Source organism: Salibacterium sp. K-3 (assembly GCF_054052005.1).
In genome coordinates this window covers 1-57671 of sequence record NZ_JBSVZE010000001.1, presented here as the reverse complement: position 1 = coordinate 57671, position 57671 = coordinate 1, and the positions used below count along the sequence as shown (strand labels likewise).

Here is a 57671-nt window from a genome sequence, read left to right as displayed (position 1 = left end):
AGCCGCTCCCGTGTTTACTCTTCGACTACATGAACATCGACAACCGCCGTCACTTCTTTATGGACTTTGATCGGTGTCTTTGTTACACCAAGCGTACGGATCGGCTGATCCAGTTCAATTTTGCGCTTATCTACTTTCATGCCCATATCTTTTAATGTCTCTGCGATCTGTTTTGTCGATACAGCGCCAAACAAACGGCCGGCTTCTCCTGCTTTTGCTGTCACAGTCACTTTGGTATTTTCCAGCTGTTCCTTAAACTTCTTCGCATCTTCCAGTTCCTGCTGCGCTTTTTTCGCATCGCTTTCCTGTCTGGCTTTCAGGTTTTTCACATTCCCTTTGGTAGCCTCCACAGCCAGGTTGTTCGGCAGTAAATAGTTACGAGCATATCCTTCAGATACGTCTTTCATTTCCCCTTTTTTTCCTTTACCTTTTACGTCCTGATTAAAAATGACTTTCATTCCTCAGTTCCTCCTTCCAGATACTGATCTATCGCCTGTTCCAGTTTTTCTTCCGCTTCTTCGAGCGAAGAATCAAGCTGGGTGGCTGCATTGGTAAGATGTCCGCCGCCGCCGAGTTCTTCCATAATCAACTGTACGTTGACTTCCCCGAGGGAGCGGGCACTGATGCTGACTTTTCCGTCACTGCGTTTAGACAGCACAAACGATCCCTTTACATCATTCATCGTTAACAGGGTGTCGGCAGCCTGGGCAATGAGGATCTGATCATACATTTCTTCTTCCGAAGCTTTTGCCACCGCCATGCCGTCCCGGTAAATCGTTGCTTTCTCTATTAAATGAGAACGCCGTACGTACTGGTCAATATCTTCTTTCAGCAGCATCTGCACCATCGTCGTATCCGCGCCGTGGGATTTCAGAAACGATGCTGCATCGAACGTGCGGGATCCCGTCCGGATCGCGAAGCTTTTCGTATCAACAATAATACCGGCAAGCATCGCTGTGGATTCCAGTTCATCCATGGAAAGCTTCTGTGGTTGATATTCTAACAGTTCGGTCACCAGTTCTGCAGTAGAAGAAGCATAGGGTTCCATATAGACGAGTACCGGATCTTTGATAAATTCTTCTCCGCGGCGGTGGTGATCCAGGACAACCACCCGGTCGACCGCATCCACCAGACGCGGTTCAATAACCATGGACGGCTTATGCGTATCCACTACTACGAGCAGTGTGTGCCTTGTTAAGTCATCAAGCGCTTCTTCCGGTGTGATGAACTGGGACCAGAGATAATCATGGTCTCCGACTTCTTCCATCAGTTTCTGAACGTCCGGATTAATATCATTGGGGTCGACAACGACGTAGGCATCGGTGTTATTCACTTCCGCTACTTTCAACACACCGATGGAAGCACCGATCGCGTCCATATCCGGGTTTTTATGACCCATGATAATAACCTGGTCGCTTTCAAGAACGAAATCACGAAGCGCATGGGAAATGACGCGGGCCCGGACTCTTGTCCGTTTTTCCATCGCATTGGATTTCCCTCCGTAAAAACGTACTTTCCCGTTCGTTTCCTTGATGGCAGCCTGGTCGCCGCCCCGGCCGAGAGCAAGATCGAGACTGGACTGAGCCAGGCTCCCCAGCTCCCGCAGCGATGAATCGCCGCTTCCGACTCCGATGCTGAGCGTGATGGAGACTTTTTCTCTGCCGGTCACTTCCCGGACATGGTCAAGCAGTTCAAAGCGGGTCTTTTCCAGCTGCTTCAATGCCTGCTGGTTCATGACCGCGATAAAACGGTCGGAGGAAATACTGCGCAGCAGAATTTGATAGTCTTCCGCCCACTCATTTAATGAAGACGTGACGTGACTCATCAGCCTGCTCCGTACCTGATCATCCATCCCCTGGGTTACTTCATCGAAATTGTCCAGATAAATGAGGCCGATGACGGTCTGCTCCTTCTCATACAGGGATTTGGTTTCTTTCGTCTCTGTCATGTCAAAAAAGTACAGCAGGCGTTCTTCCTGTTTTATATAAATCGTATAGTGTCTGTCGTTCAAGGTTATTTCGGTTTCGGTCTCGCCTTTTTTGATCGGGGATGTAATATCTTCAAATATCCGGTTGAGCGGTACTCCGAGAAACTCGCCCGGAAGATAATGCATCATAAATGGATTCGCCCATTGAATCTCATAATCTTCATCATACAATATGATGCCGATGGGAAGATTCGTAACAGCTTCCTCTCCGGCTTTATTTACTCGGTGGGATAACGTCGTTATATACTTTTCCAGATCACGTTCAAATGCTTTTCTGGCCTGCACGACATAAATGAGCAGAGTACCCAGCAGTATATATCCCAGGACTCCCAACATCCACTGATACATCATTAAAAATCCAATGAACAAAGCAGCTGTTGCAAATAATAAGATCACATGCAGCCCGTGCCAGCGGTTCATTAAAAACTTAGGCATAATGTCAACCCCTACTTCGTGTCAGATTCCAGACGCTTTTTCAATTGAAATCCTAAATCAATGATACCCAAAATCCGGGCCAGCAGAAGAACAAAGGGCAGGATAAGTCCAAAAATCATAATGAGTACCGGAATGCTTTTTGGAACAGATTTAATATAACAATAGTGAAAGATCACCGTAAAACCCTGCAGGGCCATTGCTGTTTCCAATAAAGGGAAAAGGTTCCATGTCACGGTTTCCATAGCGGTTCCTTCTTCCACCCCCACCCAGTATATAATGGAAACGATGAGGTAATACCAAAGCAGGGAACGGGGAAAATTCCATTCCCGCAATGGCGGAAACTCTTCCACTTCCATTTTCATCCGCCGCATCACAGCGTGGGCAATAAACTGAGTCAAAAATGCATAAAAGACACCGGTGAATGCAATCAACAGAGGTCCCATCTGTCCCAGACGGTCGATCATGCTCTCGTATTCCTCCAGGTTTTCCGATGGATCCTGTCCGAAGGATGTAAGCATGGATTCCGCCTGCTCGGCCGACTGCTTCATGATATCCTGCAGTACCGATAACGGATCAATATTCAATAAAAGGACGGTACCGGCATACAACGCGGTAAGACCGCCGATATACGCAAGACTGGACGCCGCAGCCACCAGCAGGGCTTCCTTTCTCCGGCGCATCATTTCTCCCATTGTAATGCCGCCAGCCGCGGACAGCAGGGCAAACGGAAGGCCGGGCAGCGCTGCTGCAAAAAAAGACAGCAGTATCGATACTACCGCCATTACGAGGCCTGATTTCCAGCCGTGCCGCGCCGTAAACAGAACAAAAGGCAGGGGCAGAAACCAGAGCAGTACCATGCTGAGAAACGGGACAAACACAGAAAGCAGCAGGATGACAATAAAAATACCGCTCAAAACGGCCCCTTCTGTTAACCTTCTTGATTGCTGCAACAACGTCACCTCATCTATCCAGCACATTCTCATATCCGTCTAAGCATCATGGCTGTGTATGTATTATCCGTTCGTCTATTGTAATTCATTCTCCCGAAAAAAGAAAGAAGGCACCTCATGGGGCTGTGAAACAAAAAACGCTTCCCGATACGGACGGGAAACGTTTTAAGCTCTGCCTTACTGTTCCCTTACATAAGGAAGCAGCGCCACATGGCGGGCACGTTTAATTGCTTTGGTCAATTGACGCTGATACTTGGCGGAAGTACCAGTCACACGGCGCGGAAGAATCTTACCGCGCTCCGAAATGAACTTTTTCAACAGGTCCACGTCTTTATAGTCAATTTTTTCGATCTTATTGACTGTAAAATAACATACTTTTCTTCTCTTACCTCTACGGCGTGCCATAAAGTTTCAACCTCCTTTGAGAGAATGTTTCCATTTTATTCAGAAAAAGGGAAGAGTTTTTTAAAATGGCAGATCATCGTCGGAAATATCAATCTGCTGGCCGTCATTGGCAAACGGGTCATCGTTCAGGTTGGATGAACCGCCCTGACTCTGTTGGCCGGAAGTCGGCGCAGCACCGTACTGGTTTCCGGAGGAACTGCCGCCGGAAGCCCCGCGGGGTTCCAGAAACTGGACGCTTTCGGCCTGTACTTCAACTACGCTGACGCGGCGGCCTTCCTGATTTTCGTATTTACGGCTCTGCAGACGGCCGTCAATACCGGCCTGACTGCCCTTTTTCAAATAGTTTGCGACGTTTTCAGCCTGTTTTCTCCAGGCGACACAATTGAAAAAATCTGCTTCCCGTTCGCCATTTTGATTGGTGAACGGACGGTTAACAGCGATGCCGAAATTTACCACAGCCACACCATTTGGCGTATACCGCAGCTCAGGATCGCGGGTGAGACGGCCAACCAGAACAACACGATTTATCATTTTGGAACTCCTCCCACTGGTTCGTCCTTAGTCTTCATTTTTAACGACAAGATGGCGGATAACGTTATCGTCCATCTTAACCAGGCGTTCGAATTCATCGGTAGCGCCCGGCTCTGCTTTGATATACACAACGACGTAATACCCGTCTTTCAGATCGTCAATCTCATAAGCCAGACGGCGTTTACCCATTTCGTCGACTTTTTCAATCTCTGCTCCCTGATTGGTCAGGACGTTGTTGTAACGCTCAACCATTTCCTTGATCCCGTTCTCATCAACGCTTGGAGCAATGATATAAAGCACTTCATAGTTACGCATACTGCGTCACCTCCTTTTGGTCTTACGGCTCTCTCTTAAAAAAGAGCAAGGAGCAAAATCGTTATAGACATTTCACTCACAACATATAATTGTAGCAGAGCAGGAAGTAGATGACAATAACCAAAAATAAGCCTGTCTTCCTTTCCGGGAATATCCATGTCAAGGTTAGAGACAATTCAAAGGCAGAAGTGTCCATTAATTTTGTTATACGGACTTTTGGGTCAAACTTCTCCCAACAATATGTCCCGAATCCATAGGTTATAGACATTTTCAAGATGAAAGTGTCCGCGATCCGCACCTTTAGAATATTTAAAACCGGACTGCACTGAGCCCGGTTTTCCTCTTCCAATTATACATTAAAACGGAAATGGATGACGTCGCCGTCTTTCACGACATAGTCTTTTCCTTCCAGCCGTACGTTTCCTGCTTCTTTGGCAGCATTCATCGACCCTGCTGCCATTAAATCATCGTAACTGACGACTTCCGCCCGGATAAAGCCGCGTTCAAAATCGCTGTGAATGACACCGGCCGCCTGCGGCGCTTTCATGCCGCTTTTGATAGTCCAGGCTCTGACCTCGGGCTCTCCTGCCGTGAAAAAAGTCTCAAGGCCGAGAAGGGAATAAGCCGCCCGGATCAACTGATCAAGCCCGGCTTCTTCTATGCCGAGATCATCGAGAAATTCCTGGCGTTCATCTCCTTCCAGTTCAGCAATCTCGGACTCGATTTTGGCACAGACAGTAATAACCCCGGATCCTTCATTTTCTGCATACTCTTTGACAGCCTGTACGTATTCGTTGTCTTCTCCGCTTAACAGGTCTTCTTCACTGACATTGGCAGCGTATAATACCGGCTTCATCGTGAGCAGCTGGAATCCTCGTACCAGTTTCAGTTCTTCGTCGGTCCATTCCAGACTGCGTGCCGGTTTCTCTTCCTCGAATGCATCACTAAGCTTCTGCAGAACTTCATATTCAGCCATCGCATCTTTATCTTTGGATTTTGCGAGTTTCGCCACCTTGTCCATCCGTTTCTGTACCGTTTCCAGATCCGCTAAAATAAGTTCAAGATTAATCACTTCAATATCCCGGATCGGATCCACGCTGCCCGAAACGTGAGTAATATCGCCGTCGTTGAAACAACGCACCACGTGGGAGATCGCATCCACCTGGCGGATATGGGAGAGAAACTTGTTGCCGAGGCCTTCCCCTTTACTGGCCCCTTCAACAATCCCGGCAATATCCGTGAATTCAAAGGCTGTTGGAATCGTTTTTTTCGGCTGCACCAGCTCTGACAGACTGTTCAAGCGAGGGTCCGGCACTTCCACGATACCGACGTTGGGGTCAATCGTACAGAACGGGTAGTTTGCCGATTCCGCGCCGGCCTGGGTGATCGCATTAAATAACGTGGACTTCCCGACATTGGGAAGTCCGACGATACCTGTAGTTAAAGCCATGTTCGTGTCACTTCCTTTAAACATCTATTATTTAACGTATATCCTCCGTTTTCACCTTGTCCAATTATAGAGACAAGCCCGGGAAAAAACAAGATATGGTTACTCGGCGCGCTCGATTACTTTTTTCAGTTTTTTCCGGAACTCCCGGCGGGGAAGCATCACACTGTGCCCGCACCCCAGGCATTTAATACGAATATCCGCGCCCATACGAATGATCTTCCACTGGTTTTCCCCGCATGGATGGGCTTTTTTCATTTCCACCACATCATGTAAGGCAAATGGCATATCAGCCAAATTCAACACCTCATTTCTACGAACCGTAACTCCAATTTGTATTATATGTCATATCCTATCCTATCACATAAAAAGAGACAATCCTTTCCTTCTGTCATAGATGTTGTATTTCCCGGGAAATACAACATCCCGGAACTCACCACCTTCTGCTTAGGAAAAAAGGATGAATTAGTACAACCACCAGTAAATATAAATTTAAAATGCCGTAAACAGGGTATAGAAGGGCAACGAGTCTTGAAAAGCCTAATTCGGTAACCGGAAGCATCACACAGAGAAGAAGTGCTGCGAGAAGCCAGGGAGGCAACTTTGAGATGGAGCGGAGCCTGCTTGATAATCCGAACAGACCCGAAGCCGCAGTTGTAAAGATGGCTGTCCACAATAAGACCGCCATAAATGCCGTGACCGGATTTGGATAAGACTCCAGCAGCGCAAACAATGGAATTTCATACAGCATAATGTCTTCGGCTGCCGCAAGAAGGGACTCATTATACAAGAAGGATACACTTCCGAGAATGCACCCGCTCCCGACACTGGCAATCCAGATTTCGCCGCGGTGTCTGATCTGGGTGCCTGCAGCAGACAGTACCGCTACCAGCGGCAGCAGGTTTAACGACGTGAAGGTTAACGAAGACGCCCAGTTTCGCTGCGATTTCCAGTCCGAGAGGCTGATATCGGCGTTCATTCGGAAATAGGCGGTGAGCGCTGCAATCAGACTGACGATCAGGATCGGCATGAGAATACTGTTGAGGCCGGTCAATCCTTTCACACCTCGGATAGATACAATGAATAAAAGCACACACATAAAAAGAATACCTGCTGTAAACGGAACATGAAAATATTCCAGGGCTGCGCCGCCTCCGGCAATCATGATCCCTGTTGTCGTAAATAGGTACACCATAATAAGAACATCATAACCTTTGGAAAAGCGGGGACCCATCAATTTCGATAAAACAACGGAGTAATTTTCCGTCTGTTCCTGATAACTGATGTTCAGCACGACAAAACAGCTCACTGTAAACAACACACTGAAAATCAGGATGGCCAGTCCACTTTCATGGCCGAAAAACTGCCAGATTTCTCTTCCGGAGGCATAACCGGCTCCAATTGTCGTACCTATAATAAGAAACATCCATTTTAGTCCATCCACGACCATCAGCACATTACTCCCTTGTCCGAATTCTGAATTCCTGCATCCCATGTATAGAAAACGTACCGTGTTCCTATACTGGAACTACTATGAAAAAGGAGAGGCTAATATGCTTGGGAAAAAGAACGTTGATGCTTCCACCCCGTACCGTTATCACGTCCATTCCGACGACCGGACAGCTGCGGCCCGTCTCTCGGTGCAGTTCGTTGAACAGTTGCAGCACGTTCCGATGCACCGGGACATTGTCATCGTATGTATCGGTACGGACCGCTCCACCGGTGATGCCCTCGGACCGTTAACGGGGTCATCTCTTGAAAAAAAGGTACTGCAGCGGTTTGCAGTTTACGGCACACTGGAACACCCTGTTCACGCAGTGAATCTGGAAGAAACGCTTCAGGATATCCGGAAAAAACACCGTCTTCCGTATATTATCGCAGTGGACGCATGCCTTGGGAAACTGAAAAATGTCGGCATAATTAATTTCTCGGAGGGTCCGGTCATTCCCGGAGCAGCCATGAAGAAAAAGCTCCCTGAAGTCGGAGAGATGCATCTGACCGGCATCGTTAATGTGAGCGGCATGATGGAATATTTCGTTCTTCAGAACACTCGCCTCCATCTCGTCATGAGGATGTCGGACTGCCTGGCGGAAGCGTTCTCCCGGGCAGACCGTAAGCTGAGAGGAAAAACGACAGACACGGTGCCGAACCGAACAGTGCACCCTTCTCCGTACCGGCGCGGCTCTTCAGCCACCGAAAGTGCATTCTCCCTTCAAAATCAGCATTAAGAAAGAGATTGGAACAAAACATTATCAAAGACAAAAAATCCGAACGATTTATGGAAGAAATCGTTCGGATTTTTGTGTATTGTTCTACCGCTGCGTCAAAATAAGCCGCTCTCCGCGGGCACGGCTCGAAAAGCTGAAGCCGTGGAAAGCTTAGTGACCGGCCGCAGCGGGCCCGCTTGTGTCCCTATTTTCTATTCATGTTCCAGCATTTCCAGAATGCGCTGCAGATCGTCTTCGTTTACAAATTCGATTTCGATCTTTCCTTTTTTCCGTCCCTGTTTAATAGACACCGGAGTGCCAAAGTAGGAGCGGAGTTCTTCCTCTTTCGCCTGCACAAAAACAGAAGGCACCGCCTCCGTTTTTTTCCTGTCGGAGACGGGAGCTGACGTTTGATTCATCTGTTGCACCAGTTCTTCGGTCTGGCGGACATTCAGGGATTCTTTTTCAATTTTTTGCACAATTTCAGCGGCTTTCTGCTTTTCCTCCAGGCCGAGAAGCGTACGTCCGTGTCCCATGGAAAGCTTTTTCTCCGCCAGTTTCTGCTGCACTTCTGCAGGCAGCTGAAGCAGCCGTAGATGATTGGCAATATGCGGGCGGCTTTTCCCAAGACGCTGGGAAAGCTCATCCTGTGTGACCCCGAGGTATTTCAGCAGTTTTTCGTAGGCTTTCGCTTCTTCTACCGGGTTCAGGTTTTCCCGCTGCAGGTTTTCAATTAATGCCACTTCCATTAATTTTTCATCGTCCAACTCTTTGATAACAGCCGGAACTGTCTCCAGGCCGGCCGTTTTTGCGGCGCGGAAACGCCGTTCCCCTGCGACAATTTCGTATCCCTTGATGCTCTTTCGGACAATGAGGGGCTGCAGAATGCCGTGTTCCACGATGGAATCTTTCAGTTCCTCTATCGCTTCGCCCGTGAACGTTTTTCGGGGCTGGTAAGGATTCGGCCGAAGCTCCCCGACTTTGATTTCTTCGACCTGGCTTCCTTCATCCTGGATCAAAGCGTTTAAACCTCTGCCTAATCTCCTAACCATTGGCCGTCACTTCCTTTGCTAAGTCTAAGTATACCTGGGCTCCTTTTGACTTGGCATCATACAGCATGATTGGAAGACCATAACTAGGAGCTTCTCCCAGCCTTATGTTTCTAGGAATAATGGTTTCAAACACTTTTTCCCGGAAGTACTTCTTCACTTCCTCAATCACCTGAATACCGAGATTGGTGCGTGCATCAAGCATCGTAAGCAGTACCCCTTCGATGGCAAGCTCCGTATTCAGATGTTTCTGGACAAGACGTATCGTATTGAGAAGCTGGCTCAGGCCTTCCAGCGCATAGTATTCACACTGTACCGGGATCAGCACCGAGTCTGCCGCCGTCAATGCGTTGATGGTAAGCAGTCCAAGAGACGGCGGGCAGTCTATAATCACATAATCATACGCATCATCCAAGTCCGAAAGGGCTTTTTTCAGGCGTATTTCCCGGGAAATGGTGGAGACCAGTTCAATTTCGGCACCGGAAAGCTGAATGGTGGATGGTATAACATCCAGATTTTCTACAGTCGAGGGACGGATAACCTGTTGAGTATCCGCATCTTCTACCAGCAGATTGTACACACATTCATCAACGTCTCCTTTTTCAATTCCTGCGCCGCTCGTCGCATTTCCTTGCGGATCGATGTCTACGAGCAGTACTTTCTTCCCTATGTACGCAAGACAGGCACTAATATTCACAGCTGTTGTCGTTTTACCGACACCGCCTTTCTGATTTGCAACTGCAACCGCCTTTGCCATCGGTACACCTACTTTCTTCCACTTGCTTGCGTCACAACACTCTATTCTTTATTCTATCATGTTTTCATCACAATATCGCAAATCGATGAAAAATAATCTACCTGATGCAGGTAGATTATTTTTTCGGGATCCGGATCGTAATCTGATAGTATTCCTCATAATCTTCTTCTTCTGTATCAATGCTCATCCCGCTTTTCTCCACCATATCCACGGATTCACGGATCGTATTCATCGCAAGCCTCGTATCTCTGGAGAAATGCCGGCGGGCCGGCTTCGATTTTTTAGGCTGTTCCGGTTCGGAGGCTTCCCTGATCCGTTCTTCCGTCTGTTTTACGTTTAATTCGCTCTGAATGACGGCATCCAGAATCTCTTTCTGTTTTTCTGGGTCTTTGACCTGCAGGAGGGCCCGGGCATGCCTTTCAGTAATCTGCTTGTCCTTTAACGCCTGCTGGGTTTCCTCGTTCAGATGAAGGAGCCTCATTTTATTGGCAACGGTCGACTGTCCTTTTCCAAGACGCTGCGCCAGACTTTCCTGGGTCAGACCATGAAGTTCCAGCAGTTCAGCGTAGGCAGCTGCCTCTTCAATGGCGGTCAATTCTTCCCTCTGCAGATTTTCGATCAGCGCAACCGAAGCTGTCTCGGTATCATTGAAATTTTTTACTATTGCCGAAACCTCATTCATTCCCAACGATAATACCGCGCGCCAGCGGCGTTCACCGGCTATAATTTCATAACGGTCTTCCTTTTCCCGCACGGTAATCGGCTGCAGCAGGCCGTGGGTACGAATGGACTGGGCAAGTTCCGCAATCTTCTCCTCCTGGAAAATCGTACGCGGTTGAAATGGATTGGCTGTAATTTTTTCTACAGGAATATATTTAATCTCTTCCGGGTTTTCTTCCCTGTCTTCCTGCTGATCCCCCAGGCCGAACCATTTTTGAAGCGACTGCTTCATTGCCTCACACCACCTTACTCATAGCTACAATCTATCCATGTGTCTCTGTATCGTAACGTATATCCATCCTCATCTATTTTTATTTTACCATGCCTGTAACCAATGTCTACCATGCCCCTTAAACAATTGGCTTCTTAACGGGCGTTCCTGCTTTGCGTGGATATTTCCGCGGGGTTGCATCCACTTTTTCCATATGAAGAATGCAGCGGGAACTTTCTTCATTCGGCAGCGTGAAGACGGATGCTTCTTTCCATCTTCCACCCAGTGTCCGGCAGGCTCTTCCCGCCTCTGCCTTTTCATTCAGTCCTTCCGATCCTTTTAAAGCCATAAAATGCCCTCCCCGTTTTACAAATGGCAGACAAAGTTCTGTCAGCACCGGCATTTTAGCGACTGCCCGGGAAACGGCTGTATCATACTGCTCCCGGTGGGCCTGTTCATGTGCTTTATCCTCAGCACGGCCGTGCAGCACCTGAACATTGTCCAGGTTCAGCTCTTCGACAAGCCTTTCTAAAAATGTGATTCGTTTCTTGAGCGAATCAATGATCACGATATGTAAATGAGGCTGAATTATTTTCAGGGGAAGGCTTGGAAACCCTGCTCCGGCCCCGATATCCACAATCCTTTTATCGTTCTCAAAATCATGAAAAAAGACCGGGGTCAGTGAATCAAAAAAGTGCTTTTCATATACATCTGCTTCGCTGGTCAATGATGTTAAATTCACGTTCTGATTCCACTCTATCAAGCGGTGATAGTAGGCATCAAACTGGTGAAGCTGCTTTTCTGTAAGCGTTATTCCCTCTTTTTGCAGCCAGTCCTCAAATGGAGATCCTGTCATTGGTACGCACCCCTTTTTGCTATAAAAACAGCTCCAGGGCTTTCATCCGGTATCAGACCCTGGAGCTGTACTTTTTTTATGCTTCCGCCGTTTTTGCCAGTTTTCCCTGCTCAATGTAAACAAGCAGAATCGAGATGTCGGAAGGATTGACTCCGGATACTCTGGAAGCCTGGCCGACAGAGACGGGCTTGACTTCCGATAATTTCTGGACCGCTTCGGTCGCCAGTCCGGAAATCTGAGTATAATCCATATCCTGTGGAATCTTCTTTTCTTCCATTTTGTTCATACGTTCCACCTGTTCAAGCTGTTTGGCAATATATCCTTCATACTTCGTCTGGATCTCGACCTGTTCTGCCACATCGGGGGCCAGTGATTCACCACCCGGAGCAAACGGTGCGACATCGTCATACCCGAGTTCTGGACGTTTCAGAAGATGAGCCGCCGACACCGCTTCTTTCATCGGCGAAGAATCTTTGGATTCGAGCATCTGCTGCAGTTCGTCACTCGGTTTGACCGTCGTATTTTCCAGTCTTTCTTTTTCTTTGGCAATGGCTTCTTTTTTCCGGAGGAACCGTTCATAGCGGTCTTCTTTAATGGTTCCGATCTGACGCCCGATCTCCGTCAGACGAAGATCCGCGTTGTCGTGCCGGAGAAGCAGCCGGTATTCGGCACGCGAAGTCAGGAGACGATACGGCTCATCGGTGCCTTTGGTCACCAGATCATCAATCAGGACACCAATGTAGGCATCGGAGCGGTTCAGGATGATACCTTCTTTATTCTGTGCTTTACGGGAGGCGTTGATACCGGCCATTATACCCTGTCCGGCCGCTTCTTCATAACCGGATGTACCGTTAATCTGACCGGCGGTGAAGAGGTTCTCCACTTTCTTCGTTTCCAGTGTCGGCCAAAGCTGTGTCGGCAGGATGGCATCATATTCAATGGCATACCCCGGACGCATCATCCGCACATTTTCAAGACCCGGAATGGTTTTAAGCATATTAAACTGTACGTCCTCCGGCAGACTGGTGGATAGACCCTGTACATAAACCTCTGATGTGTTTCTTCCTTCCGGTTCAAGAAAAATCTGATGCTTCGGTTTGTCGTGGAAGCGGACAATTTTATCTTCAATCGAAGGACAGTACCGCGGTCCGGTTCCCTCAATCATTCCAGAATACATCGGGGAACGGGTGAGATTATCGTTAATCAGGGTATGCGTCTCTTCTCCTGTATACGTCAGCCAGCAGGGCAGCTGGTCGGTAATATACTTGGTCGTTTCATAGGAAAAAGCTCTCGGCTTCTCGTCTCCGGGCTGAATCTCGGTTTTATCGTAATCAATGCTTCGGCTGTTCACCCGGGGAGGCGTTCCTGTTTTGAACCGTTCCATTTCAAAACCAAGTTCCTGCAGGCTGTGCGACAGATTGATCGACGGCTGCATGTTGTTCGGACCGCTTTCATAGGCCAGATCGCCGAGAATAATTTTTCCGCGCAGATACGTGCCGGTCGTGACAACTGTCGTTTCCGCATAATAGGCAGCACCGGTGTTGGTGACCACCCCTTTACAAACCCCTTCCTCGACAATCAATTCTTCGACGAGCCCCTGGCGGAGCACGAGATTTTCTTCTTCTTCCAGCGTATTTTTCATTTCCTGCTGATACAGGAACTTGTCGGCCTGCGCTCTAAGTGCCCGTACAGCGGGACCTTTTCTTGTATTCAGCATCCGCATCTGAATATGCGTCTTATCAATATTTCTTGCCATTTCACCGCCGAGTGCATCAATTTCACGGACGACTATCCCTTTGGCCGGACCTCCGACAGACGGATTACAGGGCATGAACGCCACAGAGTCCAGATTCAGGGTTAACATTAACGTCTGTGATCCACTCCGCGCCGCTGCCAGTCCTGCTTCCACCCCGGCATGACCGGCGCCGACTACGATTACGTCAAATTCTCCGCCTTCATATGGCATATGCTGTACCTCCTTTTTTTATTTTCCAAGACAGAACTGGGAAAAAAGCTGATCAATCAGGCTTTCATGGACATTCTCTCCAATGATTTCTCCCAGCTGCTCCCAGGCCCTGGTAATATCAATCTGAATCATATCCACCGGAACTTCCATTTCTGCTGCTTCCATAGCGTCATTGATGGAGCGTTTCGCCTGGTTAAGCAGTCCGATATGACGGGCATTGGACAAGTAACTTAAATCGGCTGTTTCCACTCCTTCATCGAAAAACAGCTCCGAAATCGATGTTTCCAGTTCATCAATTCCTTTATCCTGCAGCAGAGAAGCAGTAATCACAGGACGACCGTCTGCAAGCTCTGCGATCCGGTCTTCATCCGCTTTTCTATCCAGGTCGGTTTTATTCAGCAGAATGACCGCATTCATTCCCTGAATGGCTTCAAACAGGGCTTCATCCTCTGTCGTAAGTTCTTCTGCACTGTTCAAAACAAGCAGGATTAGTTCTGCTTCATTAAGAACCTGTCTGGACCGTTCCACTCCTATTTTTTCCACAATATCTTCGGTTTCCCGTATACCTGCCGTATCAATTAACTTCAGCGGTACCCCGCGGACATTGACATATTCTTCGAGGACGTCGCGGGTCGTGCCGGGAACTTCGGTAACAATCGCCTTGTTTTCATGAACAAGGCTGTTCATCAACGAAGACTTCCCGACGTTGGGGCGGCCGATAATGGCGGTAGCCAGTCCTTCCCGCAGAATCTTTCCCTGTTTTGCAGTGGTGAGAAGCTCGTCTATTTCATCCCGGACGGCAGCGGCCCGCTCCGTGAGTGTATCCAGCGTCATCGTCTCCGCATCATCGTATTCGGGATAGTCAATGTTGACTTCCACGTTTGCGACGGTTTCCAGCAGCTGCTGGCGGAGACGGCGGATGCGTCCGGCAAGCCGGCCTTCCACCTGCTTCATTGCTACATTCATGGCCCGGTCGGTTTTGGCACGGATCAAATCCATGACCGCCTCTGCCTGGGACAAGTCAATCCTTCCATTCAGAAACGCACGTTTGGTGAACTCCCCAGGTTCAGCAAGCCGGGCTCCCTGGCTCAAAACAAGATCGAGCACTTTATTGACAGAGACAACACCGCCGTGGCAGTTGATCTCTACGATATCTTCACGGGTGAAGGTTTTAGGAGAACGAAGGACGGAAACCATCACTTCTTCGACGACTTCCTCCGTTTCCGGGTCTGCCACGTTCCCGTAATGAATAGTATGGGAATCCACCGAGGATAACGAGGCCTTTCCTCTATATATTTTTTCTCCGATGGCGAGCGCCTCCATTCCACTGATACGGACAATAGCTATTGCTCCTTCGCCGGACGGGGTGGAAATCGCTGCAATTGTATCACCTTCCATCCTTCTCTCCCTCCTTTTTTCTATATTCTATCCCTTTTTTCAACAGGGTATTTTTTGTTTCCCTAACACAATAGAATATCATAAAGCCTTCAGGAAAGAAAGATGGAAGTTATACACATGTGGACAACTGATTCTTCCTCCATTGCATTTATCCACTATTTAAGATATAAGGATGACCTGTCATTTTGCGGGATTACCATAAAATTATTTATGGTAGAGCCTAAAAAAAAAGCACCTGCTTCTGACGCAGGTGCTTGATCCTCGATAAGTTTTCGGAATTCTCGAAGGTTATTTAAGATCAATAACAACATAGCGGCGGGGTTCCGTACCGTCCGAATAGGTTTTAATTCGTCTCTTATGCTGCAGTGCGGCATGAATGATTTTCCGTTCCCTGGAAGTCATCGGTTCGAGCACCACTTTTTCGCCGGTTCGTTCGGCTTTGGAAGCAAGCCGTTCTGCCAGCTGTTCCAGTGCTTCCCGGCGCCGCTGCCGGTAATTTTCGGCATCAAGGGTGATGGTAATACGCTTGTCGGAATAACGGTTGGCAGCAAGCTGCACGAGATACTGCAGGGAATCAAGTGTTTTTCCGCGCCTGCCGATCATCACACCAATATCACTGCCACTGAGCATGAAAATCGTTTCCCTGTCTTTTACCTCTTTTGCAGCTTCGACCTTCACGCCCATTTCCTCAATAATCCTGTGCAGATAGCGTTCCGCTTCCTCCACCGGATCCGGCTTCCGCTCCGCTTCCACAAGGGCCGGCTTCGAACCTATCAGTCCGAGAAAGCCTTTTTTCGGTTCTTCAATCACCCGGTACTTGATATTGTCCTTTGTTCCGGCATCCAGTTCCGTAACGGCTCTGGATGCCGCTTCTTCGATGGTTTTTCCCGAAACCTTAACGGTCTTCACTTTTTATTCGCTCCCCCCGATTTGGCTTCCAGTTTCGCTTCCCGCTTCTTTCTGGCACCGGGTCCTGTAATAAAATACGTCTGTACGATCATGAAAATATTCCCGACCACCCAGTAGAGGGCAAGTGCGGATGGGAAAAAGAACGCAAAGGCGGTAATCATGAACGGCATCATGTACATAAGAATCTTCATCTGCGGATTATCCGACACCATCATCATTTTCTGCTGGATGAACGTGGTCGATCCCGCGATCAGCGGCAGAATATAATCCGGTTCTCCGAGCTGGAACCATAGAAAATTGTGGCCACCGATCGCTTCGGTTCTCATGATTGCATGATAGAACGCAATTAAAATCGGCATCTGGATGAAAATCGGCAGACATCCGGCCAGCGGATTGATCTTATGTTGCTGGAACAATTCCATTGTTTCCTGCTGGAGCTTCTGCTGGGTCTGCTGGTCCTTCGCGCTGTATTTTTCTCTCAACTTCTGCATTTCCGGCTGAATTTCCTGCATGGCTGCCGAACTTTTTGTCTGTTTTATCATAAGCGGCAGGATAAGAATCCGGATAAAAATGGTGACAATGATGATCGACAACCCGTAATCTTCACCTGTCATCTCCGCAATCTGAATGACCAGCCAGGAAAGCGGATAGACAAAAAACGAATTCCAGATTCCTTCACTGTCTTCGGTGATGGGCTGATTAATATCCATACAGCCGGCCATAAACGGCATCACAACAAGCAGCACCGCCGCTAAGCTTAATTTCTTAGACACATGAGTTTCCTCCTTGGAAAAAATTAAAGCCTCTTCTTTATCCGATTGGTGTAAAGCGTATGATATCGCTGACACTTGACGATACAAGCCAATATATATTCTAGCGGAGAAGAAGGAAGAAATAAAGGAATCATTTATGATTGTCACGCTTTTTCAACACACCAGCCACATTCATAACATGCTTCAGGCTTTTTATAATCTCAGTATAATGCATGTCAGCCACCGGTTTTCTGGCGATAATAATATAATCCTTGCCATCTTCAAGCTGCCCGTTGATCTCCCGCAGTGCTTCACGCAGAAGCCGTTTAATTCTATTTCTCATCACGGCATTGCCCATTTTTCTGCTTACGGTCAATCCGGCCCGGAAATGATCATTCTCTTTATTATCCATCACATAAATGACGAACTGGCGGTTCGCCGATGACTTTCCTTTTTCAAAAATACGGCTGAATTCGTGATTCTTTTTGATCCGATATGCCTTTTTCACCCGGTACTCCTCCATTTTACTTCTGCGGTTGCGGTATGTATTCCCATGCAGCAGATGCTTCCGTGCTCATGAGTACTTTACTGCTTCCAGCGGCCCTTTGATAAATCCTGGTTTTGTTCCGAAAAAAGACCACTGTGAAATCAGTGGTCTTAGGCGGATATAACTTTTCTTCCTTTGCGCCGGCGGCTTTTCAGCACCTGGCGACCTTTTTTTGTACTCATCCGTTCACGGAATCCGTGTACTTTTTTACGTTTCCGGTTATTTGGCGTAAATGTAGGCTTACCCATTGTATTTTTGCACCTCCCTCGAGGAATCTCTGATCAAGGACATTCCCGTAAATTATATAGAGGAAAGGATTTTGTTGTCAACCTTCCATTCCATTCGTTATAACGCGCCGGCCCGGCCTGGTGATAACCTGTGGATATCTTAAACAAGGGAACAGGTAGTTTTTCGACAATGTTATCTACAAGTTACACACATAATATAGTGGTGTGGATAAACTTTCTGCACAAGGTCTTGATGCTGTGGATAACCTTCCGCAAAGGCGTTGTCACTGGTTTTTATTTTTGATATGCTATATATGTTTTTACTCTGGATAAGTCAAACAGGGCTTATTTTTATCCACAGCTGTGCACAGTTGTGTGGATAAAAATTCACACAACGTGGATGAATCTGTCCACAACCATGTGAATGCTGTGTATGAGCTGTTTTTCTACCATAATGTTGTTATCAGGCAGCTGTCCACACTTCTCTGAAGGGAACCATGTTTGTTCCCATCCCAAATACACAACATACATGCGTTATTCTGTAAGGCTTCCTTCCGTATACACCAAGAGTTGGAGGCCTTTCTTTGCCCTTTATCCCAGTACAAGCCGTGAAAAAAGGAGGGACGTACATAGTGGAGAATATTGCCGATCTGTGGAATCAGACATTGTCCGTGATTCAAAAAAAAGTAAGCAAGCCCAGCTATGAAACATGGCTGAAATCCACGAAAGCTGCAGAACTGCAGGAAGACACGATTATCATCACCGCTCCAAACGAATTTGCCAGAGACTGGCTGGAAAACCGCTATTCCAGGCTCATATCCGACACTTTGCAGGATATCACCGGGGCAGAACTGCAGGTGAAATTCATTATTCCGGATTCAGGAGAGGAAGATGATATTTCGGTGGAAGAAGAGATGAAAAAAATGCCCGCCCCTGTCGAAAACCAGCAGGACGACGTCCCTAAAAGCATGCTGAATGACAAATATTCTTTTAATACATTTGTCATCGGGTCAGGAAATCGATTCGCTCATGCCGCCTCTCTTGCTGTCGCCGAAGCTCCGGCAAAAGCCTATAATCCGCTGTTTATCTACGGAGGAGTCGGTCTCGGCAAGACCCACCTGATGCATGCCATCGGCCATTATGTCATTGATCATAATCCCGACGCGCGGGTCGTCTATCTATCATCTGAAAAATTCACCAATGAATTCATTAATTCGATCCGGGACAACAAAGCGGTGAATTTCCGCAACAAGTACCGGAGTGTCGATGTTCTTCTGATTGATGATATACAGTTTCTCGCCGGCAAAGAACAAACGCAGGAAGAATTCTTTCACACGTTCAACGCGCTGCACGAAGAAAGCAAACAGATCGTTATCTCAAGCGACCGGCCGCCTAAAGAAATCCCGACGCTTGAAGACCGGCTCCGTTCCAGATTTGAGTGGGGATTGATCACCGACATTACTCCTCCTGACCTGGAAACAAGAATTGCTATCTTACGCAAAAAAGCGAAAGCGGAAAAACTGGATATACCAAACGAAGTCATGCTGTACATTGCCAATCAGATAGATACCAATATCCGCGAGCTGGAAGGCGCTCTTATCCGGGTTGTTGCCTATTCTTCACTCATTAATCAGGACATGAACGCAGATCTTGCAGCCGAAGCTTTAAAAGATATTATTCCAAGTGCCAAACCGAAAACTGTCACCATTTCCGATATCCAAAAAACCGTTTCGGAGCAGTTTAGTGTTCAGGTGCAGGAATTAAAGGCTAAAAAACGGACCAAAACCATTGCTTTCGCCCGGCAGATTGCTATGTATTTGTCCCGGGAAATGACAGAATCCTCCCTCCCGAAAATTGGAGAAGAATTCGGGGGCAGGGATCATACGACAGTCATTCACGCCCATGAAAAGATAGCTTCAATGCTCGATACAGATACAGAGCTCCAGAAAAGCGTCCAGGAAGTTATCGACAGGATACAAACATGATGTGTAAAACCATATAAAGTTATACACATTCTTTCCACATGTGTATAACCTTCGTACATCGGGGATTTATAACTTTATCCACAGATTACACAACACCTACGGCTGTTACGGCTGTATTTATTAATAAATATAATATATAAGGGAGATGTCGTATGCATTTTGTTATTCAGCGGGAAGCGTTTGTAGAAAGTGTGCAGCATGTGAATAAGGCTGTATCGACTAGAACGACAATTCCCATACTGACAGGAATTAAAATAGATGCTGCAGCGGATGGAGTAACATTAACAGGCAGTGATTCTGATATTTCAATCGAATCATTTATCCCTGCCTCTGACGAAGAAAACGATTATATTGATATTAAAGAAACTGGCAGTATTGTACTGCAGGCACGCTTTTTTGCAGATATCGTGAAAAAACTGCCGGGCGGGGAAGTTGAAATTCTGGTTCAGGATCAGTTTGCCACAACGCTTCGTTCCGGTTCCGTCGTATTTAACCTGAATGGACTGGATCCTGAAGAATATCCGCGTCTGCCCAACCTTGAAGAAAACCAGACATTCACTCTGCCACAGAACCTATTAAAAGATATGATACGGCAGACAGTATTTGCCGTGTCCACTCAGGAAACACGTCCAGTGTTGACAGGTGTAAACCTGGAAAACGAACAGGACCAGTTGACCTGTACTGCAACAGACAGCCACCGCCTTGCGATGAGAAAAGCGGCGATTGAATCAAATGGCGCCCCCCTGGAGATGTCCAACGTTGTTATTCCAGGCAAAAGTATGAACGAACTGCGCCAGATTCTCGAAGATACAGATGAAAGAGTGGAAATTGTTGTTACAGAAAGCCAGGTTCTATTTAAATTTACCCATCTGCTGTTTTTCTCCAGACTGCTCGATGGGAAATACCCGGTCACAAGTAACATGATTCCAGATCATTCAAAGACTACCATGGAACTCTCAACAAAAGATCTGCTTCATTCCCTTGAACGGGCACTGCTGCTTTCCAAAGAGGCGAAAAACAACGTTATTAACTTTAAAACACTGGAAGGATCTGAAATTGAGATCAGTTCGGTTTCAGCGGAAGTTGGAAAAGTGACGGAACGGATAACATGCCACTCTCTGGAAGGCGAGGAACTGAGAATATCGTTTAACGGAAAAAACATTATTGATGCGCTGAAAGTGATTGACAGCGAAGTTGTCCATATTATGTTCACCGGGGCAATGAGCCCGTTTGTCATCCGACCGTCCGATCATGACCGGATGCTCCATTTATTTTCACCGGTACGGACCTATTAAACACCTGCTGAATCTCCGGAGTCCTGTTGATCCGGGGATTTTTTAATCATGGAGAGGAGAGTAGATGTTACGCTTTGTTTTTCCTACTTGGCGTTATCGTTATAGTTTAGTAAAATATAAAGTGAATCCATATGTCGTACGTTATAATAAATTGATGCAGCAGCCACCTGATAACAAAGATCATCCGGCGGCAGATGCAGGAGGAGAAGACATGCACCAAACGATCACGATCGAAACGGAATACATTACATTGGGGCAGCTGCTTCAGGAAGCAGGAGTGATTGATTCCGGCGGGATAGCAAAACTGTTTCTGGCCGACTATGAAGTGTTTGTCAATGACGAGCCGGAACAGAGACGTGGGCGGAAGCTGTACCACGGAGACGAAATTGACATTGAAGAAACCGGGAGAATAACGGTTTTTTCGAATCATCCATAGAGGGATACTGTGCATATTAAAGAACTCCGCCTGAAACAGTTCCGCAATTATGAGGATGTCACATTGAATGTGGAAGATAAAGTAAACGTGATCCTCGGCGAAAATGCCCAGGGAAAGACCAATGCCATGGAAGCTGTCTATGTTCTGGCCTTTGCCAAGTCCCACCGGACCTCCAAAGACAGGGAGCTGATTCAGTGGGAGCAGGACTTTGCCAGAATTGAAGCGGAAATGGAAAGAAACACCGGACCCTTGTCGCTTGAAGTGATCGTTTCCGGAAAAGGGAAGAAAACCAAAGTAAACGGCCTGGAACAGCAGAAGTTAAGCGGCTATATAGGGACCTGTAACGTCGTCATGTTTGCGCCGGAAGATTTGAATCTCGTGAAAGGCGGTCCGTCCATGCGGCGCCGTTTTATCGATATGGAAATCGGCCAGATCAGTTCTGTCTATCTTCACGATTTAATGTTGTATCAGCGGATTTTGAAACAGCGGAACCAGCTCTTGAAAAACATGTTTCCCGTTCCGGATCAGGAACAGGAAGTGATGCTGGACGTGCTTACCGAGCAGCTTTCCCAGGCATCGGCAAAAGTAATCAAGAGACGGTTTTCTTTTCTGCATCTGCTGCAGGACTGGGCAGGAGACATTCACGGACAGATTACAAAAAAGCAGGAAGAGCTGCACGTGGAGTATGCTCCTACCGCTGAGGTATCAGAAGAAATGAATTTGTCGAAGATAGAGGAGAATGTCAGAAAAAAATTCGAAGAAAACCGGCAGAATGAAATCCGCCGGGGTCTTTCGTTAAGCGGCCCCCACCGGGATGAACTGACGCTCTCCATCAACAACCGCGATGTGCAGACTTACGGATCACAGGGGCAGCAGCGCACTGCCGCCCTTTCCCTCAAATTGGCGGAGATTGAACTTATACACGATAATATCGGGGAATACCCGATTTTATTATTGGATGATGTTCTTTCCGAGCTGGACCACAACAGACAGTCTCATCTTCTTCACACCATTCAGGGGAAAGTACAGACGTTTGTTACGACGACCAGTGTAGACGGTATCGAACATGAAACATTAAAACGGGCTTCGACATTTACCGCAAATGCCGGAACGCTGAAGCAATTGAAATGAGGTGGAACGGATGTTTATTCATTTAGGCGGAGATACGGTGATTCGTTCGAAAGACGTCATCACGATAGTAGATCAGGATACGCATGATTCCTCCAGTATTACCCAGCAGTTTTTATCGGCACGAGGGGAAGAGGATATCGAACGAATTTCATCGGAACAGACGAAATCCGTTGTAGTGACGACCGAAAAAATATATTTGTCCCCCATTTCCACCTTGACGTTGAAACGCCGGGCCCAGGTCATTTCTGAATATGAAGATTACAGTGAAGATCACGAAAACACTGCAGATACCTGATAAAACAGACCGGAGAAATCAATTCTGAAAACAGCCGGAAGTGGAAAAAATACGGAACTCGTGATGGAAGCGAAGGTGAATACATTGTCAGTAGATCAATATTCGTACGATGAAAGTCAGATACAGGTACTGGAAGGTCTTGAAGCGGTCAGGAAACGTCCGGGCATGTATATCGGTACGACAAGCAGCCGCGGACTTCACCACCTCGTCTGGGAAATCGTCGATAACAGCATTGATGAAGCCATGGGCGGGTACTGTGACCACATTTTTATTACGGTGGAAAAAGACAACAGCATGACGGTGCAGGACAACGGACGCGGTATTCCTGTCGGTATCCAGGAGAAAATGGGACGACCGGCTGTGGAAGTCATCATGACCATTCTGCATGCCGGTGGTAAATTCGGCGGCGGCGGCTACAAAGTTTCCGGAGGACTGCACGGAGTCGGAGCGTCTGTCGTGAATGCCTTGTCCGAGAGCCTGGAAGTGGAAATCCACCGGGACGGCGATGTCTATTATCAAAATTATGAACGGGGCGTTCCAAAGCAGGATGTACAGCCAATCGGGACGACCGAAAAACACGGAACCAAAATTCATTTCAAACCCGATCCGCTTATTTTCGATGAAAGCATTGAATTCGAATATGAAATTCTTTCTACACGTCTGCGGGAGCTTGCCTTCCTGAATAAAGGTCTTCGTATTACGTTTAATGACAAGCGCGATGAAGAGACGGAGGAAGTAGAGTATTACTATGAAGGCGGTATTGCCTCCTTTGTTGAATATCTGAACCGGCAGAAAGAAGCGCTGCATGACGAACCCGTGTTCATCGAAGGAGAAAAAGACGGGGTGCAGGTGGAAGTAGCCTTTCAATATAATACAAGCTTTACGAGCAATATTTATTCGTTTGCCAATAATATCAACACCCATGAAGGCGGCACGCACGAAGCCGGTTTTAAAACCGGTCTGACCCGGGTGATCAATGACTATGCGAGAAAATATAATCTATTCAAAGAAAATGATCCAAACCTGATCGGTGATGACGTCCGTGAAGGGCTTACCGCCATTATTTCCACAAAAATCCCGGACCCGCAGTTTGAAGGTCAGACAAAGACCAAGCTCGGAAACAGCGAAGTCCGTACTGTCACGGATTCCCTGTTTTCGGAGCACTTCTCCCGGTTCATGTCGGAAAATCCGGACACGGCGAAAAATATAGTGGAAAAAGGGCTTATGGCCTCCAGAGCCAGGGATGCAGCGAAAAAAGCAAGAGAATTGACGCGCCGGAAGAATGCACTGGAAGTCAGCTCCCTTCCCGGAAAACTGGCGGACTGCTCTTCCAATGATGCTTCTATCAGCGAGATTTATATTGTGGAGGGAGACTCCGCAGGAGGATCAGCGAAACAGGGAAGAGACCGCCATTTTCAGGCGATTCTGCCGCTTCGCGGAAAGATTATCAACGTGGAGAAGGCAAGGCTGGATAAGATTCTGGCCAATAACGAAATCCGTACGATTATTACAGCACTCGGGACCGGCATCGGCGACGAGTTCGATATCTCCAAGGCACGTTACCACCGTGTCATTATCATGACAGACGCCGATGTCGACGGTGCTCATATCCGCACGCTGCTGCTGACGTTTTTTTACCGCTATATGAGGCCGTTGATTGAGAGCGGATATGTCTATATTGCGCAGCCGCCTTTATACAAGATTACGCAAGGGAAAACGGTCCGCTATGCGTACGTGGAAAACGAACTGGAAGAAGTTCTGGCAGGGCTTCCGGAACAGCCAAAACCGGGATATCAGCGCTATAAAGGGCTGGGAGAAATGAATCCGTCCCAGCTCTGGGAAACGACGATGAATCCGGATGCGCGGTCTGTCCTGCAGGTCAATCTGGAAGATGCAATGAAAGCAGATGAAATCTTTGAAACATTGATGGGCGACCGGGTCGAACCAAGACGGGATTTCATTCAGGAAAATGCCCACTACGTGCAGAATCTGGACGTATAACAGGGAGGCTGTTTCACCCGCTCCTTTAACAGCCGGAGGCAGAAGCCCCGGGGGAGAGCGGTCAGAATTGGGAGGTTTAAGGTATGGCAGATCAAGATGAATCGAATGTAACAGAAATAAATATAGGCCAGGAAATGCGTACCTCATTTCTGGATTACGCGATGAGCGTCATTGTCAGCCGGGCGCTGCCGGATGTACGCGACGGTATGAAACCGGTACACCGGCGCATTCTTTTTGCGATGAATGAACTCGGCATGACCCCGGATAAACCATATCGTAAATCAGCCCGTATCGTCGGAGATGTGATTGGTAAGTACCACCCTCACGGGGACTCGGCGGTTTACGAAACGATGGTCAGAATGGCTCAGGATTTCAGCTACCGAAACATGCTAGTAGACGGTCACGGCAACTTTGGTTCCATTGATGGGGATGCTGCCGCCGCCATGCGTTATACGGAAGCGAAAATGTCGAAGATCTCCCTTGAAATGGTACGTGATATCAACAAGGATACGATCGATTATCAGGATAATTATGACGGCAACGAGCAGGAACCCATTGTCCTTCCTGCCCGCTTCCCGAACCTTTTGGTCAACGGCGCGGCAGGGATTGCTGTGGGCATGGCGACAAATATCCCGCCCCATCAACTCGGTGAAGTGATTGATGGGGTTCTCGCCCTGAGTAAAAATCCCGAGATGACGGTTCCCGATTTAATGGAATATATTCCGGGACCTGATTTTCCGACTGCCGCCGCTATTGTAGGCAGATCCGGCATCAGACGAGCCTATCAGACAGGACGAGGTTCGATTACCATCCGTGCGAATGCGTATATCGAAGAAAGCAGCACCGGCAAGCAGTCGATTATTGTAGATCAGCTCCCTTATCAGGTCAACAAAGCCCGTCTGATAGAAAAAATCGCCGAACTGGTCCGGGACAAGAAAATCGAAGGAATTACCGACCTTCGTGATGAGTCCGACCGCAACGGCATGCGTGCTGTGATCGAAGTGAAAAAGGACGCCAATGCGAATGTGCTGTTAAATAATCTGTATAAACAGACGGCGCTGCAGACCAGTTACGGTATAAACATGCTCGCTCTCGTGGACGGACGTCCGCAGGTATTGAACTTGAAGCAGTGCCTCAGCCACTATCTGGATCACCAGAAAGTAGTGATTAAACGGCGTACCGCCTTTGAATTGAAAAAAGCGGAAGCCAGAGCCCACATTCTGGAAGGACTGCGTACCGCTCTGGACCATCTGGATGCAGTCATCGATTTGATCCGGGGTTCCCAGACGACCGATATTGCAAGGGCTGGTTTAATTGAACAGTTCTCGTTAACGCACGAACAGGCCCAGGCGATTCTGGAAATGCGCCTTCAGCGTCTCACAGGACTCGAACGCGATAAAATCGAACAGGAATACAGCGAGCTGATGGAACGAATCAGAGAGCTGAGAGAGATCCTGGCCAGCGAAGAACGCGTCCTTGAAATTATTCGGGAAGAACTGACAGACATTAAGGACAAATACAACGATGAACGGCGGACGATGATTACCGCCGGCGAAAATCAGATTGAGGATGAAGACCTCATCCCCAGACAGAATGTTGTCATTACGATCTCCCATCACGGTTATCTGAAGCGGATGCCGATTGATACCTACCGCAGCCAGCGCCGGGGAGGACGTGGTGTCCAGGGAATGGGGACGAATGACGATGACTTTGTGGAACATCTGTTCACAACCAGTTCTCATCAGACGATCCTGTTTTTCACAAACAAAGGAAAGGTTTACCGACTGAAAGCGTATGAAATTCCGGAACTGCAGCGTACAGCCAAGGGTATTCCGGTTATCAATCTGCTGCAGGTGGAAAAGAATGAATATATCAGCACTGTGATCCCGGTGGAAGCTTTTTCGGATGACGCGTATCTGTTCTTTTTGACAAAACAGGGTATTGCCAAACGAACGAAGCTGTCGGCGTTTGCCAATATCCGTAAAGGCGGCCTGTTTGCGATTAATATCCGGGAAGATGATGAATTATACGGTGTACGCATGACACAGGGTGAGGAACGTCTGATTATCGGCACCAAATACGGGATTGCCATTCATTTCAATGAAGAAGATGTCCGCTTTATGGGGAGATCAGCCACCGGTGTCAAGGCGATTTCGCTTTCTGCGGAGGATGAAGTCGTCGGTATGGATATCGCAGAGGAAGGAAAAGATGTTCTGATCGTGACCGATAAAGGTTTCGGCAAACGCACACCGATCAGCGAGTTCAAAATGCAGCAGCGTGGCGGAAAAGGCATTAAGGCCTGTAATTTAACGGATCGGAACGGGTCCCTTGTTTCCATGCGCTGTATTTCTGATGATCATGATATTATGATTATGACCGTTCACGGGGTTCTGATCCGGATGGAAGCCAGGGAGATATCCAGACTCGGACGTTACGCACAGGGCGTTACCTTGATCCGGCTGGCCGACGGAGAAGTTGTTTCGACCGTCGCACCTGTGGAAACACCGGAGGATGAGCTGGAAGAAGGCAATGAGCAGTTTCCGGAAGAGGCCGCCGGCGAAACAGAAGACGATATCGGTATGGATGTAGATGATGATGGAGATACAACGTCGGAAGAATGATACTTCTTTCAGGTTAATAAGAGGGAGTAAGGGGGCGTGGACATGAAAGTAATGCGGCAGCATCTCAAGGAAGGCTGTATTCTCATAGAAGATGTATTTGCAGTGACTTCTCATCCCATTATGAGAAAACAGACCATTCTGCATGCTGAACATCTCAACGTGCTCGAAGCTTTTATGATTAAACATGTTCACGTAGAAAATAAGCTGGTCGACGGTACTCCTTTTATGCCTTTGCAGGACGACGAAGGCTATGACAATGAAACGGATGAAGAAAAAACGGAAAGTCCGGAAACATTTTTGGATCATTATCTGGAAGCTGTCCAGACATATAAAACACTGTTTCAAAAGTGGGCGGGAGGTACTCCCGTTGAAATGGAAAAAATACGTGGATTTCTGGCTCCGCTGGCGGAAAAAATGTTCGATTCACCCAGTCTGGTTCTCAGGCTTCATCATTACAGCACGCGGGAGGAATATTTGTATCATCATGCCGTAGCTGTCGCTCTTTTATCCATGTTCCTGGCGAAAAAAAGGGGACTTTCCAAAAAAGAGCGGCTTCAGGCAGGCGTAGCAGGTGCGCTGTGTGATGCCGGTATGGCCAGACTTCCGACGGCGATTCTGCAGAACAGGGGACACTTAACGGAATGGGAACATGAAGAAGTGAAAAACCATCCGTACTATTCCTACCAGATGGTAAAAGAAACGAAAGCAGTCAGCGACCAGGTTCTGCTTGCAGTTCTGCAGCATCATGAAAGGGAGGACGGCAGCGGATACCCGCTGCATATGACAAGCGGCAGTATTCATACGCTAAGCAAAATTGTCAGCACAGCTGATGTCTACCATGCCATGACAAGTGAACGTCTTCACCGGAAAAAACGGTCCCCCTATAAAGTCATTGATGAAATGTTCCGGGAAGAATTCGGCAGACTGGATCCGGAGACCCTGCAGTTATTAACGGGAGCTCTGATTACCTTTTCGATCGGAAGCCGTGTAAGACTGAGTAACGGCGATACGGGTACCATCATTTACATGGATGAAAAGTCACCGGCTGAACCTATGGTGCGTTCGGACATGAATCAGGAAATTGTTCAGATGGAAGGCAGTAAAGGGCCATTCATCGAAGAGATTCTTTCGAAGTGAAAAAAGCCCTCAGCTGTTCCGGGACATCGGTCAGCACCATATTGAGATAAAAATGGATAAAAGAATAGTCTTCAGCCTGCCGCTGGGTAAGGAGATCCCCCCACCATTCACCTTCATAACGGCAGAGCATACTTAGGTTGTATAACAGAAGATAATGAACCGAGAGCGGTGCAAGCCCGGAGACGTCTTGAAAAGACGGCGGCAGATAGCAGTTTTCTCCTCTCCACGCAAACCGGGATGCTGTACGTTCAGGCGATTGGTTTATGGAAAAAAGTACAGCATCTGCTGTTCTTTTTTTTATATGCTCTATCTTTATCCCGGTCTGTTCGATCTGTTTCTGGATATAAGACAGGGATGAATCTTTCAACCCGGAAATATGTTCAACCGTGATTTCGTGAGAAGAGATCCGAAGGAGCGGAAGTGCTGATTCCCCGTAAATATGAAGATATAGATCAATCATCGCCTGCCATTTAAAGAGGAGATGGTTGATTTTCCACTTTTCTCCAGCATTGTGTTTCACGTGAAACATACTAAGAGAAAAATGAGGGAAAAACCCATGTTTTTGCACCCTAACTTCGTCTTCAAGAAAAGTGAATTGTTTTCTCTTCTTTTTTCTGGAAGTCACTCCATGGGCAAGCAGATCGGAAGCTGCGGGGTAATGGGGATCTTTGATTAACACGATGCCTTTCAAAAGGTGGGTTAAACCGTAAAACAGAAGCAGCGGACGGGTTAAGAGTCCGGACGCTGCTCCTTCTTCCCAGTACGTGCGGCCGAGCAGCCATTCATAATGAAAGGCCGGCGTATTCCGGTAACTCCACCGCAGTGCATCTTGCGAAGAAGCGCCACAGTTCAGGTAGTCCTTTTCCAGTTTCCGCTGCAATACATCCTGTGCTTCATATGCGGCATAATAAGAAAAATAGTCCGTAACATTACGGTGCTCCATGGCTGAACTCCTGTCCGTTCTTTCTGAATAAATCAGAAAGTTTAAACTTATTTCAAATTCTCGTTATGAAACGAAAAACATGATAAGATATTAGAAAATCTCAGAGTTGGTTTTTAGTCTGCACCGTTTACAGTGTTGTTATGAACGATGCTCTCCTGAAAGGAAATAATCAGAAAGGTGGATTGTTATAATGCGTGAAGATAAGTTTGCAAAAGAGGGGCTGACGTTTGATGATGTCCTTCTGATGCCGGATCGTTCGGATATTCATCCGCGGGATGTATCACTGAAAACATCTCTGTCCGAAAAATTAAACCTTAATATTCCGATTGTCAGCGCAGGGATGGATACGGTCACCGAAGCATCCCTGGCGATTGCCATGGCCCGGGAAGGCGGACTCGGCATCATTCATAAAAACATGTCCATTGAAGAACAGGCTGAAATGGTAGATCAAGTGAAACGGTCGGAAAGCGGCGTCATTACGGATCCTTTCTTCTTAACACCGGAACGTAAAGTCTATGATGCCGAACATCTCATGGGTAAATACCGGATTTCCGGCGTTCCAATCGTTGATGAAGAGCAGAAGCTGATCGGTATCTTGACAAACCGGGATCTTCGTTTTATCGAAGATTATTCGATTGAGATACGGGATGTAATGACTAGTTCGAATCTGATTACAGCACCGGTCGGCACCACCCTCGAACAAGCAGAAAAAATCATGCAGGAACACCGTATCGAAAAACTCCCTCTTCTCGATGACGAGGAGACGTTGAAGGGATTAATTACCATTAAGGATATCGAAAAAGTCATTGAATTCCCGCAGTCGGCAAAAGACGCACACGGACGTCTTTTAGCTGGAGCCGCTGTAGGGGTGACTGGAGATGCGATGATCCGTATCGATACACTGGTGAAAGCGGAAGTGGACGTTATTGTGCTTGATACCGCACACGGTCATTCCAAAGGGGTGCTCGATAAATTGCGGGAAGTCCGGGATACGTATCCGGATTTAACGATCATTGCCGGCAATGTGGCGACTCCTGACGGAACCCGTGATTTGATTGAAGCGGGAGCAGACGTGGTGAAAGTCGGCATCGGCCCGGGGTCGATCTGTACCACGAGAGTGGTTGCCGGTGTCGGCGTTCCGCAGATTACTGCTGTCTTTGACTGTGCGGAAGAAGCAGCGAAGCATGATATACCTGTCATTGCCGACGGCGGCATCAAATATTCCGGGGATATCGTCAAAGCGCTTGCTGCAGGAGGCCATGCGGTCATGCTCGGCAGTATCCTGGCCGGAGTGAAAGAAAGTCCAGGCGATACGGAGATTTATCAGGGCAGACAATTCAAGGTATACCGCGGCATGGGATCGATGGGCGCCATGGAACAGGGCAGCAAGGATCGTTATTTTCAGGAAAACAATCAGAAACTCGTGCCTGAAGGCATTGAAGGGCGTATTCCTTATAAAGGACCGCTCACTGATACGATTCATCAGCTGCTCGGTGGTATCCGTGCCGGTATGGGGTACTGCGGCAGCGAGGACTTAGAAGACCTTCGGGAAAACGCACGCTTTACCAGAATTACCAATGCAGGACTTCGGGAAAGCCATCCCCACGATGTTCAGGTAACGAAAGAAGCTCCGAACTACAGTTTATAGGATGTCCGGGTCCTTCGAGGAGAACGCAGGGTATTCCTTCGTTCTCTTCGAAGGACTCTTTTTATTTCCCGGGAAATGATGAAAAACGAATTTGGGACCCGGGCAATCTATTTTTTTTATGCTTCGTGTGATAAAATATCGTTTGTGCAAGTAGAGCGTGGAGGTGCAGAGATTGAAAAAGAAAAACATATTATCCATGATCGCGGCAGTACCGCTGGCTGCCGGTTTATTATGGCAGACAGAAACGGACATGCAGGCAGCGGAACCGGACCTGGCTGCCGAATCAGCGATATTGGTAGATGCTGATTCAGGCCAGATTCTTTACAGCAAAAAACCCGATCTTATTCTTCCGCCGGCGAGTATGACAAAAATGATGACCGAATACCTTGTTAATGAAGCTGTAGCACAGGGGGACACGTCCTGGGACGCTGAAGTGAATGTGACGAGCAAGGCAGAGGAAATTTCCCAGAATAACGCCTTATCCAATGTACCGCTCAGGCAGAATCGTACATATAACGTACAGGAATTGTATGAAGCGATGGCCATCTATTCCGCAAATGGTGCTGCGATTGCTTTAGCCGAGCATGTTGCCGGCTCCGAATCCGATTTTGTTGACATGATGAACAGTAAAGCGGAAGAACTGGGAATGGAAGAATACGAATTTGTGAATTCGACAGGACTGAACAATGCCTCCATGGATGGACTTCATCCGGAAGGAACCGATCCGGATGCCGAAAATATGATGTCGGCCCGGGCATCGGCAAAGCTCGCGTATCATCTGCTGGACGAGCATCCGGATGTCCTGGATACGGCGAGCATAACGGAAAAAACATTTCGTGAGAACGGCGCAAATACCTCCATGGATAACTGGAACTGGATGCTCCCCGGCAGCATGTATGGGAGTCTGGATTACGAAGGGGTAGACGGACTTAAAACAGGATATACGGAAATGGCGGGCAATGCTTTTACCGGAACGGTGGAACAGAATGATACACGCTTCATCTCAGTCGTTATGCGGACAAATTCAAAGATGGCCCGTTTTGAAGAAACCGCAAAACTTTATGATTACGGGTACTCAAACTTTTCAGAGACAGAAGTCGTCCAGGAAGGAGAATCATTTGAAGACGCTTCTTCCTTCCCGGTTGTAAATGGAAAAGAAGACACCGTCTCCGCCTCTGCCGGCAGCAGTTTGTCTCTTCTTCTCGAAAAAGGTGCTGCGGAAGAATTAAACACGTCTGTAGAGATCAATCCGGATGTGCTGAATGAAAACGGAGAGTTGGAAGCACCTGTGGAAGCCGGAGCGGAGATCGGAACCATTTCTCCGGAAGGCGGATCAAAGCCGCAGTATCTTCTTGAAGAATCAGCAGCAGAACAGGACGTTCCCCTTGTACTCGACGAAGGTGTGGAAAAAGCCGGCTGGTTTGCGTTGACCATGCGCAGCATTGGTGGATTCTTCGGAAACATGTGGAACAGTGCCTCGAATTTTGTACAGGGACTATTATAGGGCGAAGGTGTTTATTCGGACCGGCGGTAGTGTTATAATAAATGATACCATTACGTCTTGTTCTTGATACCATATATGGAACGAAACGATATAACGAAGGGATCAGGAGGAATGGAAGATGGCAGATAGAGGGACAGACAGAGTAAAACGAGGAATGGCGGAAATGCAGAAAGGCGGCGTCATTATGGACGTCGTAAACGCTGAACAGGCTAAAATCGCCGAAGAAGCCGGGGCTGTCGCGGTGATGGCTCTGGAACGTGTACCTGCTGATATCCGTGCAGCCGGCGGCGTAGCACGCATGGCAGACCCGACAATCGTCGAAGAAGTAATGAGTGCTGTATCCATTCCGGTCATGGCAAAAGCAAGAATCGGACACATCGTGGAAGCAAAGGTGCTGGAGTCCCTGGGCGCGGACTATATAGATGAAAGTGAAGTGCTTACTCCGGCGGATGAAGTATATCATCTTGATAAGAGTGAATATACCGTACCGTTTGTATGCGGGGCACGTGATCTGGGCGAAGCGCTGCGCCGTGTCGGTGAAGGAGCTTCGATGCTGCGTACAAAAGGAGAACCTGGTACCGGCAACATTGTGGAAGCGGTCCGCCATATGCGTCTCGTACAGTCCGAATTAAAGAAAATTGCCGGTATGTCTAAAGATGAACTAATGACAGAAGCTAAAGAACTGGGAGCTCCATATGAGCTGCTCCTTGATATAAAAGAAACAGGAAAGCTTCCTGTTGTAAATTTCGCAGCCGGCGGCATCGCAACACCTTCCGACGCAGCCCTGATGATGCAGCTCGGATCCGACGGTGTTTTTGTAGGGTCCGGTATTTTCAAGTCCGAGCATCCGGATAAATATGCGCGTGCGATTGTGGAAGCAACCACCCATTATCAGGACTATGACTTGATCGGAAGGCTTTCCAGAGGACTCGGAACAGCCATGCAGGGGATGGAGATCTCCACGCTCGAGCCTTCTGAGCGTATGCAGGACCGCGGCTGGTAAAAAGGAGGTTTCGTTTATGGTCAGAATTGGTGTGCTTGCTCTGCAGGGAGCGGTACAGGAACACGTGAAAAGCCTGCAGGCCTCCGATGTGGAGACCGTTGTCGTCAAACGGGTGGAACAGCTGGAGACATTGGACGGTCTCGTTTTTCCCGGCGGGGAAAGTACGACCATGCGCCGCCTTGTTGATAAATATGGTTTTTACGAACCGCTGCGGGAATTTGCCGCTGCCGGCAAACCAATCTTCGGCACCTGTGCCGGCTTGATATTGATGGCCGCCCACATTGTGCATGAAGCAGAAGGGCACCTGCAGCTGATGGATATGAATGTACAGCGGAACGCTTTCGGACGCCAGCGCGAAAGTTTTGAAACCACGCTTGCTGTCAAAGATGTAGGGGAAGATGTAGAAGCAGTATTTATCCGGGCCCCGCTTATCTCCGGTACAGGAGAAGGGGTGGAAGTTCTGGCATCCTTTGATGGGGAGATTACAGCAGCGCGTCAGAATCATCTGCTTGCCTGCTCGTTTCATCCAGAATTAACGGATGACGCCCGCTTTCATCAATATTTTGTACAGATGGTACGGGAATCAAAAGAGGCAGCGCCGAAACGCGCTGCGGTAACGTAATAAATCGTGGACGGGCATTAGTATCAGCCTTTCTGACACCCAGAGAGCCGGTGGCTGCTGTGAACCGGCTGCAGAATGGCTGAGAATCCTGCTCTGAGTGAAAAAAAGAACACGGCTGTCGGCGTTATTACTTTTTTCCGCTTCATCCGCGTTAACGGATGCAGAGAGGCAGCTTGATGCTGCAAGTTGGGTGGCAACGCGGGCCTGCTCCCGTCCCTTTATATATCAAGGGACGGGAGTTTTTTCTGACATGCACCGGATTTAGATGCAGTAGAAGGAGGATCAGTATGCTTGATGTAAAAAAACTCCGCCATCAATTTGAAGAAGTGAAAGAACAGTTGGCAAAACGGGGCGAAGATATCGCCGATTTGGACTCGTTTCAGGAACTGGATGAAAAAAGGCGGAATCTCATTCAGCAGACAGAAGAATTGAAGCAGAAACGTAACGAAGTATCTCAGCAGGTAGCGGAGCTAAAGCGGGAAAAAAAGGATGCGGATCATCTGATTCAGGAAACAAAAGAAGTCTCCAGCCGGATTAAAGAACTGGACGAAGAACTGAAAGGGCTGGATGAGGAACTGGAAGCCTTGATGCTGCGAATTCCAAATATTCCTCACGAAAGTGTTCCCTACGGAGAGGATGAGTCGGATAATGAAAAAATCCGCACCTGGGGAGAAAAACCTTCTTTCCCGTTTGAGGCTAAGGCCCACTGGGATCTGGCGGCAGAGCTCGGGATGATGGATTTTGAGCGCGCGTCGAAAGTAACTGGCAGCCGTTTTGTATTTTACAAAGGAGCCGGTGCCAGGCTGGAGCGGGCGTTGATCAACTACATGATGGATATGCATGAAGCCGAGCACGGTTACGAGGAAATCATCCCTCCTTATATGGTGAACCGTGACAGCATGACAGGAACCGGCCAGCTGCCGAAGTTCGAGGAAGATGCTTTCAAAATCAGGGAGGAAGACTACTTTCTGATTCCGACGGCGGAAGTGCCGGTAACCAACCTGCACCGCGACGAGATACTAAGCGTCGAAGACCTGCCGCTGCTTTATGCTGCATTCAGCGCATGTTTCCGCTCAGAAGCGGGATCAGCAGGACGGGACACACGTGGATTAATCCGCCAGCACCAATTCAACAAAGTGGAACTCGTCCGGTTTGCGCTCCCTGAACAGTCGTATGAAGATCTCGAGACATTGACCGGCCAGGCCGAAAAAGTGCTGCAGCGGCTGGAGCTGCCGTACAGGGTGATGAACATGTGCAGCGGAGATCTTGGTTTTACTGCCGCCAAGAAGTATGACATTGAAGTATGGCTGCCGAGTTATGAAGATTATAAAGAGATCTCTTCCTGCAGTAACTTCGAGGACTTCCAGGCGCGTCGTGCCAATATCCGCTTTAAGCGGGATAAAAAAGCGAAAACCGAATTTGTCCATACATTGAACGGATCCGGACTTGCCGTGGGCCGGACGGTAGCCGCCATTATGGAAAACTACCAGCAGGAAGACGGCTCCATCAAAATTCCGGAAGTTCTGCGCGGCTATATGGGGAATAGATCATATATTTCCTAATGAGGGGACGAAGCATGGGGATGTATCATCTGGTACATTCCCTGTACTTTTTGTATTCGGATAATTCAAAAAAATGAAGGAAAAGCCTTGCGGGGAAATCGGGATTTTTTTATAATTAGCGTAGCTTTGTTACGAATGACAAAGGTTTCATCCATCGTTTTTCATGTACTCGTAATGATATCCAAAGAGGAGGAACATCCTGTGAAACTGGACCAGACGGATATGAACATTCTCAGCTATCTGCAGGATAATGGCAAACGCTCGTATAGTGAGATCTCCCGTCATCTGGATGTAAGCGAAGGCACCATACGGTCCCGGATCAATAAAATGCTGGACAATGGCGTGTTTGAATTCATCATTCACACCAACCCGAACAAAGTCGGACTGCATGTCCAGGCGATTATAGGATTCTCCACGAAACTCGGAGAGCAGGATAATATCGCGAAAAGCCTTCAGCAGTTCCCGGAAGTCCGGTTTATCGGCGCATTTTCCGGCAAGCACGATTTGATCATTCAGGCGTATTTCGAGGATAATGACAGCCTTGTCCGCTTTGTAAATGAAGATCTGGCTCATATTGACGGCATCTTAAACGCCGATGTTAATGTGGAGCTGAAGCAGTACAAAGACTCGTTTTCCTACGTGATCCGGGAATAGCGGGATTTCCTATGGTTCCGAAAAAAAGAGACTTGCGAACACATGACTCGTGTGATATTATTGTCGTTGTCAGCTGGGAAAACAGTATATACAAACGGAGGAGTACCCAAGTCCGGCTGAAGGGAGCGGTCTTGAAAACCGCCAGGGGGTTAACGCCCCGCGGGGGTTCGAATCCCTCCTCCTCCGCCATTTAAACACCATCCATACGATACATAAATAATAGAAGCTAAAAGCAGAGGACCGTATCAAAAGCCCTTAACGTAAAATACCATGGACGCCATCTCCAGATGGTGACCATGGTATTTTTAGTATTTTTAAAGCCAGCTTATGCAGCTGGTTTTTGCAATATATATGGTACCTTGCATAAAACAGTACTAGGTGGTATATTACTTATTATGAGGTACTGTTCATTGTATAGTAGTTAATTGGAGAATGAGGTGGCTAGTCTTGAATATACAATTTAAAAAAGGGGCTTTAGAACTTTGTGTACTGGTACTATTAGATAAGCAGGAATGTTATGGATATGAACTTGTTCAAACCATATCTGCTCAAATTGCCATATCGGAAGGTTCTGTGTACCCCTTATTAAGAAGACTGAAAAAAGAAGAATACGTTACAACCTATTTACAGGAATCAAACGAGGGGCCTTCTCGTAAATACTATAAGCTGTCTGATAAAGGTAGAGACTATCTTCACGTACTTCTCAGGGAGTGGCGGGAATTTTCAAAAGGTGTTAATTATTTAATAAAGGAAGGTGTTTCCAATGAATAAAGAACAATTCTTAAGAAAATTAGATGCAGCTTTAGATAAACTTTCTTATGACGAACGGGAAGATATTTTACAAGATTTCCGAGAGCATTTTGACATTGGTATAGGAGAGGGAAAAACCGAGGAAGAAATATCTAAGTCGCTTGGCTCCCCCAATCAGATTGCAAAAGAGTTACTGGCTTCGTACTACCTTGAGAAAGTGAAGGACACTTCTACAACCGGTAATATTTTGCGAGCGGTATGGGCAGTTATTGGTTTAGGTTTTTTTAATTTAGTGATTGTGCTTGGACCATTTATTGGAATAGTTTCTGTGATTTTAGCAGGGTGGGTATCAGGGGCAGCGTTTATTCTTTCTCCTCTATTGGTTTTAGTTAATCCAGCAATTAATCCAGGAACATTTGAAGTCTTTGATTTATTCTTTTCCATTACACTTACTGGACTTGGCTTATTGATTGCCATTGGAATGATGTATGTAACACGTTTCGTTATGGTTGGATTTGTCCGTTATTTAAACTTTAACGTAAATCTTGTAAAAGGTGGTATGACGCATGAATAATGTGAAAAAAATAGCTCTAATTGCTCTACTATTCATAATAGTTGGAGGAATTGGAAGTGTTGTAACTTTTAATGATAGTCAAGCGACTTCGATTGCACAAGCAAAAGAAGTTGATAATACAAATATTACTGAAGTCGACATTCGAACACATAATGAAGAAGTTGAAATTATGTCTACAAAAGACTCGAAAATTACCATAGAACTTACAGGGAAAACCAAAGATAAAAATAAATTGTCTGTGAAAGAAAATGAAAACACATTATCCATACAATCTGATAGTCAAAACAAAAAACTATTCTCTTTTGATTTTTTTGTTGAATCATTAACGTTGACGGTGTATTTACCAGAAAAGGTGTACGATACGTTACAGATTGATAGTGATAACGGAAAAATAGAACTTGAACAATTAGACATAAAAGATGTAAACGTAACAACCAAAAATGGGCGTATTGCTATGGAAACTATAGGTGCGGAGAAGGTACAGGTCGGTACAATTAATGGAAAAATTGCCCTTAATAAGGTAGAAGGCAGTATTACCGGTAAAATAAATAATGGATCGATTTTGCTTAATACCAAAGATTTAGACCGTTCCATTGATTTTGAAACTAACAACGGTAGTATTACAGTTAAAACGGAAAAGAAACCAACAAATGCCGTGTTTGATGTAAAGGTAGGTAACGGAAAAATCAATATATTCGGGGATTCTAATTGGGATACTGTGGTCGGTAATGGAGATAACCTTATTAAATTAAACACAAATAATGGGAGTATCACAGTAGAAAAATAGGGAAGATAATGGTACAAGGTTCAAATAAAAATGCAGGGAAAGGTATTTTGTGGGATAAATACCATTAGTTAGATGTAATGGGAAGAAGGAAACCATCTTGAAGGATTCTGGATGCTGCAGTTTCCATGTAGACGACTTCAGTATCAATGTCACAGATTAGACTTACGAGACCCCTGGATCGACGAAACGCTGCATTCTTACGCATACCTTTTTATGAATTGAAGCAAAATATGGGTATGAAATCTTTGATGCGAAAATGAAGGGCTGTATCAAAGTGTTTTGAAACTACAACCCATGAAGAATGAACAGCAAGCCCTTATTTAAAAGGAGGTAGTACGAATGAATGCACAACGCGCACAAGAAATTGTTTCTTCCGATGAAATGGTTAATGTAACGTATAATGGTGACAAGGTTTATATTGAACACGTCGACCAAGGTGCCGGCAAAGCTACGGTTCACCCCTTAGATGATCTGGAAGAGAAGCAAAGTGTATCTGTTAATGAACTAACGGAAGAATAACGTTGTGATCCAAAGGAGCTGTATTAAAAGGTACAGCTCCTTTTCTGTGACAAAGAGAAGTCGACCATGGGCAGGAGCGGAAGGTGGCGACTCCTGCTGCCCGCGGAAAGCGTCCGCCTGAAAGAACCATGCATAGCTCCCTTTATCCCAAGCAGCACCGCTCAAACGTCACCAACACCCGGAAAAGGTGCAGAACCTGGACCGTGGGAGGTTTAAACTCGCGGAATTCGGGAAGCATGCGCATAGTGTCCTGCAGCGCTGTGCCGATACAGTGCAAGCGGATAACTGGACATGATTTTATGCAGCAGGTTACGATAAACATGCTGGAATGAAATGTAACTTGATGAGGGAAAAGACTTGGTTACAGAAAGGATGAATCATATGAACGTTCTTGTTGTCGGCGCCAACGGCCAGATTGGAAAACACCTTGTTTCTTCTATTCAGGACAGTGATAAACTAAAAGCTGCAGCGATGATCCGCAAGGAAGAGCAGGCCTCTTATTTTAAAGATCTTGGGGCGGATACCAAAGTGGTGGATCTCGAAGATGATATTGACACGATTGCCAAAGCGGCAGAAGGCATGGATGCGGTGGTATTCACAGCTGGATCCGGACCGCATACCGGTAAAGACAAAACCATCATGATTGATCTCGATGGGGCGGTAAAAACCATTAAAGCAGCAGAAAAAGCCGGCGTGAAACGGTTTGTGATGATCAGCTCCTTTGATACGACCCGTGAAGCGATCCAGGAAGCACCGGAGTCCTTTGCCCCGTATGTTGCTGCCAAACACTATGCCGATGAATGGCTGAAAGGTACGGATCTGGATTATACCATCATCCATCCCGGCAGACTCACCAATGAGAACGGCACCGGTCAGGTCCAGGCAGCGGCGGAAGTGGAAAGAGGCGAAGTGCCGCGTGAAGATGTGGCCCAGGTCATCACAGCCTGCCTCGAAAACGATGCCACGATTGGAAAAGAATTTCAGCTGGTCGGTGGAAGTACACCGGTCCGGGAAGCGGTTCAATCGCTTTAAAAAGGAAATCAATCACGAAATCATGGAACACGCAGGAGGGACCCGATCTTTTTGGTCCCTCTTTTTTATTGAGACAGCGTTTGGCTGGTAACCCGGGCGGACGGGCTGGTAATGAAATGCAAACCTTCATTATCAGCCTCTTATGTTCTTCTATTTTCTTTTAGATGTTTTAAAGAAGCCACAATCAGAAAACTAACAATAACAAGCAGCAGCCATGAGCTTATTTTGCCGAGATGAACGACTTCCCACTGTCCCTGCTGGTGAGGATAGCTCCAGCCGCCAAAAAAGGTAACAATGTTTTCGGCGATCCAGATAAAAAAGCCGATCAGGATAAACGCCAGCGTCAGCGGCATGACATATGTAGAGGATGTCACCTTGAAATAAACCATCGTACGCAGAAATAACAGGATCGTAAGGCCTTTCAGTATCCAGCGGATATCATAGACAAAATGGTGGGTGTAGAAATTGAAGTAGATGGCTGCACTGAGCAGTACGGCCGTCCATGTCGGCGGCCAATAAGTTAGACGAAGATCAAGCCTCCGCCATGCCTGGCACATGTAACTTGCCACACTGGCATACATAAACCCGCTGTACAGCGGCACCCCATACACTTTTGTCACCGCCTCTTCCGGATAACTCCAGGACCCCATGTGTACTTTGTACAACTCGAGCGCCAGCCCGATAAGATGAAACACACCAATCACTTTCAGCTCATCCATCGTTTCCATGCGGGAAACAAGCATCAGCACCTGCGCGGCAATGCATATCAGAAATATAAGATCGTATCGGGCCATCCCGGGGATGTCTACGAGCTGGGTGACACCCAGGCTCAAAAATATAATCAAGGGAAAGACACAGGATTTCGCCTGCTCCCACCCAAAGTAGAATAACTGCCTCATTATGTATCATCCTAGATCGATTTCTATTTCATTACATCTTATAACAAATTCTGTTTTAAAAACATAGGAAGATAAAAACATTATGATAGAAAATACAGAAAATTATATTGACATTTAAAAGTTTTAGAACGTATACTAAAGTCAATCTAATCGATTAGATTTTCTTAGGAGTGGAGAAGTTGGTCACTATTAAAGATATTGCCAGGAAAGCAGGAGTCTCCGTTGCAACTGTATCATACGTGTTGAATGACCGGCCGGTCAGCGATGAGATGAAAGCAAAAGTTCTTAAAGCAATTGATGAACTGAATTACGTTCCCAATGAGATTGCAAGGCGCTTGAGAGTGAAAAAAAACCATACCATTGCGTTAGTACTGCCTGATATCATGAACCCTTTCTATCCTGATCTTGCAAAAGGCTGTCAGGACGCAGCAAAAGAAAGCGGTTTCACGTTAATTATGATTAATACCGAAGATAAAGAAGAACAGCTTTCCGGTGCTGTTAATCAAGTTCGGCAGGGGGGGATTGATGGTCTCATTTTAGCGAATGCCATGGAAAAAGATATGACGGAAGTTGAGTCTTTGCTGGAAACTCCGATACCAGTCGTGTTTGCTCATCGAAGTATAGAAAGTCTTGCTGTAGATTCTGTAACAGCTGACAATTATTCCGGAGGGTATGAAGCTGCCCGCCATCTCATAGAAAACGGACATGAAAAAATAGCGTTTATTGAAGGACTGCTGGGATCAACGGTAAGCATTAACCGAAAAAAAGGTTTTGAAGCAGCAATGAATGATGCAGAACTGCCACTGCGGCCGGAATGGATCGTGGAAGGAAAAACGGATTACGACACCAGTTACAATGGAGTAATGCAATTACTGAATTCTTCAAGTAATGAAAGACCAACTGCCATTTTTTCCAGTTCAGATCTTATGGCTGTAGGTGCTATGGACGCGGTTAAAGATGCAGGGATGTCCATTCCTGATGATATCGCTATTATAGGCTATGATGATTTATTTATGACCTCTTCGCTGCAGCTGACTACTGTACATGTACCGAGATATGAGATAGGCAGACGGGCCATGCAGATGTTGATCGAAAAAATTAATGAAAAGGTCCCCAATGAAGCATTTCAGAATATTGTTCTGGATACCAGTCTTGTTGTTCGACATACATGCGGCAGTCAAAGGGTTCATGAATAAGAAAAGACATGCCGGACTTTCTTTTATTAAAAATCTAATCGATTAGATTTTTAAAATTTCTAAAATGAAAACGAATCCAAAAGGTTATGAATATTGGTGGAGTTAATTTTTACACGTTTTATTCATTCTATTACATGGAGGTATGAAAGATGAGAAAAAGTAATTTCTTAGGTTTATTGGCAGTGCTGGCCTTACTATTCTTTTTAGCAGCATGTGGTTCTAGTGGCAGTGATAATGCGTCAGGTGAGAATGAAAGCGGTGACACGGAATCCAATAGTGGAGAAGGGTCGGAACAGGAAGCAGAGGTAGATTATCCAACCAAGCCGATTGAAATTGTTGTCCCATGGGCTGCAGGGGGAAGCAGTGACCAGACAGCCCGTGCACTGGCGGAAGCGATGAGTTCGAATATTGATCAGGATGTAACCGTGACAAACCGTGAAGGGGCCGGTGGCACGATTGCAACAACCGAAGTCGCACAAAGCCAGCCGGATGCCCACACGATTCTTCTGGATGCGGTAGGTGTATTCACCACACAGCCCCATTTAAAGAATGTACAATATTCGATCGATGATTTTAAAGCGATTACAGGATTGACCTATGAACCAATTGTATTAGCAGTGAATGCTGATTCTCCGTGGGATTCACTCGAGGATCTCGCTGCAGCAAAAGAAGAAGGTACACAAATTTCATACGGACATTCCGGTGCCGGCGGTTTACCGGACCTGGCCCAAGCAGGATTTTTTGATCAAGCCGGGATAGAAGCAGAAAGTATTGCTTACGAAGGACAGAATCCGGCAGTTTCCGCTCTGCTTGGAGGACATGTAGATACCATTGCCGCCCATCCCGGAAGCATTATGCAGCATGTAGAGTCCGGCGACATCAAAATCCTTGGAGTCTTTTCTCCGGAACGTTATGAAGAACTTCCTGATGTTCCGACATTTGAAGAAAAAGGCTATTCCATCGATATGAGTGTCTGGAAGTTTCTGCTCGTCTCCCAGGAAACACCCGATGATGTTAAAAATAAATTAACAGAAATCGTAGAGGAAGCCATGGCCAGTGACAGCTACCAGCAATTTCTGCAAGATGCCAATCTCACTCCGATGGATTTAAGTGGAGAAGAAGTTGTAGAAAAATTAAAGGACAATAAAACACAGCATGGTGAAATTATTGAAAACATGGGTCTTTCCGCAGAATAATCATAAATTTGCAAAAAGGATGAAGGGTGTTCATACCCTCATCCTTATTTTCCAGGGGGAGTTATAAGTGGCATCCAAAGAGCGTTATATCTGGCTTTTTCTATTTATGATAGGAGTATTAACCTGGAAAGTACTTATTCCAACTCAAGTACAAGTGAATCAGAATTCTTCTACGTATGGACCTGCATTTTTCCCCAATGTTCTGGCTGTAGCTGTCATTATTATCAGCGCCTTGTCATTTATAGGAACTTTCACAAGAAAGCCGGAGCATGGAGAAGAGACAAAGGAAAAGGATGAAGAGAAGGGAAGTAAATGGATTGGCGTTATCGTTTTTATCATCATGGTGATATATGTCTACATCATTGAAATCATTCATTATCTTCCAGCAACCATTATTTCAATGCTGCTTATTATGTGGGTGCTTTCCGTAAGAAAGTGGTCTTTGTACATCTTGATGATAGGAATTATTTTTCTGGTGCAGTACATTTTCGAAAACCTTTTGTACATTCAACTTCCTTAGAATAAACATGTAAAGGGTGGGTCCTGTGGAAGTAATAGTAAACAGTTTAATCGATGTTTTTACCTTTAATAATATTCTGGTCATTTTCTTAGGAGTATTCGCAGGTTTCATATTTGGTGCATTGCCAGGATTGACCGCAACAATGGGTGTTGCATTAATGCTTCCGATCACTTATGGCATGTCACCGACTCTGGCGATGATGGCGCTGCTTGGCATGTACTGTGGAGGAACATACGGAGGATCTATCTCGGCTATCTTAATTCGTACGCCTGGAACACCGGCGTCTGCAGCCACGGTGATGGACGGTTATGCACTTGCTGAAAAAGGTAAGGCTGCTGAAGCCCTTCGCATGTCCTTGTTTGCATCTGTCTTCGCAGGTGTATTCAGTGGACTGGCACTGCTGTTGATAGCCCCTCAGCTGTCAAAATTTGCACTGGAATTTGGTCCGGCAGAGTTTTTTGCGTTAGCTGTATTTGGTTTGACGATGATCGCAAGTATCAGTAGTGAAAATCTGAGAAAAGGGGTCATCATGGGAATATTCGGGATGTTTGTATCCACAATCGGTATTGATCCGATTGGCGGCTTGTCCCGCTTTTCCTTTGGCAATGATGAACTGATCGGTGGTATTAACCTTATCCCGGCTCTCATAGGACTGTTTGCGATATCTGAAATCATAAATAAATCGCAGACAGCGCATATCAGATCAAACGAGGAAGTCAGTAATGTAAAAAAAGCGGCCTCATCGATAAGATCTTTTTTTAAACACTTCAAGACGATTCTTAAATCAAGTGCGATAGGAACGTTTATCGGTTCTATTCCAGGGACCGGACCGGCTATTGCTTCCTTTCTCAGCTATAACGAAGCAAAAAGATCTTCGAAAAACAAGGACGAATTCGGAAAAGGATCCATGGACGGCATCGCAGCGGCTGAAGCAGGTAATAACGGAGTAACCGGAGCAACGCTGATACCACTTTTGACATTGGGTATCCCGGGGGATACCGTGACGGCAGTGATGCTTGGAGCTCTGATGATGCAGGGACTTGCCCCAGGCCCGCAGTTGTTTCAGACTTCGGCAGACATGATGTATACCATTATGTTTGGGTTGATTCTTGTAAATATTATGATGTTGTTCCAAGGATTTTTTGCTGTGAAGTTCTTCGCGAAAATAAAAAATATCCCTGTTAATATGCTGCTTCCCAGTTTATTGATTCTTTGTTTCATAGGTTCATTTGCTGTGAATAATACTGTTTTTGACGCCAAAGTCATGCTTGTTTTCGGATTAATCGGATTTATAGCTCCAAAATTTGGATTCCCTGTTACACCCATGCTGCTTGGCATTGTACTGGGACCGATAGCAGAAACCTCTTTCAGACAAGCTTTATCAGTATCGAGAGGAGACTGGATGATTTTTGTGACCGAACCCATTTCGCTTGTGTTTCTTTTATTATCCTTCATATCTATTCTGCTGCCGGTGATTCGATCATTCACCAGTAATAAAACAAACCAGAAAGCTTAATCAAAAGGAGTCTAAGAAATGAAAATTATTGATGTCATACCTCATGTACTAACAACGCCGCTGGAGGAACCTTTTTCTTTTTCCCAGGGGTGGGTGCAGAAGCGCAGTACGGTTATTACGGAAATCGTTACAGACGAAGGAATAACCGGCTGGGGGGAATCGCTTTGTCACGGTCTCCAACCACCGGAGATAGCAGCTTCGTTCATAAAATACTGTTTTAAACCGCTCCTTATTGGACGAGACCCCTTTGATGTAGAAGTCTTGTGGGAAGAAATGTATAACACTTCACGGCCTTATGGACAGGGCGGAGCCGCGGTGAATGCGATAAGCGGTGTCGATGTAGCGATTTGGGACGTTATAGGAAAAAGTCTGAAGAAACCGGTAAGCAAATTGATTGGCGGTAGATTTCGAAACGAAATAGTTCCGTACGCTACAGGCTTTTATCGAAAAAAGGGCCGGGATGATATAGAAGCAGGAATAGAAGAAGCCAAGAGCCATTTAGCGAAAGGTTTCAATGCTTTTAAGCTGAAAACCGGCTTCGGTGTGGAAGCGGATCTTGAATATATTCATGAAATCCGGAAAGCTGTCGGCAATGAGCCGAAGATTATGTTGGATGCCAATGGTGCATATAATGCCTCGCTGGCGCGGAGAATTTTACTGGAAAGCGAATCTGATAACATTCATTTTTTTGAAGAACCACTGCCGCCGGAAGATTTAGAAGGATATAAACAGCTTAAAAATCTAACAAAAACCTATGTCGCTGCCGGAGAAAATATTTTCGGTAAAATAGGATACCGGCACTGGATTTCCGGTGGTGCATTGGACATTCTGCAGCCCGATCTATGTTCTTCCGGAGGTTTTACGGAAGGGAAGAAAATTGCAGCTATGGCACAGGCCTATAATACAATGCTCATTCCTCATGTGTGGGGATCGGGTATCGGTCTGGCTGCATCGATGCAGTATATAGCCTCGCTGCCGCCTATTCCTTTATCACTGAACCCGATGGAGCCGTATCTTGAATATGATCAATCTTCCCATCCGTTCCGCGAAGATCTGATATATAATACGGTCCGGATGGAAAACGGAAAAGTCAAGATCCCTGAAAAACCCGGCATTGGGGTGGAGATCAACCGGGATGTTATCAATGAGTACGGCGTTCAGGTGTTTCAGTAGCTTGATGAGATGGAGGTAAAGCGGTATGAAAGAACAAAAAGTCATCGTATTCGGGGTGGATGGTTTAATTCCGGAATTGGTTTACAAATTTGCGGAAGAAGGACATTTGCCTAACATGAACAAAATGTTAAAAGAAGGAGCAGGCGCTGCATTACTCCCATATATTTCAACATGGGGCGATGTGAACTGGGTATCGTTTCTAGCGGGTCAGCCTCCCGGGGACTGCTGGATAGGACAGAACGTCCCAAAAGAGAATGAAGAGAATCTTCTTGGCAGAATGGAGGAAGAGAACAAAAAAGCGGCTTTGGTCCACTTTCCTCAGACGTTGTCCACCGAAGGAACGAGTCATTTCTGTTTTGCGCCTTATTACGCAAATCCTTCTTTTGAAGCGGCACCGTCAGCTGTGTACACTACAAATCCAGGTAAATGGCCGGAAAAAAGAGTGAACGAGTTTCTGGGATGGCCTCCGGTCGGGACGCTTGCCCATCACATCAAAAGTAATCGGTTTCCTGTTGAAAAAACGGACGAAGGCTGGGTATTTTCCATATCTCTTCGCAGCGGCGGTGAAGCAGTGATCACTGTAAAGCCGTTCACTCAGGATAAGGCAATTATGATGCTGTCGGAAAGCCGGTCCGTGGAAATCAACTTCAATGAATGGAGTGAGTGGGTAACACTGCCGCTTGAAGATAATACAAACGGGATGACACGATTCAAGCTCGTTCATTATGACCAAGAGAATCAGGATATGGATCTGCTCCAATCGCAGATAACGATAGAAGGAGAACTGTCCAACGATGCGGAACTCGAAAGATATCTTTTGAACCGGTGCGGTCCTTTTATTTCAAACTGGACAGTCACGGCGTCTCCGGAAGAAAGGTATCACGAAACAAGCTTTGAAGAAGGAAAGTATCAGGCCATGTGGCTGGCGGAAGCGGCTCTTGGACTGCTGGAGGAAAAAGACTATCATTTATTTGCCACCGTATTTCGGTTAAATGATGAAACCCATCATACAAGTCTCGGAAAATACGACCCTGCTTCTCCATTTTATACGCCGGAAGAAGCTCCACTGTATGAAGAGAATATGAGGAAAAGCTACGAAGTACTCGATCAGGCGGTCGGAAAAATCCTAAAAGATAAGCAGGAAGACACGACGTTAATCGTTGCTTCAGATCACGGTGATGTGCCGAATCATTACTTCTGTGATGTACACAAACGGCTGGAAGAGTGCGGCCTCTGTGTACTGGATGAAGAAGGAAAGCAGGTTCAGAGCGAATCCAAAGCTTATCTAAAAGATGAAAGGGGTGGCATGGAAGTATTTGTGAACCTGCATGGCAGAGAGGAAAACGGAATCGTGCCGCCGGAAGAATACGAAGAAGTACAGAACGCTATCTTTCGTACACTGGCCGCTTGGTGCCATTCCACCGGTAAAAAAACACTCCCGGTGACCGCTCTGACGATAAAGAAACAGGATGCTTCTATCATCGGCTACTGGGGAGCGGATGTGGGAGACGTTATATTTGCTTATAATAAAGGATTTGTCTGGGGCAAAAATAATAAAGATGTGACCGCACCGGTCTCCGGCCCGGGAGCGAACCACGGGCCGCAGATTCCAACGGCTTCGACAAATCATTCTTCCAATTTAGGCATCGCGATGTTTTATGGAGACGCTGTAAACAGCAGTTTTCCACCCGCGCACAATGAAGCCCCGTTTTCCATGGCACAGGCCGGACAAACCATTGCTAAACTGTTAAAAGTTGATAAAAGAGACACCCTTGATACCAAAGTGTTGAAATAACGCATTTTACAAGTGCAAAAGAAGTCTGTAGCTGTGGGTAGCTGCAGACTTTTTCCTTTATTTCGGCTTGAATTTTTTCCATGAAATCTGTAGAATAATACCTACCAAATGGTCGGTAGGTATAGTAGAGAAAGAAGGGGAAACGTATGGAGAAACGACAACAGATTCTTGAAGGTGCTTCCAAGGTGGTTTCGGAACGGGGTCTGCATCGTCTGACGCTCGATGCCGTGGCGAAGGAATGCGGGATGAGCAAAGCCGGGCTGATTCATCATTTTCCAAACAAAGAAGCGTTAATCACGGCGATGAATGATCAGGTCGCAGCCCGTTTCGCCGGAAGTATCGAAAACGCCTATGAACAGGAATCCTCTTATAACAAAGCATATCTGAAGGGTTCCATGAAGGAACTGAACGGCTCGGACCTGCTGAATGTCAGCAACAGTCTTCTCGCAGCCATGGCGACCAACCCGGAATTAATTCAGCCCTGGAATGAGGCATATAAAGAAATGGATGAAAAAATGAAACAGGACGGCGTTTCCGATGAACTGGCGTCAGTCGTACGGCTGGTCAGTGACGGGTTGTGGTTTGCGAACATGTTTGATCTGCAGCCGTTGTCCGAACAGGATCAGGACCACATAAAAAATTATCTTTTTACGTTGATCGAACAGGAAAAAGGCAGATAAAGGGGGAGTGGTTGAATGATGGAATATATTCTGCTTGCGGTGTCCGCTCTTGGTATGGGTTATTTTCCCTTTTTTGAAATTTATCTTGCGATTCCGGCAGCTATGGTGGCGGGAATGAGTCCGGTGTCTGCTGTCCTATGGGCGGGTATTGGAAATTTTGCAGCGGTGCCGACCATTCTCTTTTTTTATGGACAGTTATGCAAAATTCCACGCCTGGAACGCTGGATGAACAGATTGGAGCATAACCGGTTCCGGGGAAAGGTCGAGCGGTACGGCGGTTGGGTGGTACTGTTAACTACGGTGATTGTTGGAGTCTGGGCTGTAGCAGCCGTCTGCCGCTCTCTTGGAATGAGCAGAAAAAAGCTGATGCTTACCTCCGGCATCAGTATTTGTCTGTACGGGGTATTAACAGCTTATTCCGTGCAGGCCGGACTCGACTGGTTTCAATAAATAAACCTTGTATATTTCATTTGTTTCTTGAAAGAAATAATACAAGGTCTGTTTACAAAAAATACGGTACGGGGTATAGTGTAACAAGAAATAATATAAAGGAGGCGGAACCCATGTACCTGAAATATTTTTATGACAATGAACTGGCACAGGCGTCCTACATGGTTGGCTGTCAAAAGACCGGGGAAGCGGTGGTCATCGATCCGTCCCGGCATGTTAATCCATATCTCGAGATCGCAGAAGAACAGGGATTCACTATTACCGGCGCGTTGGAAACACACATTCATGCGGATTTTGTATCCGGGGCGGTGGAGCTTGCCGGCCGGACAGGTGCGGTGATCTATCACTCGGCAGAAGGAGAGGAGAACGGCGGCTATGCCTTTGCCTCCAACCTGAATACAAAAGGGGTACGCGATGGGGAGAGAATTCACGTCGGCAATGTGTGGATGGATGTTCTCCACACCCCGGGGCATACACCGGAACATGTTTCTTATCTGCTTACAGACGGCGCCAACCCGGAGAAACCGATCGGGGTATTCACCGGTGATTTCGTCTTTGTCGGAGACGTCGGGCGCCCGGATCTTCTGGAAAAATCCGTAGGTGTAAAAGATTCCGCAGATGCCGGCGCAAGACAGATGTTTGCCTCTATTCAGTCGTTTAAACAATTTGAAGACTACCTGCAGATCTGGCCCGGGCACGGCGCGGGAAGCTCGTGCGGTAAAGCGCTTGGCGCCGTGCCGACATCGACGGTTGGCTATGAAAAGATGTTTAATCCGGCGTTCCAGCCGGAGCAGGAACAGGAATTTGTCAACTTTCTACTGGACGGCCAGCCGGAACCGCCGGCTTACTTTGCCAACATGAAAGAAATCAATAAATACGGGGCAGAATATTTATCCGAGGTTTATCCTCCGGTGCTGTTGTCCATGGATGCTGAAGAAGTGGAAAAGCTGGCCGGGAATGAAAATAACATGGTTGTTGATACGAGAAAGCCGGCTGCCTATGCACGCGGTCATATCCCCGGCACGATCAATATTTCTTATCCGGAAGCATTTACCGAATGGATGGGGTGGTTGACGGATTATGAATCGGATATTTACCTGATCGGCGCTGAATCCGATCATGCAGCGATGCGGGATGCCCTGTACGGTATCGGAATCGATCGTATCGCAGGATTCATGCCGGCGGGCGTTGTAGAACGCGCCGGCCGTCTGCGCACGTATGAAAACATCACGCCGCAGGAAATGAAAGAGGAAAAAGAAGCTGGACATATCCGGGTGCTGGACGTCCGGTTCCAGGATGAACGGGAGCGGGAGCGTATTCCGGGAGCGGAGCACATCATGCTCGGCCATCTGCCTGCCGGAACGGATGAGGATCTCCCGCCGAAAGATAAACCGGTAGCTGTGCACTGCGGTTCCGGCAAACGTTCCGCTATAGCTGCCAGCATTCTTCTGAATAAAGGATACGACGTGAAGAATTTGATGGGCGGCATGATGAGATGGAAAAACGAGAATCTGGAGATAGAATAAAAGCAGGGGGAACAGGCTCTTATTTATAAGGGCTTTCCCCGATATGTTTACAAGGGAATATTGACGGATCCTTCATGCCGGTGTATACTATACCCCATATGGTATAATAAGGGGTGAAAATATGGAATATACAGCAGAAATGAAAAATAGATTAAAACGGGTCGAAGGACAGGTCCGCGGTGTTCAGAAAATGATGGAAGAAAGCAAGGACTGCAAAGACGTCGTCTATCAGATATCTGCCGCAAGAACCGCGCTCGACCGCGCGATGGCTTATATTGTGGCAGAGAATCTGGAGGAGTGTATCCGCGAACAGATCGAACAGGGCGGGGACACCTCTGAATATGTTCAGGAAGCAATTGAACTGCTCGGCAAAAGCAGATAAAAAAATAAATTTTTTTACTCACTATTATACCCATAGGGGTAATAGTATATAAAGGAGAGTGTGTTTATGTTTTCGTCTATTTCAACATTGTCACCGGAACAAGTGGAGCAGCAGATACAGCATGAAACGGTGAAGGTCATTGATGTGCGTTCCCGGGAGGAAGTCCGGCAGGGGAAAATACCACAGGCGGTAAATATTCCCTTGGATGAACTCGTGGAAAAAATGGAAGAGATGGATAAAACCGACCAATACGTTATGGTATGCCGTTCCGGGAATCGGAGCGCGAAAGCGGCGAAATACCTGCAGAAAAACGGGTATGATGTAAAGAATATGACCGGCGGTATGATGAAATGGCAGGGGGATATAAAAGCGTAAAAAAGGAAAGGGCCGAACATGATGGAATACGGCATGCTGTTTATCATTATTTTATTTCTCATCGGGTTCGCTGGTTCTTTCGTTTCCAGGATGGTCGGCATCGGCGGAGTGTGGACATACCGTAAAGGCGGGTATTTAAATAAATCGCTGATTTCATATATGGGTGTCAGCATTCTGCTCGGCAGTTTAATCGGGGCCCTTGGTTCCAATCTGATGACATAACCGCGCCATTGCTGCCGGATCTGCTTTTGTTGTCGGTATCGGCGCCGGTATTGTAGGAGCGGCCGGCGCTTTTGTTCTCGTTCCGATTCTACTCGTTGTATTAAAGATTCCAACACGGATGGCCATTGCGACCTCTCTGGCGGTAGTTATTAAAGCCCTCCCGACCGGGTAGTAAGCCCGCGTATATTATGCATACTGCATTGTTTTTGTGGTGTTGGCGTGTAATCCTGCTTATTTGGCATGTAAATAGTGGTATTCGGCAGGTAAGCACAGACCTTTGGCTGGTAAGCACCGTTCCTGAAAAGAAAACGAGAAGAATTTCTGATAAAATAAGCAGGTAGAACGGTGTGAAAAGGGGTGCCTGATGGTGGCAGAAGAAGAATGGATGAAAGCCGCTCTCGCCGAAGCGGAAAAAGCAGAAGCAGCAGGTGAGGTTCCGATCGGCTGCGTGATTGTATATAAGGACAAGATCATAGGAACAGGATATAATCAGCGGGAAGGAAGCCAGCAGGCCTCCGCTCATGCAGAGATGCTTGCCATTCGGGAAGCATGTTCTTTTATGGGGAGCTGGCGGCTTGAAGACTGTGCCTTATATGTCACCCTGGAACCCTGCCCGATGTGCGCGGGAGCGATCGTCCAGTCCCGCATCCCGCATGTTGTATACGGCGCCCCCGACCCAAAAGCAGGATGCGCCGGCACGTTAATGAACCTGCTGGACGAAGAACGATTTAATCACCGCTGTACGGTGCGCTGCAGCTTGATGCTGGAAGAATGCAGACAGCTGCTGACGCACTTTTTTCAACATCTCAGGAAGGAAAAACAGCGGCAGAAAGAGCGTGGGAAAGAAGTCGAAGAATGACGGATTGGATTCATCATCGACCCGTGATATAGTAAGCATAGAATGAGTGAAAAGCGGGAGGGAAAACGGTGCGTCCAAATCAATTTTCTGCAGAAACAGCCCAGAAACTGGCTGAAAAACTGAACATGCCGATTGAACATATAGTCCATACACCTCCGCAGGTGATCATGGAAAAAATTTCAGAACTGGAAAAGAAAAAAGAAGAAACGGTTATGGAAAAAAACGATAAATAATTTTATTCTTTATCCTCTATTGCATTTTGGATTCAAAAACGATATACTGATCATTGCGCTCTTTGGAGTGCCTAAACATGTTAACAACTTTGCCGTGCTAGGCGGGGAGGCAGCGGTGCCCTGTACTCGCAATCCGCTACAGCGAGGCTGAACCCCTTCTCGAGGCTTTGTTTCTGTGGGGCCTGACCCTTGTAAGTGGTGTTGACATCCGGGTTCTGTGCAACGGAAACCCGTGAACCCTGTCAGGTCCGGAAGGAAGCAGCAGTAAGCGGACTCTTCTGTGTGCCGCAGAGTCGCCCGGATCGAGCTAACTGCCTGGGTAACGCTCATGGATTCATTGCCGACAGAAGGTGCACGGCTTCTATACATAATGAATGGAAAACGGCTCTTTTAATGGAGCGGTTTTTTTTAGTAGGCAGAAGACAGCCGGACACTTATTTGAGTTTTGAAAACCGGGCATGGAACCGGTATAATAGAACGTGAAAAGAAAGGAGGTCCCGGGGTGAGTTATAAGGCGCTGTACCGGGTCTGGCGCCCGCAGAAACTGCAGGATGTCGCAGGCCAGCATCATATCACCCAGACACTTCAGAATGCACTCGGAAAAGAAAAGTTTTCCCATGCTTACCTGTTCAGCGGTCCGCGCGGCACAGGGAAAACAAGCGCCGCCAAAATACTGGCGAAAGCCATTAACTGTGAAAAGGCACCTGTGCAGGAGCCTTGTAACGAATGTGCGGCCTGCAGAGGTATCCAGGATGGTTCCGTGGTCGATATTATCGAAATTGATGCGGCGTCCAACAATGGGGTGGATGAAATTCGGTATATCCGGGATAACGTTATTGCAGCTCCCCGGGATGTCCGTTACAAAGTATATATCATTGACGAAGTTCATATGCTCTCCACGGGTGCCTTCAATGCGCTTCTGAAGACGCTGGAAGAACCTCCGAAACACGCGGTTTTCATTCTGGCCACAACAGAGCCGCATAAGATTCCGCTGACCATTGTGTCCCGCTGCCAGCGGTTTGATTTTAAGCAGATTACCGCAAGGGACCTGGTGGGGCGGATGTCGTATATACTGCAGCAGGAAGGCCTGGAAGTGGAAGAGGATGCGCTGCATTTGATCGCGCGGGCAGCCGAAGGCGGGATGCGCGACGCTCTCAGCCTGCTGGATCAGGCTGTTTCGTTCTCGGAAGGGACAGTCACGGCAGACGATGTGCTTGCGATTACCGGCAGTGTCTCCCAGCAGTTTTTAACGAAAGTGGTTCATGCTCTGAAGGAACAGGATACTCCCTCCGCTGTGGAAGCAGCCGACCAAATGATCCGCGAGGGCAAGGATCCTCTTCAGTTCATGGGAGATATCATTTATTATTTCAGAGATATGCTGCTGTACAAAACCGCACCGCAGCTGAATGAGATTATGGACCGGGTCACGGTGGATGAAACGTTCAGGGACCTCTCCGGAAAGATGGACACTGCGTGGCTTTATGAAGTCATCAATCAGCTGAATCGATATCATCAGGAAATGAAGGGTGCAAGCCACCCGAAAATCTTTCTTGAAATGGCGTTGATTAATATCTGCCATGTAGAGGGGGGACAAAAAGCCCCTCAGAACACTGCAGACCAGTCGGAGATCCGCTCATTAAGAGAAAAAATTTCCGAACTGGAAAAGCGGGTGCAGGCCGAAAAATCTCACGCCCCTTCTCCTGCTTCCGAAAAAAAGGCTCCGGAAAGCAATTCTTCCGGGGAAAGCCGGCCTGCTGCCAATCTTTCGACCGGGCGGGGAGCGGAAGGCAGGATAAGAGATATTCTGACTAATGCCACCAAGCAGGAGCTTCAGGCTGTAACGAATGAATGGAGTTCAGTGATGAAGGAAGTGAAGCAGCAGAGCGTTCCTGCCCATGCCTGGCTGAGTGATGCCAAGCCGGTCGTTTCTGACGGGGAGACGCTGCTGCTTGCGTTTCAGAATGAAATGCACCGCAATATGGTGGACACCAAATTCCGCCCGCTGGTGGAGTCTGCACTGCAGGCGGCCGGCCGCCCGTTACAGCTTTTAACGGTGCAGGCAGCGCAGTGGGAAAAGATCAAAGAAGAATTTAAGCAGAAGCATCAGGAAAAAGAAGAACAGGACGATGCTCCAAAAGAACAGGAGAACGGGGAAGAACCGATTGTAGATGAAGCGGTGAAGTTGGTAGGTTCGGATCTCGTGGAAATTGAAGAATAATACATGAGCAGGAGGTAATAACAATGAAAAACCAGCAGAATATGATGAAACAGATGCAGAAAATGCAGAAACAGATGCAGAAGGCCCAGGAAGAACTGAAAGAAAAGACGGTGGAAGCAACATCCGGCGGAGGCGCTGTGAAAGTAACAGCAGCCGGTGACAAACGCATCGTGGATATTGAAATTGACCAGGACGTGGTTGACCCTGAAGATGTGGAGATGCTGCAGGACCTCATCCTGGCCGCAATGAACGAAGCATTGAAAAAAGTCGATGAGCTGACCGAACAGGATTTAGGAAAGTTCACCAAGGGAATGAACATCCCGGGCATGTGATAGGAGGAGGATGTGGTGCAGTATCCTACGCCTATATCCAAACTTATAGAAGGTTTTATGAAATTGCCGGGTATCGGCCCCAAAACGGCGAGCCGCCTGGCTTTTTATGTGCTTGATATGAAAGAAGACGACGTACTGGATTTTGCCAAATCGCTTGTGAACGCAAAGAGGGATTTAACATACTGCTCTGTCTGTCACCATATTACAGATATCGATCCGTGCCGGATATGCGAAGATACTTCCAGGGACCGGACCTCTGTCTGTGTCGTTCAGGACTCCAAAGATGTCATGGCGATGGAAAAGATGAGAGAATACACCGGTATGTACCATGTCCTTCATGGAGCGATTTCGCCGATGGACGGGATCGGTCCGGAAGACATCAAAATTCCGGAGTTGATCAAACGGCTGCAGGATGACGAAATTCAGGAAGTCATTGTAGCAACAAACCCTACTATTGAAGGGGAAGCGACAGCGATGTATATCTCCCGCCTGGTTAAACCGACGGGCATTACAGTCACCCGGCTCGCCCACGGTCTGCCGATTGGAGGAGACCTGGAATATGCGGACGAAGTAACGCTCTCCAAAGCGATTGAGGGGCGCAGAGAACTTTAAGGTGGGAACGCAGCATGCTGTTTCAGAAAAAAAAGATTCGTCAATCGGAAAATGAACGCCTGGTTGAATTGATTCAAAGAATAAAAGAAGACCTGGATCAATATGAGCACCTCGTAGAAAGAAGCATTGATCCTTCGTTGGACGTACAGACAGAATTAAAAAGAAAACGGGCAAAATATATATTTCTATTAAAAGAAGCCCGGCACCGCCGTATCAACGGTTATCATCAGATATAGAAAAAGCTCCGGCCCCGTTCAGCCGGAGCTTTTTATGTTTTCTTTCGGCAAACCGGTCCCGGATTTTTCTGCTGGATAGAGGGATAAACAAAGAGGCCTGTACATAGATATGGTAAAAAAGCAGAGGCAGGAGGGAAAAGATCATGAATCCTGTTCTTTATATTTCTCTGGCAGGAGTTCTCGCATGTTTATTTTTCATGTTTGGCAGGGGCGGAAAACCTTTAAAATGGACTGGAAACATATTAGTGAAACTTATTATCGGAGCGTTAGCCTTATTCTTTTTAAATGCATTCGGCACAGCTGTGGACTATCACATTCCTATCAATGCAGTAACCGTTTCTGTCTCAGGACTTCTGGGCATACCCGGAGTGCTGTTGCTGATTGCCATCGATATTTTCATTATCAGCTAAAAAAATTTTGTGTGTTGTTGACATTTGCTCGTGAAACGTTATAATAGGAATTCCCTTCGTTAAGGGAGAGCCTGAAACAAAGCATTCCAGCGCTTCAGCCGCTGATATAAAGAAAGGCGGCTTTTCCGTTAATAATAAAAAATTACGCAAAGGGATTGACTTTGATCAGGGCAAATGATAAGATATTTAAGTCGCTGGTTAAGACAGCGGTTTGATTGCTCTTTGAAAATTGAATGAAAGTCAAGCGTCTGTCAATTCAAATGGTTCAACGAACCATACAGATAAGAAGCAGTACAGCATCAAACTTTCAATGGAGAGTTTGATCCTGGCTCAGGACGAACGCTGGCGGCGTGCCTAATACATGCAAGTCGAGCGCGGGAAGCAGGCAGATCCCTTCGGGGTGAAACCTGTGGAACGAGCGGCGGACGGGTGAGTAACACGTGGGCAACCTGCCTGAAAGTCCGGGATAACCCCGGGAAACCGGAGCTAATACCGGATGGGCCTATCGACCGCCTGGTCGATGGGGAAAAGCGGGGATCTTCCTCGCGCTTTCAGATGGGCCCGCGGCGCATTAGCTGGTTGGTGGGGTAAGAGCTTACCAAGGCGACGATGCGTAGCCGACCTGAGAGGGTGATCGGCCACACTGGGACTGAGACACGGCCCAGACTCCTAC

The 57671-nt window shown here is 47.1% G+C and carries 59 protein-coding genes, 1 tRNA gene, 1 rRNA gene, 1 other RNA gene, 1 pseudogene and 1 other annotated feature; of the genes and pseudogenes, 42 read left to right on the top strand and 21 right to left on the bottom strand.

Annotated elements, in window-relative coordinates:
- Window positions 1-14 precede the first annotated feature (14 nt).
- From rplI to ACW9JV_RS00275, 9 genes are all read right to left on the bottom strand, one after another.
- The gene (rplI, locus tag ACW9JV_RS00315) at window positions 15-458 is read right to left on the bottom strand and encodes a 50S ribosomal protein L9 (RefSeq protein ID WP_457330204.1); all 444 of its coding nucleotides are present in this window, start codon (window positions 456-458) and stop codon (window positions 15-17) included.
- Window positions 455-2422, bottom strand: coding sequence for a DHH family phosphoesterase (locus tag ACW9JV_RS00310; RefSeq protein WP_457330201.1), 1968 nt, complete (start codon window positions 2420-2422; stop codon window positions 455-457). Before ACW9JV_RS00310 ends, rplI begins: the two co-directional genes overlap by 4 nt.
- A gap of 11 nt (window positions 2423-2433) precedes the next feature.
- Entirely contained in the window at window positions 2434-3372 is a 939-nt protein-coding gene (locus tag ACW9JV_RS00305) for a YybS family protein (protein WP_457330199.1), read from the bottom strand.
- Between the two features lie 177 nt (window positions 3373-3549).
- The gene (gene rpsR, locus ACW9JV_RS00300; protein ID WP_026702041.1) at window positions 3550-3777 is read right to left on the bottom strand and encodes a 30S ribosomal protein S18; all 228 of its coding nucleotides are present in this window, start codon (window positions 3775-3777) and stop codon (window positions 3550-3552) included.
- 60 nt (window positions 3778-3837) lie between these two features.
- Window positions 3838-4308, bottom strand: a complete 471-nt coding sequence (gene ssb / locus ACW9JV_RS00295) for a single-stranded DNA-binding protein (protein ID WP_457330196.1) — start codon at window positions 4306-4308, stop codon at window positions 3838-3840.
- Between the two features lie 27 nt (window positions 4309-4335).
- Window positions 4336-4623, bottom strand: coding sequence for a 30S ribosomal protein S6 (rpsF, locus tag ACW9JV_RS00290; RefSeq protein WP_090927338.1), 288 nt, complete (start codon window positions 4621-4623; stop codon window positions 4336-4338).
- Window positions 4624-4972: 349 nt separating this feature from the next.
- Window positions 4973-6073 (bottom strand): redox-regulated ATPase YchF, encoded by a 1101-nt coding sequence (ychF, locus tag ACW9JV_RS00285; RefSeq protein WP_457330194.1) that lies wholly within the window; start codon window positions 6071-6073, stop codon window positions 4973-4975.
- A gap of 99 nt (window positions 6074-6172) precedes the next feature.
- Window positions 6173-6358, bottom strand: coding sequence for a DUF951 domain-containing protein (locus ACW9JV_RS00280; protein WP_457334513.1), 186 nt, complete (start codon window positions 6356-6358; stop codon window positions 6173-6175).
- A 145-nt stretch (window positions 6359-6503) separates the two neighbouring features.
- Window positions 6504-7520: a YkvI family membrane protein gene (locus ACW9JV_RS00275; RefSeq protein ID WP_457330191.1), complete on the bottom strand. Its 1017-nt coding sequence runs from the start codon at window positions 7518-7520 to the stop codon at window positions 6504-6506.
- A 103-nt stretch (window positions 7521-7623) separates the two neighbouring features.
- On the opposite strand from ACW9JV_RS00275, the gene yyaC reads away from it, so the two are divergent.
- On the top strand, window positions 7624-8298 hold the full coding sequence (gene yyaC, locus ACW9JV_RS00270; RefSeq protein WP_457330189.1) for a spore protease YyaC: 675 nt from the start codon (window positions 7624-7626) through the stop codon (window positions 8296-8298).
- Window positions 8299-8489: 191 nt separating this feature from the next.
- Here yyaC and ACW9JV_RS00265 read toward each other — a convergent pair whose 3' ends face one another.
- The 10 genes from ACW9JV_RS00265 to rpmH all read right to left on the bottom strand — a co-directional run bounded on the left by ACW9JV_RS00265 (window position 8490) and on the right by rpmH (window position 17690).
- The gene (locus ACW9JV_RS00265; RefSeq protein ID WP_457330187.1) at window positions 8490-9329 is read right to left on the bottom strand and encodes a ParB/RepB/Spo0J family partition protein; all 840 of its coding nucleotides are present in this window, start codon (window positions 9327-9329) and stop codon (window positions 8490-8492) included.
- Complete coding sequence (locus ACW9JV_RS00260) at window positions 9322-10083, bottom strand: ParA family protein (protein ID WP_457330185.1); 762 nt, start codon at window positions 10081-10083, stop codon at window positions 9322-9324. The genes ACW9JV_RS00265 and ACW9JV_RS00260 overlap by 8 nt, the downstream gene beginning before the upstream one ends.
- Before the next feature lie 115 nt (window positions 10084-10198).
- The gene (noc, locus tag ACW9JV_RS00255; RefSeq protein WP_457330183.1) at window positions 10199-11035 is read right to left on the bottom strand and encodes a nucleoid occlusion protein; all 837 of its coding nucleotides are present in this window, start codon (window positions 11033-11035) and stop codon (window positions 10199-10201) included.
- Between the two features lie 118 nt (window positions 11036-11153).
- Window positions 11154-11870: a 16S rRNA (guanine(527)-N(7))-methyltransferase RsmG gene (gene rsmG / locus ACW9JV_RS00250; protein WP_457330181.1), complete on the bottom strand. Its 717-nt coding sequence runs from the start codon at window positions 11868-11870 to the stop codon at window positions 11154-11156.
- 76 nt (window positions 11871-11946) lie between these two features.
- Window positions 11947-13836, bottom strand: coding sequence for a tRNA uridine-5-carboxymethylaminomethyl(34) synthesis enzyme MnmG (gene mnmG / locus ACW9JV_RS00245; RefSeq protein ID WP_457330178.1), 1890 nt, complete (start codon window positions 13834-13836; stop codon window positions 11947-11949).
- Between the two features lie 18 nt (window positions 13837-13854).
- Window positions 13855-15234, bottom strand: a complete 1380-nt coding sequence (gene mnmE / locus ACW9JV_RS00240; RefSeq protein WP_457330176.1) for a tRNA uridine-5-carboxymethylaminomethyl(34) synthesis GTPase MnmE — start codon at window positions 15232-15234, stop codon at window positions 13855-13857.
- 288 nt (window positions 15235-15522) lie between these two features.
- Window positions 15523-16143 (bottom strand): RNA-binding cell elongation regulator Jag/EloR, encoded by a 621-nt coding sequence (jag, locus tag ACW9JV_RS00235; RefSeq protein ID WP_457330174.1) that lies wholly within the window; start codon window positions 16141-16143, stop codon window positions 15523-15525.
- Window positions 16140-16916: a YidC family membrane integrase SpoIIIJ gene (spoIIIJ, locus tag ACW9JV_RS00230; RefSeq protein ID WP_457330172.1), complete on the bottom strand. Its 777-nt coding sequence runs from the start codon at window positions 16914-16916 to the stop codon at window positions 16140-16142. The genes jag and spoIIIJ overlap by 4 nt, the downstream gene beginning before the upstream one ends.
- A 130-nt stretch (window positions 16917-17046) precedes the next feature.
- Complete coding sequence (gene rnpA / locus ACW9JV_RS00225) at window positions 17047-17403, bottom strand: ribonuclease P protein component (protein ID WP_457330170.1); 357 nt, start codon at window positions 17401-17403, stop codon at window positions 17047-17049.
- A 149-nt stretch (window positions 17404-17552) separates the two neighbouring features.
- Window positions 17553-17690: a 50S ribosomal protein L34 gene (gene rpmH, locus ACW9JV_RS00220; RefSeq protein WP_457330168.1), complete on the bottom strand. Its 138-nt coding sequence runs from the start codon at window positions 17688-17690 to the stop codon at window positions 17553-17555.
- 611 nt (window positions 17691-18301) lie between these two features.
- Here rpmH and dnaA point away from each other — a divergent pair.
- From dnaA to ACW9JV_RS00180, 8 genes are all read left to right on the top strand, one after another.
- On the top strand, window positions 18302-19654 hold the full coding sequence (gene dnaA / locus ACW9JV_RS00215) for a chromosomal replication initiator protein DnaA (protein ID WP_457330166.1): 1353 nt from the start codon (window positions 18302-18304) through the stop codon (window positions 19652-19654).
- Window positions 19655-19806: 152 nt separating this feature from the next.
- Entirely contained in the window at window positions 19807-20949 is a 1143-nt protein-coding gene (gene dnaN, locus ACW9JV_RS00210; RefSeq protein ID WP_457330164.1) for a DNA polymerase III subunit beta, read from the top strand.
- 64 nt (window positions 20950-21013) lie between these two features.
- Window positions 21014-21385 (top strand): S4 domain-containing protein YaaA, encoded by a 372-nt coding sequence (gene yaaA, locus ACW9JV_RS00205; RefSeq protein WP_457330162.1) that lies wholly within the window; start codon window positions 21014-21016, stop codon window positions 21383-21385.
- Window positions 21386-21394: 9 nt separating this feature from the next.
- A complete protein-coding gene (gene recF, locus ACW9JV_RS00200) occupies window positions 21395-22516 on the top strand; it encodes a DNA replication/repair protein RecF (protein WP_457330160.1) in 1122 nt (373 codons plus the stop codon).
- 10 nt (window positions 22517-22526) lie between these two features.
- Window positions 22527-22811, top strand: a complete 285-nt coding sequence (gene remB / locus ACW9JV_RS00195) for an extracellular matrix regulator RemB (protein WP_457330158.1) — start codon at window positions 22527-22529, stop codon at window positions 22809-22811.
- 84 nt (window positions 22812-22895) lie between these two features.
- Window positions 22896-24812 carry a DNA topoisomerase (ATP-hydrolyzing) subunit B gene (gyrB, locus tag ACW9JV_RS00190; protein WP_457330156.1) on the top strand — a complete coding sequence of 639 codons (1917 nt, stop codon included), beginning with the start codon at window positions 22896-22898 and terminating at the stop codon, window positions 24810-24812.
- 83 nt (window positions 24813-24895) lie between these two features.
- The gene (gene gyrA, locus ACW9JV_RS00185) at window positions 24896-27433 is read left to right on the top strand and encodes a DNA gyrase subunit A (protein WP_457330155.1); all 2538 of its coding nucleotides are present in this window, start codon (window positions 24896-24898) and stop codon (window positions 27431-27433) included.
- A gap of 42 nt (window positions 27434-27475) precedes the next feature.
- Window positions 27476-28570, top strand: a complete 1095-nt coding sequence (locus ACW9JV_RS00180; RefSeq protein ID WP_457330153.1) for an HD-GYP domain-containing protein — start codon at window positions 27476-27478, stop codon at window positions 28568-28570.
- Here ACW9JV_RS00180 and ACW9JV_RS00175 read toward each other — a convergent pair.
- A complete protein-coding gene (locus ACW9JV_RS00175; protein WP_457330151.1) occupies window positions 28545-29513 on the bottom strand; it encodes a YaaC family protein in 969 nt (322 codons plus the stop codon). The two genes, ACW9JV_RS00180 and ACW9JV_RS00175, sit on opposite strands and share 26 nt — an antisense overlap.
- Before the next feature lie 190 nt (window positions 29514-29703).
- Between ACW9JV_RS00175 and guaB the strand changes: the two genes are divergently transcribed.
- The 12 genes from guaB to ACW9JV_RS00115 all read left to right on the top strand — a co-directional run bounded on the left by guaB (window position 29704) and on the right by ACW9JV_RS00115 (window position 40168).
- Window positions 29704-31161: an IMP dehydrogenase gene (gene guaB, locus ACW9JV_RS00170; RefSeq protein WP_457330149.1), complete on the top strand. Its 1458-nt coding sequence runs from the start codon at window positions 29704-29706 to the stop codon at window positions 31159-31161.
- Window positions 31162-31324: 163 nt separating this feature from the next.
- Window positions 31325-32665 carry a D-alanyl-D-alanine carboxypeptidase family protein gene (locus tag ACW9JV_RS00165; protein ID WP_457330147.1) on the top strand — a complete coding sequence of 447 codons (1341 nt, stop codon included), beginning with the start codon at window positions 31325-31327 and terminating at the stop codon, window positions 32663-32665.
- A 118-nt stretch (window positions 32666-32783) separates the two neighbouring features.
- Window positions 32784-33668 (top strand): pyridoxal 5'-phosphate synthase lyase subunit PdxS, encoded by an 885-nt coding sequence (gene pdxS / locus ACW9JV_RS00160; protein WP_457330145.1) that lies wholly within the window; start codon window positions 32784-32786, stop codon window positions 33666-33668.
- Between the two features lie 16 nt (window positions 33669-33684).
- Entirely contained in the window at window positions 33685-34290 is a 606-nt protein-coding gene (gene pdxT / locus ACW9JV_RS00155; protein WP_457330143.1) for a pyridoxal 5'-phosphate synthase glutaminase subunit PdxT, read from the top strand.
- Window positions 34289-34511: a binding site (T-box leader), on the top strand. It overlaps the preceding gene by 2 nt.
- Before the next feature lie 66 nt (window positions 34512-34577).
- Entirely contained in the window at window positions 34578-35852 is a 1275-nt protein-coding gene (gene serS / locus ACW9JV_RS00150) for a serine--tRNA ligase (RefSeq protein WP_457330141.1), read from the top strand.
- Window positions 35853-36026: 174 nt separating this feature from the next.
- On the top strand, window positions 36027-36506 hold the full coding sequence (locus ACW9JV_RS00145; protein ID WP_457334511.1) for an Lrp/AsnC family transcriptional regulator: 480 nt from the start codon (window positions 36027-36029) through the stop codon (window positions 36504-36506).
- Window positions 36507-36602: 96 nt separating this feature from the next.
- Window positions 36603-36695, top strand: a tRNA-Ser gene (locus ACW9JV_RS00140).
- A gap of 258 nt (window positions 36696-36953) precedes the next feature.
- The gene (locus ACW9JV_RS00135) at window positions 36954-37277 is read left to right on the top strand and encodes a PadR family transcriptional regulator (RefSeq protein ID WP_457330139.1); all 324 of its coding nucleotides are present in this window, start codon (window positions 36954-36956) and stop codon (window positions 37275-37277) included.
- The gene (locus ACW9JV_RS00130) at window positions 37270-37830 is read left to right on the top strand and encodes a DUF1700 domain-containing protein (protein ID WP_457330136.1); all 561 of its coding nucleotides are present in this window, start codon (window positions 37270-37272) and stop codon (window positions 37828-37830) included. Before ACW9JV_RS00135 ends, ACW9JV_RS00130 begins: the two co-directional genes overlap by 8 nt.
- Window positions 37823-38617 carry a DUF4097 family beta strand repeat-containing protein gene (locus ACW9JV_RS00125; protein ID WP_457330134.1) on the top strand — a complete coding sequence of 265 codons (795 nt, stop codon included), beginning with the start codon at window positions 37823-37825 and terminating at the stop codon, window positions 38615-38617. Before ACW9JV_RS00130 ends, ACW9JV_RS00125 begins: the two co-directional genes overlap by 8 nt.
- A 339-nt stretch (window positions 38618-38956) precedes the next feature.
- Window positions 38957-39136, top strand: a complete 180-nt coding sequence (locus tag ACW9JV_RS00120; RefSeq protein WP_457330132.1) for an H-type small acid-soluble spore protein — start codon at window positions 38957-38959, stop codon at window positions 39134-39136.
- 381 nt (window positions 39137-39517) lie between these two features.
- Window positions 39518-40168 carry an SDR family oxidoreductase gene (locus ACW9JV_RS00115; protein ID WP_457330130.1) on the top strand — a complete coding sequence of 217 codons (651 nt, stop codon included), beginning with the start codon at window positions 39518-39520 and terminating at the stop codon, window positions 40166-40168.
- Between the two features lie 140 nt (window positions 40169-40308).
- On the opposite strand, the gene ACW9JV_RS00110 is transcribed toward ACW9JV_RS00115, so the two are convergent.
- Complete coding sequence (locus ACW9JV_RS00110; protein ID WP_457330128.1) at window positions 40309-41067, bottom strand: DUF817 domain-containing protein; 759 nt, start codon at window positions 41065-41067, stop codon at window positions 40309-40311.
- 179 nt (window positions 41068-41246) lie between these two features.
- Here ACW9JV_RS00110 and ACW9JV_RS00105 point away from each other — a divergent pair, with 179 nt between their 5' ends.
- From ACW9JV_RS00105 to ACW9JV_RS00005, 21 genes and pseudogenes are all read left to right on the top strand, one after another.
- On the top strand, window positions 41247-42263 hold the full coding sequence (locus ACW9JV_RS00105; protein WP_457330126.1) for a LacI family DNA-binding transcriptional regulator: 1017 nt from the start codon (window positions 41247-41249) through the stop codon (window positions 42261-42263).
- Between the two features lie 149 nt (window positions 42264-42412).
- Window positions 42413-43459, top strand: a complete 1047-nt coding sequence (locus ACW9JV_RS00100; RefSeq protein ID WP_457330124.1) for a tripartite tricarboxylate transporter substrate binding protein — start codon at window positions 42413-42415, stop codon at window positions 43457-43459.
- Window positions 43460-43526: 67 nt separating this feature from the next.
- On the top strand, window positions 43527-43979 hold the full coding sequence (locus ACW9JV_RS00095; protein WP_457330122.1) for a tripartite tricarboxylate transporter TctB family protein: 453 nt from the start codon (window positions 43527-43529) through the stop codon (window positions 43977-43979).
- 25 nt (window positions 43980-44004) lie between these two features.
- A complete protein-coding gene (locus ACW9JV_RS00090) occupies window positions 44005-45495 on the top strand; it encodes a tripartite tricarboxylate transporter permease (protein ID WP_457330120.1) in 1491 nt (496 codons plus the stop codon).
- Window positions 45496-45513: 18 nt separating this feature from the next.
- Window positions 45514-46668: a mandelate racemase/muconate lactonizing enzyme family protein gene (locus ACW9JV_RS00085; protein WP_457330118.1), complete on the top strand. Its 1155-nt coding sequence runs from the start codon at window positions 45514-45516 to the stop codon at window positions 46666-46668.
- A 25-nt stretch (window positions 46669-46693) separates the two neighbouring features.
- Complete coding sequence (locus ACW9JV_RS00080) at window positions 46694-48463, top strand: alkaline phosphatase family protein (RefSeq protein WP_457330116.1); 1770 nt, start codon at window positions 46694-46696, stop codon at window positions 48461-48463.
- Window positions 48464-48609: 146 nt separating this feature from the next.
- A complete protein-coding gene (locus tag ACW9JV_RS00075; RefSeq protein ID WP_457330114.1) occupies window positions 48610-49143 on the top strand; it encodes a TetR/AcrR family transcriptional regulator in 534 nt (177 codons plus the stop codon).
- Window positions 49144-49158: 15 nt separating this feature from the next.
- Window positions 49159-49593, top strand: a complete 435-nt coding sequence (locus ACW9JV_RS00070) for a small multi-drug export protein (protein ID WP_457330112.1) — start codon at window positions 49159-49161, stop codon at window positions 49591-49593.
- A gap of 113 nt (window positions 49594-49706) precedes the next feature.
- Window positions 49707-51119 carry an MBL fold metallo-hydrolase gene (locus ACW9JV_RS00065; protein WP_457330110.1) on the top strand — a complete coding sequence of 471 codons (1413 nt, stop codon included), beginning with the start codon at window positions 49707-49709 and terminating at the stop codon, window positions 51117-51119.
- Window positions 51120-51240: 121 nt separating this feature from the next.
- Complete coding sequence (locus tag ACW9JV_RS00060; protein WP_026700776.1) at window positions 51241-51501, top strand: metal-sensitive transcriptional regulator; 261 nt, start codon at window positions 51241-51243, stop codon at window positions 51499-51501.
- Between the two features lie 66 nt (window positions 51502-51567).
- Window positions 51568-51876: a rhodanese-like domain-containing protein gene (locus ACW9JV_RS00055; protein ID WP_457330107.1), complete on the top strand. Its 309-nt coding sequence runs from the start codon at window positions 51568-51570 to the stop codon at window positions 51874-51876.
- Between the two features lie 21 nt (window positions 51877-51897).
- A pseudogene (locus tag ACW9JV_RS00050) lies at window positions 51898-52243 on the top strand (sulfite exporter TauE/SafE family protein); the annotation flags it as partial.
- A gap of 219 nt (window positions 52244-52462) precedes the next feature.
- Complete coding sequence (gene tadA / locus ACW9JV_RS00045; RefSeq protein WP_457330105.1) at window positions 52463-52957, top strand: tRNA adenosine(34) deaminase TadA; 495 nt, start codon at window positions 52463-52465, stop codon at window positions 52955-52957.
- 68 nt (window positions 52958-53025) lie between these two features.
- Window positions 53026-53190 carry a YycC family protein gene (locus ACW9JV_RS00040; protein WP_457330103.1) on the top strand — a complete coding sequence of 55 codons (165 nt, stop codon included), beginning with the start codon at window positions 53026-53028 and terminating at the stop codon, window positions 53188-53190.
- Window positions 53191-53282: 92 nt separating this feature from the next.
- Window positions 53283-53548: signal recognition particle sRNA large type (gene ffs, locus ACW9JV_RS00035), an RNA gene on the top strand.
- A 144-nt stretch (window positions 53549-53692) separates the two neighbouring features.
- Entirely contained in the window at window positions 53693-55408 is a 1716-nt protein-coding gene (gene dnaX, locus ACW9JV_RS00030; protein ID WP_457330101.1) for a DNA polymerase III subunit gamma/tau, read from the top strand.
- A gap of 23 nt (window positions 55409-55431) precedes the next feature.
- Window positions 55432-55740, top strand: a complete 309-nt coding sequence (locus ACW9JV_RS00025; RefSeq protein ID WP_457330099.1) for a YbaB/EbfC family nucleoid-associated protein — start codon at window positions 55432-55434, stop codon at window positions 55738-55740.
- Between the two features lie 15 nt (window positions 55741-55755).
- Window positions 55756-56352 (top strand): recombination mediator RecR, encoded by a 597-nt coding sequence (gene recR, locus ACW9JV_RS00020; RefSeq protein WP_457330097.1) that lies wholly within the window; start codon window positions 55756-55758, stop codon window positions 56350-56352.
- Between the two features lie 14 nt (window positions 56353-56366).
- Window positions 56367-56588 carry a YaaL family protein gene (locus ACW9JV_RS00015; protein WP_457330095.1) on the top strand — a complete coding sequence of 74 codons (222 nt, stop codon included), beginning with the start codon at window positions 56367-56369 and terminating at the stop codon, window positions 56586-56588.
- A 143-nt stretch (window positions 56589-56731) separates the two neighbouring features.
- Window positions 56732-56998 carry a pro-sigmaK processing inhibitor BofA family protein gene (locus ACW9JV_RS00010; RefSeq protein WP_457330093.1) on the top strand — a complete coding sequence of 89 codons (267 nt, stop codon included), beginning with the start codon at window positions 56732-56734 and terminating at the stop codon, window positions 56996-56998.
- A 307-nt stretch (window positions 56999-57305) separates the two neighbouring features.
- Window positions 57306-57671: ribosomal RNA gene (locus ACW9JV_RS00005) — 16S ribosomal RNA — on the top strand; the annotation flags it as partial.

Coding starts and splice junctions, on each gene's coding strand:
- rplI (WP_457330204.1), bottom strand. CDS start 458: ATGAAAGTCATTTTTAATCAGGACGTAAAAGGTAAAGGAAAAAAAGGG.
- ACW9JV_RS00310 (WP_457330201.1), bottom strand. CDS start 2,422: ATGCCTAAGTTTTTAATGAACCGCTGGCACGGGCTGCATGTGATCTTA.
- rpsR (WP_026702041.1), bottom strand. CDS start 3,777: ATGGCACGCCGTAGAGGTAAGAGAAGAAAAGTATGTTATTTTACAGTC.
- ssb (WP_457330196.1), bottom strand. CDS start 4,308: ATGATAAATCGTGTTGTTCTGGTTGGCCGTCTCACCCGCGATCCTGAG.
- rpsF (WP_090927338.1), bottom strand. CDS start 4,623: ATGCGTAACTATGAAGTGCTTTATATCATTGCTCCAAGCGTTGATGAG.
- ychF (WP_457330194.1), bottom strand. CDS start 6,073: ATGGCTTTAACTACAGGTATCGTCGGACTTCCCAATGTCGGGAAGTCC.
- ACW9JV_RS00280 (WP_457334513.1), bottom strand. CDS start 6,358: ATGCCATTTGCCTTACATGATGTGGTGGAAATGAAAAAAGCCCATCCA.
- ACW9JV_RS00275 (WP_457330191.1), bottom strand. CDS start 7,520: ATGGTCGTGGATGGACTAAAATGGATGTTTCTTATTATAGGTACGACA.
- yyaC (WP_457330189.1), top strand. CDS start 7,624: ATGCTTGGGAAAAAGAACGTTGATGCTTCCACCCCGTACCGTTATCAC.
- ACW9JV_RS00265 (WP_457330187.1), bottom strand. CDS start 9,329: ATGGTTAGGAGATTAGGCAGAGGTTTAAACGCTTTGATCCAGGATGAA.
- ACW9JV_RS00260 (WP_457330185.1), bottom strand. CDS start 10,083: ATGGCAAAGGCGGTTGCAGTTGCAAATCAGAAAGGCGGTGTCGGTAAA.
- noc (WP_457330183.1), bottom strand. CDS start 11,035: ATGAAGCAGTCGCTTCAAAAATGGTTCGGCCTGGGGGATCAGCAGGAA.
- rsmG (WP_457330181.1), bottom strand. CDS start 11,870: ATGACAGGATCTCCATTTGAGGACTGGCTGCAAAAAGAGGGAATAACG.
- mnmG (WP_457330178.1), bottom strand. CDS start 13,836: ATGCCATATGAAGGCGGAGAATTTGACGTAATCGTAGTCGGCGCCGGT.
- mnmE (WP_457330176.1), bottom strand. CDS start 15,234: ATGGAAGGTGATACAATTGCAGCGATTTCCACCCCGTCCGGCGAAGGA.
- rpmH (WP_457330168.1), bottom strand. CDS start 17,690: ATGGGTAAGCCTACATTTACGCCAAATAACCGGAAACGTAAAAAAGTA.
- dnaN (WP_457330164.1), top strand. CDS start 19,807: ATGCATTTTGTTATTCAGCGGGAAGCGTTTGTAGAAAGTGTGCAGCAT.
- yaaA (WP_457330162.1), top strand. CDS start 21,014: ATGTTACGCTTTGTTTTTCCTACTTGGCGTTATCGTTATAGTTTAGTA.
- remB (WP_457330158.1), top strand. CDS start 22,527: ATGTTTATTCATTTAGGCGGAGATACGGTGATTCGTTCGAAAGACGTC.
- gyrA (WP_457330155.1), top strand. CDS start 24,896: ATGGCAGATCAAGATGAATCGAATGTAACAGAAATAAATATAGGCCAG.
- ACW9JV_RS00180 (WP_457330153.1), top strand. CDS start 27,476: ATGAAAGTAATGCGGCAGCATCTCAAGGAAGGCTGTATTCTCATAGAA.
- ACW9JV_RS00175 (WP_457330151.1), bottom strand. CDS start 29,513: ATGGAGCACCGTAATGTTACGGACTATTTTTCTTATTATGCCGCATAT.
- guaB (WP_457330149.1), top strand. CDS start 29,704: ATGCGTGAAGATAAGTTTGCAAAAGAGGGGCTGACGTTTGATGATGTC.
- pdxS (WP_457330145.1), top strand. CDS start 32,784: ATGGCAGATAGAGGGACAGACAGAGTAAAACGAGGAATGGCGGAAATG.
- pdxT (WP_457330143.1), top strand. CDS start 33,685: ATGGTCAGAATTGGTGTGCTTGCTCTGCAGGGAGCGGTACAGGAACAC.
- serS (WP_457330141.1), top strand. CDS start 34,578: ATGCTTGATGTAAAAAAACTCCGCCATCAATTTGAAGAAGTGAAAGAA.
- ACW9JV_RS00145 (WP_457334511.1), top strand. CDS start 36,027: ATGATATCCAAAGAGGAGGAACATCCTGTGAAACTGGACCAGACGGAT.
- ACW9JV_RS00130 (WP_457330136.1), top strand. CDS start 37,270: ATGAATAAAGAACAATTCTTAAGAAAATTAGATGCAGCTTTAGATAAA.
- ACW9JV_RS00125 (WP_457330134.1), top strand. CDS start 37,823: ATGAATAATGTGAAAAAAATAGCTCTAATTGCTCTACTATTCATAATA.
- ACW9JV_RS00120 (WP_457330132.1), top strand. CDS start 38,957: ATGAATGCACAACGCGCACAAGAAATTGTTTCTTCCGATGAAATGGTT.
- ACW9JV_RS00115 (WP_457330130.1), top strand. CDS start 39,518: ATGAACGTTCTTGTTGTCGGCGCCAACGGCCAGATTGGAAAACACCTT.
- ACW9JV_RS00110 (WP_457330128.1), bottom strand. CDS start 41,067: ATGAGGCAGTTATTCTACTTTGGGTGGGAGCAGGCGAAATCCTGTGTC.
- ACW9JV_RS00100 (WP_457330124.1), top strand. CDS start 42,413: ATGAGAAAAAGTAATTTCTTAGGTTTATTGGCAGTGCTGGCCTTACTA.
- ACW9JV_RS00085 (WP_457330118.1), top strand. CDS start 45,514: ATGAAAATTATTGATGTCATACCTCATGTACTAACAACGCCGCTGGAG.
- ACW9JV_RS00080 (WP_457330116.1), top strand. CDS start 46,694: ATGAAAGAACAAAAAGTCATCGTATTCGGGGTGGATGGTTTAATTCCG.
- ACW9JV_RS00075 (WP_457330114.1), top strand. CDS start 48,610: ATGGAGAAACGACAACAGATTCTTGAAGGTGCTTCCAAGGTGGTTTCG.
- ACW9JV_RS00070 (WP_457330112.1), top strand. CDS start 49,159: ATGATGGAATATATTCTGCTTGCGGTGTCCGCTCTTGGTATGGGTTAT.
- ACW9JV_RS00065 (WP_457330110.1), top strand. CDS start 49,707: ATGTACCTGAAATATTTTTATGACAATGAACTGGCACAGGCGTCCTAC.
- ACW9JV_RS00060 (WP_026700776.1), top strand. CDS start 51,241: ATGGAATATACAGCAGAAATGAAAAATAGATTAAAACGGGTCGAAGGA.
- ACW9JV_RS00055 (WP_457330107.1), top strand. CDS start 51,568: ATGTTTTCGTCTATTTCAACATTGTCACCGGAACAAGTGGAGCAGCAG.
- tadA (WP_457330105.1), top strand. CDS start 52,463: ATGGTGGCAGAAGAAGAATGGATGAAAGCCGCTCTCGCCGAAGCGGAA.
- ACW9JV_RS00025 (WP_457330099.1), top strand. CDS start 55,432: ATGAAAAACCAGCAGAATATGATGAAACAGATGCAGAAAATGCAGAAA.
- ACW9JV_RS00015 (WP_457330095.1), top strand. CDS start 56,367: ATGCTGTTTCAGAAAAAAAAGATTCGTCAATCGGAAAATGAACGCCTG.
- ACW9JV_RS00010 (WP_457330093.1), top strand. CDS start 56,732: ATGAATCCTGTTCTTTATATTTCTCTGGCAGGAGTTCTCGCATGTTTA.